52 protein-coding genes and 1 riboswitch (2 of these 53 running past the window's edge) are annotated in these 57,671 nt (G+C 54.4%); of the genes, 11 read left to right on the top strand and 41 right to left on the bottom strand.

The genetic code is table 11. From position 1 onward, the window contains the following. From M2418_RS21420 to cobA, 9 genes are all read right to left on the bottom strand, one after another. Nucleotides 1-693 carry the 5' portion of a cytochrome-c peroxidase gene (locus M2418_RS21420; protein ID WP_259148989.1) on the bottom strand. Its footprint begins 501 nt before the window's first position, so 693 of the gene's 1,194 nt are visible here — the first part of the coding sequence; it begins with the start codon at nucleotides 691-693; its stop codon lies off the left edge, out of view. Between the two features lie 120 nt (nucleotides 694-813). Further along, nucleotides 814-2,955 (bottom strand): methylmalonyl-CoA mutase, encoded by a 2,142-nt coding sequence (scpA, locus tag M2418_RS21415; protein WP_259148988.1) that lies wholly within the window; start codon nucleotides 2,953-2,955, stop codon nucleotides 814-816. Nucleotides 2,956-3,027: 72 nt separating this feature from the next. Continuing rightward, entirely contained in the window at nucleotides 3,028-5,031 is a 2,004-nt protein-coding gene (locus M2418_RS21410) for an acetyl/propionyl/methylcrotonyl-CoA carboxylase subunit alpha (protein ID WP_259148987.1), read from the bottom strand. Nucleotides 5,032-5,059: 28 nt separating this feature from the next. Next, nucleotides 5,060-5,596 carry an RNA 2'-phosphotransferase gene (locus tag M2418_RS21405; protein WP_259148986.1) on the bottom strand — a complete coding sequence of 179 codons (537 nt, stop codon included), beginning with the start codon at nucleotides 5,594-5,596 and terminating at the stop codon, nucleotides 5,060-5,062. A 34-nt stretch (nucleotides 5,597-5,630) separates the two neighbouring features. Then, nucleotides 5,631-6,008 (bottom strand): hypothetical protein, encoded by a 378-nt coding sequence (locus tag M2418_RS21400; RefSeq protein ID WP_192490551.1) that lies wholly within the window; start codon nucleotides 6,006-6,008, stop codon nucleotides 5,631-5,633. Between the two features lie 11 nt (nucleotides 6,009-6,019). After that, nucleotides 6,020-6,931, bottom strand: coding sequence for a glutathione-dependent disulfide-bond oxidoreductase (yghU, locus tag M2418_RS21395; protein WP_259148985.1), 912 nt, complete (start codon nucleotides 6,929-6,931; stop codon nucleotides 6,020-6,022). Nucleotides 6,932-7,021: 90 nt separating this feature from the next. Continuing rightward, the gene (locus M2418_RS21390) at nucleotides 7,022-8,554 is read right to left on the bottom strand and encodes an acyl-CoA carboxylase subunit beta (RefSeq protein WP_259148984.1); all 1,533 of its coding nucleotides are present in this window, start codon (nucleotides 8,552-8,554) and stop codon (nucleotides 7,022-7,024) included. A 95-nt stretch (nucleotides 8,555-8,649) separates the two neighbouring features. Continuing rightward, a complete protein-coding gene (locus M2418_RS21385) occupies nucleotides 8,650-9,963 on the bottom strand; it encodes a cobyrinate a,c-diamide synthase (protein WP_259148983.1) in 1,314 nt (437 codons plus the stop codon). After that, nucleotides 9,960-10,745, bottom strand: a complete 786-nt coding sequence (gene cobA, locus M2418_RS21380; RefSeq protein WP_259148982.1) for a uroporphyrinogen-III C-methyltransferase — start codon at nucleotides 10,743-10,745, stop codon at nucleotides 9,960-9,962. Before cobA ends, M2418_RS21385 begins: the two co-directional genes overlap by 4 nt. A gap of 58 nt (nucleotides 10,746-10,803) precedes the next feature. On the opposite strand from cobA, the gene M2418_RS21375 reads away from it, so the two are divergent. Then, nucleotides 10,804-11,934: a cobalt-precorrin-5B (C(1))-methyltransferase gene (locus M2418_RS21375; RefSeq protein ID WP_259148981.1), complete on the top strand. Its 1,131-nt coding sequence runs from the start codon at nucleotides 10,804-10,806 to the stop codon at nucleotides 11,932-11,934. On the opposite strand, the gene cobM is transcribed toward M2418_RS21375, so the two are convergent. From cobM to cbiE, 3 genes are read right to left on the bottom strand one after another with little or no spacing between them, the layout of a single operon-like run. Beyond that, nucleotides 11,889-12,662, bottom strand: a complete 774-nt coding sequence (gene cobM / locus M2418_RS21370) for a precorrin-4 C(11)-methyltransferase (protein ID WP_259148980.1) — start codon at nucleotides 12,660-12,662, stop codon at nucleotides 11,889-11,891. The genes M2418_RS21375 and cobM overlap by 46 nt on opposite strands. After that, on the bottom strand, nucleotides 12,659-13,036 hold the full coding sequence (locus M2418_RS21365; RefSeq protein ID WP_259148979.1) for a cobalamin biosynthesis protein: 378 nt from the start codon (nucleotides 13,034-13,036) through the stop codon (nucleotides 12,659-12,661). The genes cobM and M2418_RS21365 overlap by 4 nt, the downstream gene beginning before the upstream one ends. Continuing rightward, nucleotides 13,033-14,301 (bottom strand): precorrin-6y C5,15-methyltransferase (decarboxylating) subunit CbiE, encoded by a 1,269-nt coding sequence (gene cbiE, locus M2418_RS21360; protein WP_259148978.1) that lies wholly within the window; start codon nucleotides 14,299-14,301, stop codon nucleotides 13,033-13,035. Before cbiE ends, M2418_RS21365 begins: the two co-directional genes overlap by 4 nt. Between cbiE and M2418_RS21355 the strand changes: the two genes are divergently transcribed. Next, nucleotides 14,300-15,067, top strand: a complete 768-nt coding sequence (locus M2418_RS21355; RefSeq protein WP_259148977.1) for a cobalt-precorrin-6A reductase — start codon at nucleotides 14,300-14,302, stop codon at nucleotides 15,065-15,067. The two genes, cbiE and M2418_RS21355, sit on opposite strands and share 2 nt — an antisense overlap. Here the strand turns inward: M2418_RS21355 and M2418_RS21350 are convergent. From M2418_RS21350 to M2418_RS21320, 7 genes are read right to left on the bottom strand one after another with little or no spacing between them, the layout of a single operon-like run. Beyond that, nucleotides 15,034-15,795 (bottom strand): precorrin-3B C(17)-methyltransferase, encoded by a 762-nt coding sequence (locus M2418_RS21350; protein ID WP_250984167.1) that lies wholly within the window; start codon nucleotides 15,793-15,795, stop codon nucleotides 15,034-15,036. The genes M2418_RS21355 and M2418_RS21350 overlap by 34 nt on opposite strands. Beyond that, a complete protein-coding gene (locus M2418_RS21345; RefSeq protein ID WP_259148974.1) occupies nucleotides 15,792-16,541 on the bottom strand; it encodes a precorrin-2 C(20)-methyltransferase in 750 nt (249 codons plus the stop codon). The genes M2418_RS21350 and M2418_RS21345 overlap by 4 nt, the downstream gene beginning before the upstream one ends. Further along, complete coding sequence (locus tag M2418_RS21340; protein WP_259148972.1) at nucleotides 16,538-17,170, bottom strand: precorrin-8X methylmutase; 633 nt, start codon at nucleotides 17,168-17,170, stop codon at nucleotides 16,538-16,540. Before M2418_RS21340 ends, M2418_RS21345 begins: the two co-directional genes overlap by 4 nt. Further along, a complete protein-coding gene (gene cobG / locus M2418_RS21335; RefSeq protein WP_259148971.1) occupies nucleotides 17,170-18,525 on the bottom strand; it encodes a precorrin-3B synthase in 1,356 nt (451 codons plus the stop codon). Before cobG ends, M2418_RS21340 begins: the two co-directional genes overlap by 1 nt. Beyond that, nucleotides 18,522-21,872 (bottom strand): cobaltochelatase subunit CobN, encoded by a 3,351-nt coding sequence (gene cobN / locus M2418_RS21330; protein ID WP_259148970.1) that lies wholly within the window; start codon nucleotides 21,870-21,872, stop codon nucleotides 18,522-18,524. Before cobN ends, cobG begins: the two co-directional genes overlap by 4 nt. Nucleotides 21,873-21,875: 3 nt before the next feature. Further along, entirely contained in the window at nucleotides 21,876-22,913 is a 1,038-nt protein-coding gene (gene cobW, locus M2418_RS21325; RefSeq protein WP_192490566.1) for a cobalamin biosynthesis protein CobW, read from the bottom strand. Beyond that, nucleotides 22,910-23,335, bottom strand: a complete 426-nt coding sequence (locus M2418_RS21320; protein ID WP_259148969.1) for a DUF1636 family protein — start codon at nucleotides 23,333-23,335, stop codon at nucleotides 22,910-22,912. The genes cobW and M2418_RS21320 overlap by 4 nt, the downstream gene beginning before the upstream one ends. A gap of 122 nt (nucleotides 23,336-23,457) precedes the next feature. Continuing rightward, nucleotides 23,458-23,671, bottom strand: a riboswitch (cobalamin riboswitch). Between the two features lie 134 nt (nucleotides 23,672-23,805). Here M2418_RS21320 and cobO point away from each other — a divergent pair. Both cobO and M2418_RS21310 read left to right on the top strand, forming a co-directional pair. Beyond that, nucleotides 23,806-24,423, top strand: a complete 618-nt coding sequence (gene cobO / locus M2418_RS21315) for a cob(I)yrinic acid a,c-diamide adenosyltransferase (RefSeq protein ID WP_259148968.1) — start codon at nucleotides 23,806-23,808, stop codon at nucleotides 24,421-24,423. Between the two features lie 11 nt (nucleotides 24,424-24,434). Beyond that, complete coding sequence (locus tag M2418_RS21310) at nucleotides 24,435-25,892, top strand: cobyric acid synthase (protein ID WP_259148965.1); 1,458 nt, start codon at nucleotides 24,435-24,437, stop codon at nucleotides 25,890-25,892. Here the strand turns inward: M2418_RS21310 and cbiB are convergent. After that, entirely contained in the window at nucleotides 25,879-26,844 is a 966-nt protein-coding gene (cbiB, locus tag M2418_RS21305) for an adenosylcobinamide-phosphate synthase CbiB (RefSeq protein WP_259148964.1), read from the bottom strand. The two genes, M2418_RS21310 and cbiB, sit on opposite strands and share 14 nt — an antisense overlap. Between cbiB and cobD the strand changes: the two genes are divergently transcribed. After that, nucleotides 26,843-27,874, top strand: coding sequence for a threonine-phosphate decarboxylase CobD (gene cobD / locus M2418_RS21300; RefSeq protein ID WP_259148963.1), 1,032 nt, complete (start codon nucleotides 26,843-26,845; stop codon nucleotides 27,872-27,874). The genes cbiB and cobD overlap by 2 nt on opposite strands. 47 nt (nucleotides 27,875-27,921) lie before the next feature. On the opposite strand, the gene M2418_RS21295 is transcribed toward cobD, so the two are convergent. The 9 genes from M2418_RS21295 to M2418_RS21255 all read right to left on the bottom strand — a co-directional run bounded on the left by M2418_RS21295 (nucleotide 27,922) and on the right by M2418_RS21255 (nucleotide 37,282). Further along, nucleotides 27,922-29,199 (bottom strand): L-fuconate dehydratase, encoded by a 1,278-nt coding sequence (locus tag M2418_RS21295; RefSeq protein ID WP_259148962.1) that lies wholly within the window; start codon nucleotides 29,197-29,199, stop codon nucleotides 27,922-27,924. Between the two features lie 35 nt (nucleotides 29,200-29,234). Next, nucleotides 29,235-29,564, bottom strand: a complete 330-nt coding sequence (locus M2418_RS21290) for an L-rhamnose mutarotase (RefSeq protein ID WP_192490573.1) — start codon at nucleotides 29,562-29,564, stop codon at nucleotides 29,235-29,237. A 12-nt stretch (nucleotides 29,565-29,576) separates the two neighbouring features. Then, nucleotides 29,577-30,710, bottom strand: a complete 1,134-nt coding sequence (locus tag M2418_RS21285) for a mannitol dehydrogenase family protein (protein ID WP_259148961.1) — start codon at nucleotides 30,708-30,710, stop codon at nucleotides 29,577-29,579. After that, nucleotides 30,707-31,717 carry a zinc-binding alcohol dehydrogenase family protein gene (locus tag M2418_RS21280; RefSeq protein WP_259148960.1) on the bottom strand — a complete coding sequence of 337 codons (1,011 nt, stop codon included), beginning with the start codon at nucleotides 31,715-31,717 and terminating at the stop codon, nucleotides 30,707-30,709. Before M2418_RS21280 ends, M2418_RS21285 begins: the two co-directional genes overlap by 4 nt. Nucleotides 31,718-31,721: 4 nt before the next feature. Then, nucleotides 31,722-32,564 carry an amidohydrolase gene (locus M2418_RS21275; RefSeq protein WP_259149084.1) on the bottom strand — a complete coding sequence of 281 codons (843 nt, stop codon included), beginning with the start codon at nucleotides 32,562-32,564 and terminating at the stop codon, nucleotides 31,722-31,724. A 5-nt stretch (nucleotides 32,565-32,569) separates the two neighbouring features. Further along, nucleotides 32,570-33,583: an aldo/keto reductase gene (locus M2418_RS21270; RefSeq protein WP_259148958.1), complete on the bottom strand. Its 1,014-nt coding sequence runs from the start codon at nucleotides 33,581-33,583 to the stop codon at nucleotides 32,570-32,572. Nucleotides 33,584-33,658: 75 nt separating this feature from the next. Next, nucleotides 33,659-34,600, bottom strand: a complete 942-nt coding sequence (locus M2418_RS21265; protein ID WP_259148957.1) for an ABC transporter substrate-binding protein — start codon at nucleotides 34,598-34,600, stop codon at nucleotides 33,659-33,661. Between the two features lie 85 nt (nucleotides 34,601-34,685). Then, entirely contained in the window at nucleotides 34,686-35,708 is a 1,023-nt protein-coding gene (locus M2418_RS21260; protein WP_250984152.1) for an ABC transporter permease, read from the bottom strand. Nucleotides 35,709-35,716: 8 nt separating this feature from the next. Further along, the gene (locus tag M2418_RS21255) at nucleotides 35,717-37,282 is read right to left on the bottom strand and encodes a sugar ABC transporter ATP-binding protein (protein WP_259148956.1); all 1,566 of its coding nucleotides are present in this window, start codon (nucleotides 37,280-37,282) and stop codon (nucleotides 35,717-35,719) included. Between the two features lie 227 nt (nucleotides 37,283-37,509). Between M2418_RS21255 and M2418_RS21250 the strand changes: the two genes are divergently transcribed. Both M2418_RS21250 and M2418_RS21245 read left to right on the top strand, forming a co-directional pair. Then, a complete protein-coding gene (locus tag M2418_RS21250; RefSeq protein ID WP_250984150.1) occupies nucleotides 37,510-38,220 on the top strand; it encodes a FadR/GntR family transcriptional regulator in 711 nt (236 codons plus the stop codon). A 50-nt stretch (nucleotides 38,221-38,270) separates the two neighbouring features. Continuing rightward, nucleotides 38,271-39,812, top strand: a complete 1,542-nt coding sequence (locus M2418_RS21245; RefSeq protein ID WP_250984349.1) for a UxaA family hydrolase — start codon at nucleotides 38,271-38,273, stop codon at nucleotides 39,810-39,812. 117 nt (nucleotides 39,813-39,929) lie between these two features. Here the strand turns inward: M2418_RS21245 and purH are convergent, their stop codons facing one another. The 4 genes from purH to htpX form a co-directional block, all read right to left on the bottom strand. Then, on the bottom strand, nucleotides 39,930-41,546 hold the full coding sequence (gene purH, locus M2418_RS21240; protein WP_259148955.1) for a bifunctional phosphoribosylaminoimidazolecarboxamide formyltransferase/IMP cyclohydrolase: 1,617 nt from the start codon (nucleotides 41,544-41,546) through the stop codon (nucleotides 39,930-39,932). A 105-nt stretch (nucleotides 41,547-41,651) separates the two neighbouring features. Next, entirely contained in the window at nucleotides 41,652-43,295 is a 1,644-nt protein-coding gene (locus M2418_RS21235; RefSeq protein ID WP_405049460.1) for a heparinase II/III family protein, read from the bottom strand. A 222-nt stretch (nucleotides 43,296-43,517) separates the two neighbouring features. Further along, nucleotides 43,518-44,912: an RsmB/NOP family class I SAM-dependent RNA methyltransferase gene (locus M2418_RS21230; RefSeq protein ID WP_259148953.1), complete on the bottom strand. Its 1,395-nt coding sequence runs from the start codon at nucleotides 44,910-44,912 to the stop codon at nucleotides 43,518-43,520. Then, nucleotides 44,903-45,862 carry a zinc metalloprotease HtpX gene (gene htpX / locus M2418_RS21225; RefSeq protein ID WP_259148952.1) on the bottom strand — a complete coding sequence of 320 codons (960 nt, stop codon included), beginning with the start codon at nucleotides 45,860-45,862 and terminating at the stop codon, nucleotides 44,903-44,905. Before htpX ends, M2418_RS21230 begins: the two co-directional genes overlap by 10 nt. 116 nt (nucleotides 45,863-45,978) lie before the next feature. Here htpX and M2418_RS21220 point away from each other — a divergent pair, with 116 nt between their 5' ends. Continuing rightward, nucleotides 45,979-46,197, top strand: coding sequence for a DUF1674 domain-containing protein (locus M2418_RS21220; protein ID WP_192490584.1), 219 nt, complete (start codon nucleotides 45,979-45,981; stop codon nucleotides 46,195-46,197). A gap of 154 nt (nucleotides 46,198-46,351) precedes the next feature. Here the strand turns inward: M2418_RS21220 and M2418_RS21215 are convergent, their stop codons facing one another. The 8 genes from M2418_RS21215 to hemE form a co-directional block, all read right to left on the bottom strand. Beyond that, a complete protein-coding gene (locus M2418_RS21215; protein ID WP_259148951.1) occupies nucleotides 46,352-47,233 on the bottom strand; it encodes a ParB/RepB/Spo0J family partition protein in 882 nt (293 codons plus the stop codon). Between the two features lie 30 nt (nucleotides 47,234-47,263). After that, nucleotides 47,264-48,058 carry a ParA family protein gene (locus M2418_RS21210; RefSeq protein ID WP_275643473.1) on the bottom strand — a complete coding sequence of 265 codons (795 nt, stop codon included), beginning with the start codon at nucleotides 48,056-48,058 and terminating at the stop codon, nucleotides 47,264-47,266. A 24-nt stretch (nucleotides 48,059-48,082) separates the two neighbouring features. Beyond that, nucleotides 48,083-48,697, bottom strand: a complete 615-nt coding sequence (gene rsmG, locus M2418_RS21205) for a 16S rRNA (guanine(527)-N(7))-methyltransferase RsmG (RefSeq protein ID WP_259148950.1) — start codon at nucleotides 48,695-48,697, stop codon at nucleotides 48,083-48,085. A gap of 11 nt (nucleotides 48,698-48,708) precedes the next feature. Continuing rightward, the gene (gene mnmG, locus M2418_RS21200) at nucleotides 48,709-50,586 is read right to left on the bottom strand and encodes a tRNA uridine-5-carboxymethylaminomethyl(34) synthesis enzyme MnmG (protein ID WP_259148949.1); all 1,878 of its coding nucleotides are present in this window, start codon (nucleotides 50,584-50,586) and stop codon (nucleotides 48,709-48,711) included. Between the two features lie 67 nt (nucleotides 50,587-50,653). Then, complete coding sequence (gene mnmE / locus M2418_RS21195) at nucleotides 50,654-51,985, bottom strand: tRNA uridine-5-carboxymethylaminomethyl(34) synthesis GTPase MnmE (protein ID WP_259148948.1); 1,332 nt, start codon at nucleotides 51,983-51,985, stop codon at nucleotides 50,654-50,656. 112 nt (nucleotides 51,986-52,097) lie between these two features. Continuing rightward, a complete protein-coding gene (rho, locus tag M2418_RS21190) occupies nucleotides 52,098-53,363 on the bottom strand; it encodes a transcription termination factor Rho (RefSeq protein ID WP_192490589.1) in 1,266 nt (421 codons plus the stop codon). 195 nt (nucleotides 53,364-53,558) lie between these two features. Further along, nucleotides 53,559-54,101, bottom strand: coding sequence for a protoporphyrinogen oxidase HemJ (hemJ, locus tag M2418_RS21185; protein WP_259148947.1), 543 nt, complete (start codon nucleotides 54,099-54,101; stop codon nucleotides 53,559-53,561). Next, nucleotides 54,098-55,126: a uroporphyrinogen decarboxylase gene (hemE, locus tag M2418_RS21180; RefSeq protein ID WP_259148946.1), complete on the bottom strand. Its 1,029-nt coding sequence runs from the start codon at nucleotides 55,124-55,126 to the stop codon at nucleotides 54,098-54,100. Before hemE ends, hemJ begins: the two co-directional genes overlap by 4 nt. 405 nt (nucleotides 55,127-55,531) lie before the next feature. On the opposite strand from hemE, the gene M2418_RS21175 reads away from it, so the two are divergent. The 3 genes in view from M2418_RS21175 to M2418_RS21165 are tightly spaced (at most 49 nt apart) and all read left to right on the top strand, a layout consistent with a single transcriptional unit that may run on beyond the window. Next, on the top strand, nucleotides 55,532-56,353 hold the full coding sequence (locus M2418_RS21175; RefSeq protein ID WP_259148945.1) for a pyruvate, water dikinase regulatory protein: 822 nt from the start codon (nucleotides 55,532-55,534) through the stop codon (nucleotides 56,351-56,353). 49 nt (nucleotides 56,354-56,402) lie between these two features. Further along, entirely contained in the window at nucleotides 56,403-57,002 is a 600-nt protein-coding gene (locus M2418_RS21170) for a Maf-like protein (protein WP_259148944.1), read from the top strand. Then, on the top strand, nucleotides 56,995-57,671 hold the 5' portion of the coding sequence (locus M2418_RS21165) for a shikimate dehydrogenase (protein ID WP_259148943.1). It continues 187 nt past the right edge of the window; only the first 677 of its 864 coding nucleotides appear in the window; the start codon lies at nucleotides 56,995-56,997; its stop codon lies beyond the right edge, outside the window. The genes M2418_RS21170 and M2418_RS21165 overlap by 8 nt, the downstream gene beginning before the upstream one ends.

Raw genomic sequence — 57,671 nt, 5'->3', positions numbered from 1 at the left:
GTTGGTGAACTGTTTGGAGAAAAACAGTACCCGACCCAGTTCTTCCTGATCCGTCAGTTTTTCTTCGCCGCGCAGATACCGATCATATTTGGAATCGAAGGGCGCGAATTCGTCGGTGCGCTCAAAAGCAGCCAATGCCTTTGTCATCGCGTCATAGGCATCATCAGGATTATCAAATACTTTGGATCCAAATTGCGTGCCGAAGGCTGCAACATAATCCGGATTTTCTTTGAGACGTCCAACCACTGTGGCCTTATTGGGCATGCCCATTTCCACTGGGTTCAAGGGCGGACCTGCGGCCTGATCTTCAAGGCTCGAGGCGCGACCATCCCAGAACTGGCCTCCGACATATTCGCCCGCTTCATTTTTGCTGAACGGGGGAGAGAGCTTTGCGTAAGACGCGGTTGGCGCATTGCGATCACCAAGCGAACTGCCATTGTCGCCAAGCGATACGTCTTGGCCAGCACCGTCGTTCTCCCGCACATCCACCAAGCCGAAACCCTGCATGTGGCAGGTGGAGCAGGCTTGGCTGCGATTATGGGAAAGATTGGGGTCGTTGAATAACGCTTCGCCCAGTTTCTCTATCGTCGCGTAATCCTCGCCACTATGGGCAGGCGAAAACCAAAGAGCACCATTCGCGGAAGCGAACAGAGCCACGCTGGTTATGACAAGACGGAAGGTGATCTTAAACATGGTCTTTCAATACCGGCCTAATGCCGCATTATTGTTGACCTATATCACCTCAGCCCATTCAAACGCCAGAAACTTTCTTTTTTGCTTCCACTTTGGCACAGCCGTGACCGGCCGCCGCCATCAAGTGTTACGAAGGCGTCCTTGCATCAGATCCACAACCGCGCGTGCTGCTTCAAGCACATGGGTGCCAGGACCAAACACGGCAGCTACGCCATTATCGAGCAGATACTGATAATCCTGGCGCGGAATAACACCGCCAACCACCACAATTACATCTTCTGCACCCTTGGCCTTTAGCGCCTGAACCAGCTGTGGCGCCAGCGTCTTGTGACCCGCCGCAAGCGACGACATACCGACCACGTGAACTTTGCTCTCAATAGCCAGGGTTGCCGCCTCTTCAGGCGTCTGGAACAGGGGGCCAGCTACGACCTTGAAGCCAACATCGCCAAAGGCCGAGGCAATGACCTTGGCACCGCGATCGTGCCCGTCCTGTCCAAGTTTTGCGACCATGATTTTCGGTTGGACTTTCAAGACACCGGCAAGTTCGGTCAATCGACCCTTCAGCGTCGAAAACTCGGGATCGTCACCATAGGCTGCGCCATAGACATTATCGACAACGTCTGGCACGGCGGAGTGATCGCCAAACACCACACGCATGGCATCTGAAATTTCACCAACCGTCGCACGCGCACGCGCCGCTTCAACAGCCGCTTCCAGCAGGTTACCCTGTCCCGACTTTGCCACGTCGGACAGTCGGGCGAGTGTCTGCTCCAGTGTTTTCGGATCACGCTGCTGACGCAGCTTGTCCAAACGTTTGATCTGTGCTGCTCGGACTGCACTATTATCGATTTCCAGAATGTCGATAGGTTCTTCGTTTTCCAGACGGAAACGATTGACCCCGACAATCACCTCTTCTCCGCGATCAACCGCAGCCTGCCGGCGCGTCGCCGCCTCTTCGATAAGCCGTTTTGGCAGACCATCCGACACGGCCTTGGTCATGCCGCCCAACCCTTCTACTTCCTGGATAAGCTGCCAGGCTTTCTCTGCCAGCTCATGGGTCAGACTTTCCACGTAATAGGAACCAGCCAGTGGGTCGACGACCTTCGTCACGCCGGTTTCATGCTGCAAAATAAGCTGGGTATTGCGGGCAATACGCGCCGAAAAATCGGTCGGTAGGGCTATTGCTTCATCCAGTGCATTGGTGTGCAAGGATTGCGTACCGCCGAGCGCTGCCGACAGCGCTTCATAGGCGGTGCGGATAACATTGTTGTATGGGTCCTGCTCTTGCAACGACACACCCGACGTTTGGCAATGGGTGCGCAGCATGAGGGAAGACGGCTTCTTCGGCTCGAATTCCTCCATGATGCGAGACCACAAAAGACGTGCGGCACGCAGTTTGGCAGCCTCCATGAAAAAATTCATGCCAATGGCAAAAAAGAACGACAGCCGACCGGCAAAGGCATCCACATCAAGACCTTTGGCAATTGCTGCGCGTACATATTGCCGGCCATCCGCCAGAGTGAATGCCAGTTCCTGTACCAGTGTCGCCCCAGCCTCTTGCATATGGTAGCCGGATATCGATATCGAGTTGAAGCGCGGCATCTCTTTCGCTGTATATTCGATAATATCGGCAATGATGCGCATCGACGGTTCTGGCGGGTAGATATAGGTGTTGCGCACCATGAATTCTTTGAGAATGTCATTCTGGATTGTGCCGGACAGTTCGGCGCGCGTACAGCCCTGTTCCTCCCCCGCAACAATGAAGTTGGCGAGAATGGGAATGACGGCACCATTCATGGTCATGGAAACCGACATGTCTTTGAGCGGAATGCCGTCAAACAGGATCTTCATGTCCTCGACACTGTCGATAGCAACACCAGCCTTGCCTACATCACCCTCTACCCGCGGATGATCGCTGTCATAACCGCGATGGGTTGCCAGATCGAAGGCAACTGACAGGCCTTTTTGACCAGCGGCAAGATTACGCTTGTAAAATGCGTTGGATTCTTCCGCTGTGGAGAAACCAGCATATTGGCGGATCGTCCAAGGACGACCGGCATACATGGTCGCACGCGGTCCACGCACAAATGGCTTGAATCCAGGTAAGGTATCGAGGTGATCGATGCCCTCAATGTCCTGCGCTGTGTAAAGCGGCTTGATATCGATGCCTTCGGGTGTGTGCCAGACGAGTGTCTCTGCGGGAGCCTTCACTTCCTTTTCGGCAAGCGCTTCCCAGTCCTTCACTGTCTTGTCCACCGGCATTAATCTCTCCCTTTACCGTCATTCATCCATAGGAAACCACGCTCACCGGATTGGGTTCCAGCGGCGAAGTCCTCATTCAAATTCCAGTATGATTTCGTCAACACTCAGGCTTTGACCGGTTTTTGCAGCAACACTTGAAATGCGCCCGCGTTTTTCAGCTCGCAGCACATTTTCCATCTTCATGGCTTCAACGGTCGCGAGTGCCTGTCCGGCCTCCACATCATCCCCCACGGCCACCAGAACTGAGGTAATGATACCTGGCATTGGGCATAGCAGCATTTTAGAGGTATCAAGTGGCACCTTGACCAGCATCAACCGGGCAAGTTCAGCGATACGCGGCGAGCGAACATTCGCAAGCACATCGATTCCACGCCAGCGCAAACGAATGCAGGTGCCACCAATATCCACCTTGGCAAAAAGAACGTCGCCATCAATGGTAAAGACGCCGAGAGTTCTACCCGGCAACCAGTCGGTGGTAACATGTAGATTTTGCTGCTTGTCGATCTGTACGACATCGCCGTCATCGTTTGCTGAGAGGACGATGTGTCTTTCCTGCCCAGCAAGGGAAACAACCCAATCTGGACGAAGGACTTTGTGATGACCGCCAAGAGATCCGGAAATTGCTGTCGCGCGATTTTGCAAACGCTTGTGAATGACGGCCGCAATCGCCACCAACCTGTTTAAACCTTCGGAATCCGGCTCAACGCCGACAAAACCGTCCGGAAATTCCTCAGCGATAAAGCCTGTCGTCAGATTTCCATCGCGAAAACGTGGTTTCTGCATGACCGCTGACAGGAAGGCCAGATTGTGACCGATGCCGTCCGCCTCGAACTTGTCCAGCGCCTCAGCCATCGCATCAATGGCGCTTATACGATCCGGCGCCCAGGTGCAGAGCTTTGCAATCATTGGATCGTAATACATGGATATCTCGCCGCCTTCGAACACGCCGGTGTCGTTGCGTACAATCACACCGGTTTCCTGCTGCCCTTCGGCTGGTGGCCGGTAGCGGGAAAGCCTGCCAATCGACGGCAGAAAGTTACGATAGGGGTCTTCAGCGTAAAGTCGGCTTTCAATCGCCCACCCGTTGAGCACGACATCATCCTGTCCAAGGGTTAGTTTTTCGCCCGCCGCGACGCGGATCATCTGTTCGACCAGATCAATACCGGTGATCAACTCGGTGACCGGATGTTCAACCTGCAGCCGGGTGTTCATTTCAAGGAAATAGAAATTGCGTTGCCCATCAACGATGAATTCGACGGTTCCGGCAGAGAAATAACCAACGGCTTGGGCCAGTGCGACCGCTTGTTCACCCATGGCCTTGCGTGTTGCCGCATCCAGAAAAGGCGAGGGAGCCTCTTCAATGACCTTCTGGTTCCGGCGCTGTATCGAACATTCGCGCTCGCCCAGATAAATCAGATTGCCATGCTGGTCGCCAAGCACCTGAATTTCAATATGGCGCGGTTCGGTGACGAATTTTTCAATAAAGATGCGGTCGTCACCAAAGGAAGATTTTGCCTCGTTTTTTGACGACTGAAATCCTTCACGGGTCTCCTGGTCATTCCAGGCAATACGCATGCCCTTGCCACCGCCACCAGCAGAGGCCTTGATCATCACAGGATAACCGATTTGCGCAGCAATCCTGACCGCTTCATCGGCATCAGCGATCAGATCCATATGACCGGGCACGGTGGAAACCCCTGCCTTGGCCGCAAGCTTCTTGGAGGTGATCTTGTCGCCCATCGCCTCGATGGCACCAACCGGTGGGCCAATGAAAACCACGCCCGCTTTTTCCAAAGCCTCAGCAAAGGCGGCATTCTCAGACAAAAATCCGTAACCGGGATGCACCGCATCTGCACCGGTCGTACGGATTGCCTGAAGAATTTTGTCGATAACGATATAAGACTGGTTTGATGGGGCAGGGCCAATATGCACCGCCTCATCGGCCAGCTTTACATGCAGTGCATTGGCATCTGCATCTGAGTAAACTGCGACAGTGGCAATCCCCATCCTCTTTGCCGTGCGAATAACGCGGCAGGCAATTTCACCACGATTGGCAATGAGGATTTTGGATATCATGTATCACCGCCTCCGAACGGCATAACGCTCAATCAATCAATGTCAAATACTCGGCAGGAACTGCGTCAATCAGCCAGACACCATTGTCTGCCTGATAAAATTGATGCCCGGCAGCAAACATTTCCGCGGCATCGACACTCAAAATTGCTGGCCTACCATGCCGCTGGCCAACCGCCTTCGCGGTCACATCGTCGGCCGACAGATGGACCTGTTGGCGGCTTCCGGGAAGCAACCCCTCGCGCATGATGGCGTCAAGAAAACGCGTCGCCGTGCCATGAAAGAGTTGGGGTGGCGGCTCACTAGGTGATTTGTCTAGATCAACGGTGACAGAATGACCCTGAGCTGCGCGAATACGCAGGCCATCATCCGAAAGAGTGAAACGTTTCTTGTCACTCTCGGCAACAATTTGGCGCAGCGTTACACCATCAAGCGGCGTGCCCGCCGCATTTGCCTTTTCCAGCAAATCGCTGACATCCGCCCACCCTTGTCCATCCAGCGTGAGACCAATGCTCTCGGGTGCGTGGCGCAAAACGTAACACAAAAATTTGCTGGTGTGTGCCGACATTGCAGTTTGAACCCTTACGGAGAATGATGCGGTATCAAACCTCGAAAACGTCGTCGAAGGATTCCGGGAAGCTCAGGCGCGCCACCTTCTCATTGATCTGCAGCAATGCCTCATAGGACAATGGATCAAAATTCTTTTCGCCAGCAATAACCTCACGCCCGAAGAGCAAATTGATGCGTGCCGCATCAAGATTGCCGCGTTCGAATGGCTCTGAGCCAAAGTGATGCCAGAGAGCATGCAGGAAGGCCGCATCGATACGGTGTTCCTTCGTATCGGGACGAGCCCGACGTGGTAACGCCTTGATTGGCGTTACCCCTTTCGGATTGGCGCGGCGTATCGTGAATTGAACGCCGGTGCCCGGCATGCCGGATGGGAAACCTCGGTGTTTTGTCATGTCGGGCAGGTTTGCCATGGGTAGTCTCCTTACGCCTTTGCAGACGAATTCTGGCCAATTTTGTCCTGTGTCTTCGTATCGAAGTCAGAGGCATCATGGCGCTCATGCAATTGTTCAGATGGGTCGCCGGACGTCTTGTTGACCATGCAACCCCGTTTTACCGCTGGACGCGCGGCAATCTCGTCAGCCCAGCGTTTGACGTTTTTGTAGATGCCGGTGTCGAGGAAGGTTCCGGCATTGGGATAGGACTGGTCGAGAGCCAGCTTGCCATACCACGGCCAGATCGCCATGTCCGCGATGGTGTATTCATCGCCAGCAACAAATTTGTTGTTGGCCAGATGCTGATCGAGAACATCCATCTGGCGCTTGGTTTCCATCGCATAACGATCAATGGCATATTTGATGTGGATCGGGGCATAGGCATAAAAATGGCCAAAGCCACCACCAACAAATGGTGCAGAACCCATCTGCCAGAACAGCCAGTTCATCGTTTCCGTGCGGGCTTTCAGATTTTTTGGCAGGAAGGCGCCAAACTTTTCAGCAAGGTAGACAAGGATCGAACCGGATTCGAAAACGCGAGTTGGTTCCGGTGTCGAATGATCCATCAGTGCCGGAATTTTAGAGTTTGGATTAACCTCGACAAACCCCGAACCGAACTGCTCGCCTTCACCGATCTTGATCAACCAAGCATCATATTCAGCACCGGTATGGCCTGCCGCGAGCAGCTCTTCCAGCATGATGCCGACCTTCTGGCCATTGGGTGTTGCCAGGGAATAAAGCTGCAACGGATGTTTGCCGACCGGCAATTCTTTCTGTTTCTGCGCGCCTGCGGTTGGGCGGTTGATACTGGCAAACTGGCCACCATTGCCCGTTTCCCATTCCCAGACTTTCGGGGCTTCATAACCAGCGGGGAAGTTATTCGCGGGAGATCTCTCGGTCATCAAAATGTGTCCTTGTTCCTGAAATGGCGCATCCGGAAAACCGGAATGACCCGGAGGCAATATAGTAAGGCCTCCAAAGCATTTCTGCCCCTATAACGGAATTGTATCGTGTTTTTTCCACCGTACGTCCACCTGCTTGCCACGCAGTGACGCAAAAGCCCGGGCAATGCGACGGCGAGAGGAATGCGGCATGATAACCTCGTCAATGAAACCGCGCTCCGCCGCCACAAACGGATTGGCGAAACGCTCTTCATATTCTTTCGTTCGCGCTGCAATTTTTTCGGGATCACCAAGTTCCGACCGGTAGAGAATTTCGGTGGCCCCCTTGGCGCCCATCACGGCAATTTCAGCCGTTGGCCAGGCGTAATTGATATCGGCACCGATGTGTTTTGATGCCATCACGTCATAGGCACCACCATAGGCCTTGCGGGTAATCAGCGTCACCATCGGCACTGTTGCCTCAGAATAAGCATAAAGCAGTTTTGCGCCATGCTTGATGACACCGCCATATTCCTGTGCCGTACCGGGAAGAAAACCTGGGACATCGACCAGCGTCAGCAGTGGAATGTTAAATGCATCACAGAACCGCACGAAACGTGCAGCCTTACGCGAGGAATCAATATCAAGGCAACCCGCCAGCACCATCGGTTGGTTGGCAACTACCCCTACAGTCTGCCCCTCCAGCCTGATAAAACCGGTGATGATGTTTTTGGCAAAGGCTTCCTGAAGTTCGAAAAAATCCCCTTCATCTGCCAATGCGTGGATCAGTTCCTTCATATCGTAAGGTTTGGCCGAATTGTCTGGCACCAGCGTATCAAGCCGCATTTCAAGCCGTGCAGGATCATCGAAATGCGGCCTTACCGGCGCTTTCTCGCGGTTGTTTGCCGGCAGAAAGTCAAACAACAGCCGCACCTGTTCCAATGTTTCGATGTCGTTTTCATAGGCGCCATCGGCAACGGAAGACTTTTTTGTATGGGTTCCGGCTCCGCCCAGTTCCTCAGCCGTGACAATTTCATTGGTGACGGTTTTCACCACATCCGGCCCGGTCACGAACATGTAGGAAGTGTCGCGCACCATAAAGATGAAATCTGTCATGGCAGGTGAATAGACCGCACCGCCAGCACAAGGGCCCATGATGACGGAAATCTGAGGTACGACGCCCGAGGCAATGACGTTGCGCTTAAAGACTTCCGCATAACCTCCCAGCGAGGCGACACCTTCCTGAATACGCGCACCGCCACTGTCATTGAGGCCGATGATCGGCGCACCATTGCGCACCGCCATATCCATGATCTTGCAGATTTTTTGCGCATGAGTTTCAGAAAGAGACCCGCCCAGAACGGTAAAATCCTGTGCAAACACATAGACTTGGCGTCCGTTGATCGTTCCCCAGCCGGTCACAACACCATCCCCGGCAATCTTTTGGCTTTCCATACCAAAATCCACCGCACGGTGGGTGACATACATGTCGTATTCTTCGAAAGAGCCCTCATCGAGCAGCACATCAATGCGCTCGCGTGCTGTCAGCTTGCCTTTGGCATGTTGCGCATCGATACGCTTCTGCCCGCCACCAAGACGCGCCTCGGCACGGCGTTCCTGCAACTCTTCAAGAACTGACGGCATTGCTCCTCCCCAATCACCAAATCAACCTTATGACAGACCGATAAGGGAGGCTATTCAGCCAAAAGTCGCAAGGATTAAATCCACGACTGGCAATTTCAGCCTTTGGCAATGGCGTGAAAAAACGTTCCGGTAACATGACCGCGCCGTCCGCCGGAAGGACCAAGTGGCCGTCCTTGACCATCGGCGATCTCTGCAAATGGCGCATCATGACCGGGTTCCGTCACCCGCGCATAATGGAACTCGTGCCCGCGCAAGACGTCTCCGGCAGAACCGACAGTACCGTCGACGGCAATGGTTGCCTGCCGGTAGCCCAGATTCATCTTGCGTTTGGCAAAGCTGGTCGAATGCGACAGAAGTCCGGTCATGGCATGGGTGACACCCTGCGCATCTTCCAGCGCTTCACCCAGAACCATGTAACCACCGCACTCGCCGTGAACCGGTTTGCTTTCAGCAAAACGTGACAGACCTGCCTTAAAATTTGCAGCAGTACCGAGCGTTGCGGCATGCAGTTCCGGATATCCACCCGGCAACCAGCAGACGTCACAATCATCCCGCGGCGCCTCATCGGCCAGCGGCGAAAACGGAATGATTTCCGCACCTGCCGCCCGCCAGTGTTTGTCGAGATGCGGATAGAGGAAAGTAAAGGCAGCGTCCTGCGCCAAAGCGATACGTTGGCCTGGCGGCGCAATCGCGGTTTCAAGTGAACCACTATCAAGACTAACGGGTGCTGCGAGTGCCATCAACGCATCGAGATCAAGCGACTTTTCCATCGCATCGGCTAGGGCCTCGATATGGGCATCAATTTCGGGATGCTCACTGGCCTGTACCAATCCCAGATGTCGTTCTGGCAAAACCAGCGAGGGATCACGCATCACGCACCCAGCGACAGGCAAGCCGATTTTTTCAATGGCATCGGTGCACAGCGTGCGGTGTCTTTCGCTCCCTGCCCGGTTCAGCACAACAGCAGACATTTTTACGTCAGGATCATAATGGGCAAAACCATAGGCAACCGCTGCCGCAGTTTGTGATTGGCCGGAGACATCCAGCACCAGCAGAACCGGAATGCCGAAAAGCCGCGCCAGATCGGCAGCGCATCCAGTGCGATTTTCGGCAACCGGAATACCATCAAATAGACCCATGGCACTTTCAATCAGCAGCAGCTCCGCACCATCAGCCTGCTCGGCAAACAGGTGCTGCAACAGGTCCGGCTGCATGGCCCAGCTATCCAGATTAAGGCCCGGCGTCCCCGTCGCGACCGCATGAAAGCCGGGATCGATGTAATCCGGACCAGTCTTCACGCCACGCACCTTCACGCCGCGGCGTGCGAAAGCCCGCAGCAAGCCAATTGTTACGCTGGTCTTGCCAGACCCGGAACGGGGTGCGCCGATGATGAGTGCGCGTGCAGTCATTCTTTCACTCCAAGGCGAGACCGCATCGAGACGATGTCACCGATCACAATCAGTGCCGGCGCTTCAAACTGTTCGCGCTCGGCATCTGCAGCAATCGTCTCCAGACGACTGGTGAAAATCCGCTCCTGTGGCGTGGTTGCGGACATGATGACCGCAACCGGCGTTTCAGGCGCGCGCCCGCCCTGCATCAGCATGGAAACGATCTTTTCGATGTTTTTAAGTCCCATATAGACAACAACAGGCTCATTGGTTTTAGCCAATGCTAGCCAGTCGACGTCATCTTCAGTGCCGGCGGCATGCCCGGTTGCAAGTGTTATGGCCCGGCTGATACCACGCATGGTGACAGGAATGGAGGCTGAAGCCAAAGCCGTCAATGACGAGGTCATACCGGGAAGCACCCTAAACGGAATGCCTGCATCGACCAGGGCTTCCGCTTCTTCGCCACCACGACCGAAAACAAAGGGATCGCCACCCTTCAGACGTAAAACTCTTTTACCCTGACGGGCGAAATCGATCAGCGATGCAGTAATATCGTCCTGCACAGCAGAGGGTTTTCCCCCACGCTTGCCCGCAAAAACAATCTCCGCCTGTGGCGCAAGCTTGAGAACCATGTCGCTTACCAGTGCGTCGCGTACGATAATGTCAGCCTGTCCCAAGACCGCAGCCACTTCCAGCGTAAGATAACGCGGGTCGCCGGGACCGGCACCGGCCAGCCAGACATGTCCCGGCTGGAGATGCGGACCAGTGGACAGGATGCTGTTGAGAATTTCGGCTGTCGTCATTGTCTTTACTTGCTGTTTAACGATGACGGAAAAGCCGCCACCGGTTATAGGAATGGGCATGGAAACGGATGGAAAAAACCTTCGCCGCGGCTGGACCACGGGCACTTGCGCAACCGCAGCGACGAAAGCTGCCTGCGCCGCCTTGTTGACCGGCGATTTTCCATACCCTGTCGAGGTGGAACTTCCAAGCGGTGCCAGACCCGGCTTTTCGCTTGCCACCCATGAAATGGGCACAGATTACGCCCGAGCCGGGGTTATCAAGGATGCGGGTGACGATCCTGATGTCACCCATGGGGCGCTGATTGAAAGCACTGTCAGACGGGGAAAACCCGGAAGCGGAATTGTTTTCAAGGCAGGGCAGGGCGTCGGCGTCGTTACCCGTCCCGGTCTGCCGTTGCCGGTTGGAGAGCCGGCTATAAACCCGGTTCCCCGCAAGATGATGGAAACCGCGATTCATGAAGTCGCCGGTGCCAACGCCGATTTTGAAGTCGAGATTTCCGTTCAGGACGGCGCAAAAATTGCCGAGAGAACCCTGAATGGCAGACTTGGCATTGTTGGAGGCATTTCCATTCTCGGCACCACCGGTGTGGTTATTCCCTTTTCCTGCTCCGCATGGATACACTCCATCTGGCGCGGCATCGATGTGGCGCGCGCGGCCGGTCTGACCCATGTCCTCGGTGCCACCGGCAATACCTCCGAAAAAGCCGGACAGGCTTTTTACGGGCTGGATGAAATCGCACTCATCGATATGGGCGATTTTATTGGCGGTATGCTGAAATATCTGCGCAGCCATCCCGTTGAAAAAGTGACCATTGCCGGCGGCGTCGCCAAGATGACCAAGCTGGCGCAAGGCATGCTGGATGTACACTCCAAACGTGGCCTTGCCGATCTTGATGCGCTGGCGGCTTTGGCCAGCGAGGCCGGCGCCGAGGCAGCGCTTATCGACCAGATAACTTCCGCCAACACGGTTGCCCATGCGTTTGAAATGGCCGAAACCAACGGTATCGATCTGGGCGCCGTGGTGGCCAAAAAAGCGTGGGTCACCGCTGCAGCGGCGCTGAAGCATCCCGATATGTCGCTGGAAATCCTCGTTTTTGACCGCCTTGGCATACTCAAGGGCCAAAGTGGCTTCGCCTGCTCGGTTCACGCGTCTGCATTCCCCTTGGGTGAACGGAACCTGCGGACATAGTCTGTGCTGTAAAGCGCGCTTTCACGGAAATCTTCCGAAGCAAGGCCCTTGCCGACAAAGATCAATGCGGTACGCTCAACCGGTTCCTCAGCAAGTTTTGCCTCGATGTCCCCAAGCGTTCCACGGATAATCCGCTCCTCTGGCCAAGAGGCACGCACCACGATGGCCACCGGGCAATCACCGCCATAAAGCGGTGTCAGCTCTTCAACCACCTTGCCAAAGGCGTGAATGGCAAGATGAATGGCAAGTGTTGCCCCTGTCGCACCAAATGCCCTAAGGTTTTCCGTCTCCGGCATTTTGGAGGCGCGACCAGACACACGGGTCAACACAAGGCTTTGCGCCACCTCCGGTACAGTCAGTTCCCGCTTTAAGGTGGCCGCTGCTGCTGCAAAGGAGGGCACGCCAGGCGTTACCGTATAATCCAGCCCAAGACGTTCAAGTCGGCGGATTTGTTCACCCATGGCACTCCAGACCGAAAGGTCGCCCGAATGCAAACGCGCCACGTCCTTGCCTTCACGGGCAGCCGCAGCATATTCCGCTTCGATTTCATCCAGCGACAAGGCCGCCGTATCAACAATACGTGCGCCGGGCGGGCAATAATCCAGCAACGCCTTTGGCACCAGTGATCCCGCATAAAGGCAGACCGGGCAGGCGGCGATCAGATCACGCCCGCGCACTGTAATGAGGTCTGCAGCGCCCGGACCGGCACCAATAAAATGAACTGTCATTCCTGATCTCCTGACGTGGCAATTGCCACCGTAATCTCATTGATCACCATACGCGGCGCGATAAGTCTTGAACTTGGTCCCAATGCCGCAAGGGCCGAGGCCTCACTGAGGCTTGGGGAACCGGAATGCGCTTCGCTTACTGCCGAGCGGGTGAGGGTGCGGCTCGCCGCCTGTTCAAAATCTGCCTGCGCCACGACAACAAAGGCCATGTTGCGTATGGTTGCGGCCTCCAGCAAAGCTGGCTCGTCAGCCTTTAACGGTGCCGTGGCGATAAAGTCGATATTGACCTTATGCTGCCTGGCCGCCTCATCCAACGCCGCCATGACCGCTTCAACGCTGACGCCCTTGCGGCATCCAATGCCCGCAACAATCACGCCGTTTCTCCCGGTTTTACCCAGGACCATTGGGTGACCGGCATGGCCGGACGCCAGCCTTGCATGCCACCGACCGGTGCAGCACGAGATACTTCCAGCCGGATCAGTGAACCGCCAAGCCGGGCTTGAGCGGCCAGCAACACGGCCTCCATTTCCAACGTCACAGCATTAGCGACCAATCGACCACCTGGCTTCAACGCTCTGACTGCGCCATCCAGCACGCCAGCTTCACTGCCGCCGCCGCCGATAAAGATTGCATCCGGCACCGGCAAACCCTCAAAAGCATCAGGTGCAGTACCGATGACAACTTCCAGCCCCGGAACACCAAAGTTTTCGGCATTACGAACAGCGCGTTCTGCCCGCTCCGCATTCTGCTCGATGCCGATGGCCCTGAGGGACGGGTGCGACAGCATCCATTCAATCCCAATGGAGCCGGAACCCGCACCGATATCCCAGAGAACTTCGCCATAACGGGGGGCAAGCGATGACAAAGTCACGGCGCGAATTTCCCGTTTGGTGATCTGGCCGTCATGCTCAAACAGGGTGTCATCGAGACCGCTCGTAAATGGCAAGACACGCGCTGTTTTATGCGCAACCACGTCCACCGCCAGCACATTCAGGGGATCAACATCAGTGAATGAAAATGCAGAGGCCTTTGTTTGCCGTAGTGTTTCACGTGAACCACCCAAGGCCTCGAGCAATGTCAATTCCGAAGTGCCGAAACCAGTCTCCGTCAAAAGCTCCGCCACCAGGGCAGGCGCCTTGTCATCGGATGTCAAAACTATGAGTTTTGCATCCGGCTGAAAATACGGACGGATGAGATCAATCGAACGACCATGCAGGGACACACATTCGACATCCTGTAACGCCCAGCCGAGCCTTGATGCGGCAAGCGAAAACGCCGATGGCGCGGGATAAGAGAGGGTTTCCTCTGCCGCCACATGCCGCAGAAGCGTGACGCCGACCCCGTAAAAGAATGGATCGCCAGAGGCCAACACGCAGACTTTTTTGCCGCGCAGCGCCACGACGTCGGCCATTGCGACATCAAACGGCACCGGCCAGGATTTCGCGTCGCCCTTAATCGCGTCGGCAGCAAGCGAAAGATGTCTTTTGCCACCGAACACAAATTCTGCTTCCTCAATGGCAAGGCGGGCATTTTGGCTGATGCCATGCAGCCCGTCTTCGCCAATACCGACGATCGAAAGCCAAGGGGTTTGTGCCTTTTCGGTGGAAGCCTGTCCATTTCCGGCATATTCAGAAGCCATGACACGTTCCATTCTTGTTCTTGGCGGTACCGCCGATGCCCGTATTCTCTCGGGCAAACTGGCGGAAGAATCCGGCTATCGGATATTGCTTTCTATGGCAGGACGCACTCGCGAGCCTGTCAAACAGCCGGTTCCGGTGCGCATTGGCGGTTTTGGCGGAGCAGATGGTCTTGCTTCCTTTATCATGGACAATGCGTTTGATTTGCTGATTGATGCGACGCATCCCTACGCCGCACGTATCTCTGCCAATGCCGTTCATGCTGCGCAGCAGGCGCAAGTGCCGCTGATTGCGCTGGAGCGGGCGCCGTGGCAAAGGCAGGTGGGTGACCGCTGGCAGGCCGTTGCCGATGTCAATACGGCGGTCGGCGCAGTGGGCTCCAGCAGCAAGAATGCCTTCCTTGCGCTTGGTCGCCAGGAGCTCTTGCCATTTGAGGCCGCGCCCCAACATCATTACCTGGTCCGCAGCGTCGATCCGGTTGAACCACCTCTCAATGTGCCCGATGCCCGTTACATCACCGCGCGCGGACCCTTTGTACTGGAGGACGAGATTACCATGCTGCGCGATAACCGGATCGACATCATCGTGTCCAAAAATTCCGGCGGCACGGCGGCTTATGGTAAGATCGAAGCGGCGCGGCAGCTGGGCATCGAGGTGGTGATGATCGAACGCCCGCCGCATCCCTGCGCCGCGACGTTGTCCAATATCGAAGCTGCGCTCACCGCCATTAAGCATCAGCTTTCCCTTTTGGAAAACCGTGGTGAATAAACAATCGGTTCTTTGCCATCGCGCATGATAAGCCGGGTTTCTTCGGTACCGACGATAATGCAGGTTGCCATGTCGGCCATATCGCTTGTCGCTTCCGACAGCGGCACAACACGGATACGTTCGTCAACACGCCCTGCCGCACGGCCGAAAATAACCGGCACCGTGCCCGGTAGATGGGCTCGCAACACCTCGAATGCAGTCGACAACTGATGCGGGCGTGCCTTGCTGACCGGATTATAAAACGCCATGACAAAGCCGGCACCTGCCGCCGCAATCAGGCGCTTTTCAATCAGCGCCCAAGACTTGAGATTGTCCGAAAGCGATATTGCGCAGAAGTCATGCCCAAGAGGAGCACCAGCCTTGGCCGCAACCGCCAGCATGGCCGTCACACCTGGCACCACCGAAAATTCAATATCACGCCACGCGTCAGGACCATTTTCAATGGCCTCACAGACCGCCGCAGCCATGGCGAAAACGCCGGGATCACCACCGGATACCACGCAGACATTGCCACCCGCCGCAGCCAGCGTCAGCGCGGCTTCGGCGCGGGAGATTTCCTCGCGATTGTCAGAGGCATGGCGACGCTGATCCGGCCGCAAGGACAGGCGGTCGAGATAGGGAATATAGCCGAAAAAATCGTCTGCCGCTTCCACAGCTGTCAGAGCTTGCGGTGTTATCTGCGCGAGATTGCCCGGACCGAGTCCAACAACGGTAAGACGGCCGCTCATGGACGGTCTTTCCAGCCAGGAACCAGAACCAGCGAAAAATAGGGAGCAGGAGAACTGTCCCGCTCGCGCATCGGAATGGCCGCACTGTTCGCCATCGTGCCACGCTCGACATAAAGCGCGCTTTCCAGCTTGCCGGCCTTTTCCAGTGCCTTGCGAATTTTGGGCAGGTTGCGTCCGACCTTCATGATAACAGCACCGTCAGTGCCAGACAGACGTTCTGCGAGGATGTCTTCCGAAAGCGTGCCAGGCAGGACACTCAAGATGTCGTCGCCCTGTACCAGTGGAAGGCCAGTCATCGACCAGCAACCAGACATCGCCGTGATACCCGCCACCACTTCCGCCGGATACGATGGCGCAAGTCGCAAATGCAGATGCATATAGGAACCATAAAACAGCGGGTCGCCCTCGGACAGCACCGCGACATTACGTCCCTGATCCAGATGAACGGCAATATCCTTGGCCGACTGATCAAAGAATCCGGCTATCGCACCGCGATAGTCCTCGCCGTTCTTATCGCTTTCCACCGTAACTGGGTAAACCAGCGGCATCTCGATGGTGCCTGGCCGGATGAAAGACTCGACAATACCGCGACCATTGCCGGTGCTTCCTTTTTTGCAGAAGAACGCCAGCACATCGGCAGTTTCAATGGCGCGAACGGCTTTCAAGGTCAGAAGTTCAGGATCGCCCGGGCCGGTGCCAACACCAATCAGCTTACCTTTGACATTTTCATGTAGAGCAGCACTCACAGACCCGCCCTCGCGATGGCATTAACCGCGGCAGCAGTCATGGCCGAACCACCCAGGCGTCCCTTGACGATGGCGTAGGGAATACCGAGCGGGCTGACCTCCAAAGCATCTTTCGATTCCGCAGCCCCGACAAAACCAACCGGCATGCCGATAATGGCGGCCGGACGCACTCCGCCCTTGTCAAGCATCTCAAGCAGATAGAACAGCGCGGTTGGCGCGTTGCCAATGGCGACAAGAGCGCCATCAAGTTTATCTGCCCACAGATCAAGCGCTGCTGCAGACCGGGTATTGCCAATCTGTTTTGCCAGCTCAGGCGTGCGCGGATCACGCAAGGTGCAGATCACTTCGTTATTGGCCGGAAGACGTGCGTGGGTAACGCCACGCGCAACCATCTCAGCGTCACACAAAACAGGTTTACCGGCCTGCAATGCACCACGCGCAGCGACAACAAAGTCTTTGGAGAAACGGAAGTGCTGCGCGGCTTCGACCTGTCCGCAGGCATGGATCATACGGATCGCAATGTCAGCCTCATCAACTGTGAACGCAGAAAGATCGGCCTCCTCGCGGATAATGGCGAATGAGCGTTCGTAGATGGCATTCCCATCGCGGATGTAATCGTAGTCGGTCATCAATTATCCTGTTGGAGCAGCGCGCTGACAGTTTCGCTTCCCAAACGGGAAAAAAATGCACGCGCGTTTTCTCCGGGCTTATGTTCTTTTTCGTAAAGCTGGGCAAGCCGCGAAAGCGCAGCCTTTTGTGCGCCAATCGGCAGAACAGCAGTTGGTGGGTCTCCGACACGCGCTGAAAGGCCAAAAGCCAGCCCTTCAGCACGGCCGTGAAAAGCCAAAAGCGCTGGTGAGGGATGTGCACATCCCTTGGCGCAGCCTGATAAATGCAGCGTAAATGATCCGTCCAGTATCGAGCCACATTCAGCAGCTGCATGGTCTGCAAGCGCATGGGTCGGCATGAAGGCTGAACCACAAGCTGGAGCGCCCGGACAGACGGCGATGGCAGATCGGGGATCTCTTGCCATCGTCACAAAACCAGCCGTGGCAGCATAGGCAAGCAACTCTCGGCAATCCGCTTCGCGGCCACAAAATATCAGAGAATGCGATGGTCCAGGTCTGACATTTGCCAAACCCAGTACAACTGCTTGCTGAAAGAGCGAAGCCAACATCTCGGCTGAAATTTGTCCGAACGCAGGTGCAAGTCCAGCAGCAAAGAAACCATCACCCAACGGCATCAGACCGTAAGGCGAATTTGCAACGTGTGGGGCAACATCGACATCGTGGTCCAGCAACCGTTCACCGCAGACCATACGCACGGTCGCCAGATTCAAATCCCGTCCACGCGCATCTGGCCCGCTTGCCGCAAGGTGCGAAAGCAGATCAATGACCACACAAGCAGCGTGTTCCTGGCGCAGCAAACCGGCTTTCAAAGCCTTATTTTCCGCGCCACCCAGCGTTAGTTGCCAGAATATCTCGCCATTCATTGTCACTGCTTTCAGACGGATATCAGCCAGCAGATCACTGAGACTGACATGGCCACCACCGTCAACGATGACCGACATCTTCGCCGCTAACCTGTCGTGAAGACCAAGCTTTTCAGCCGATAAACGAATCCGGTGTACGATGTTTCGTGTGTCCGCAATTGCGGTTTGGTCGACGCCAACCAGCGGTGACGTTTCAACGGCCAGACCTTGGCGAATAGGCAAGCCAAGCTGCAAAACATCACGCTCCAACCCAGTCGCACTTTGTGCTGTTAGACCACGAAACTGAAGTCCGCCACGGGCGGTGATATCAACCAGACCATTGCCGTGCCGGGTGGCCAATGCGCAAAGTGTGACAAAATCCTGCGGAGACACATAACCGGTAAAGGCCACCCGAGACAGCAGACCGTCACCGGTCTGCATCGGTGCAGACAGTGCCGGACAAACGCCGCGACGCGCAAATGGCTGTATGTCGGAAAGCGGCAATGCACTCATGTTGCCACCCTGATCTGTCGGGATGTGAGCAGCATTTCCAGCTCAGCGTCCACGGCGTTACGACGGCTGTGCCAGAGATTTCGGCGGCGGGCAGAGATAAAGCGCTGCGCCATCACTTCAGCTGCCTGCGGGTTTTCTTGCAGAATGAAATCACGAACCGCTTCGTCGCCGAAATAGGCATCATAAAGCGCCTCAATCAGCGATGACGGAACGACATGAGTGGTTTCAGCAAATCCAATCAGTCGATCAACCGTTTCGGCAAATTCGGCAGCCCCACGCGGCCCGTGGCGCATTTGTCCGGCGATGAACCGTGGATTGACTGCGCGAGCCCGCACCACACGGGTCAAAGCTTGGGCGATGGATCTTGCCCTTGGGCGAGCCGGATCAGTGGTGTCCAGTGCCACGACATCTGCGGCTTGACCAAGTACCGCCTTGGCAGCAGCAAAACCACCGATAAAGGCGACATCGGAAGAACCATCGAGAAGATCCCGCCCGGGATCATCACCAGTATGGATCAGAAATTCAGCCTTTTGCACCTGACCAGCAAAGCCGGTATCAGCAAAGACATCCAAACCGTCGGCACCGCCAAAGGCATGGCTAGCAGCATCAAGATAGATTTGCCCCAATTCATCGCGCTCATCCCAGCGGCCATTTGCCAATTTTTCTTCAATCCCCGCTCCATATGTGCCGGGTGCAGAGCCGAAAATACGCGCGGGAATACGACCCAACGTGACGGCTTCCTCAGCCAGCGGATTATCGCCAGGCGCTTCTTCACGCTGCGCAATCGCCTTGGCCGCAGCATCCAGCAGCGCAATCAGAGCTGGAAACATGTCGCGGAACAGGCCGGAAATGCGGAAGGTAACATCCACTCTTGGACGTCCAAGCGCAGCCGGTGGCAAAACCTCGATGCCAGTCACCCGGCCGGTGGCAGTATCATAGATCGGCCTTGCACCCATCAGATGCAGAGCTTGCCCGACATCCTCGCCGCCATTGCGGAGAGATGCCGATCCCCAGAGGTCGAAAACCAGATGTTTTGGCCAATCACCGTTGCTTTGCAGATAATGCCGCAACACCTCTTCACCCGCCATCCGGCCCAGTTCAAACGCCGTTGGTGTGGGCATGGTGCGCGGATCGGCAGCGTAAAGATTGCGCCCGGTCGGCAACACATCCAGCCTGCCACGCGCTGGAGCACCTGACGGGCCGGGAACTATGTGCTGGCCGTCAAGCGCTGCCAACAAAGCTGCTTTTTCCGCGGCTGCACTTTGAGTTCTCAGCGGGTCCTGTTCGCCATCCACCGCGCGCCCAAACACGTGCTGGCCATCCTTGATGGCAAAATCCTTGAGGTCGCAAAGAAAAGCATCAATGCGCGACAGCGCCGTATCGGCATCATCACCCAAGTCAACGCCGGCATCAGCCGCTAGGCCCGTATCGCGTGCCTTTTCAACGATCAGTGTGGCCAGTCTATCGCGCCGGCGGCGGTCAAGCCCGTCAGCCTGTGCATATTCATCGACAAGCTGCTCGAGCGCAGCCTGATCCGGCGAAAGACCAGCTTCCACCAGCACGGGTGGAATATGCCCGATGGTTACGGCAGCAATACGCCGTTTGGCGACGGCAGCTTCACCCGGATTGGAAACGATAAATGGATAGATGACCGGCAGGGACCCGGTAACGATTTCCGGAAAACACGCTTGCGACAGCGCAACGGTCTTACCCGGCAACCATTCAAGGGTGCCATGGGCACCAACATGGATCACAGCATGTGCGTCAAGCTTTTCACGCATCCAGGCACCAAAAGCCACCAATGCATGACGCGGAGGCAAGGCAGGATCGTGATAATCAACACGCCGGTCTTCGTTGCGTCCGCGATCAGGAGCAAGTGCGACCGTCACCGCGCCGAAATGCGCTGCTCTAAAATGGAAATGACCATCAGTAACGACATCGTCCAGTGCCGCGTCACCCCAAGTGTCTTGTAAGGCCTGACAAGCAGACGACGGGAGCGATGCACAAAAGGCGGCATAGTCAGCCTGCGAAAGCTCAGCTGTTTCGCCTTCAATACGATCCAGCAAACCGCGTGCGGTGTCAGGGATGTTTTCAACGCGGTAACCAGCATCACTGAGGTCACGCATCATCTCCAGCACGCTCTGTGGCACGTCCAGACCAACAGCATATCCGGTTCGGCCCGGTGCGGCACCGGGATAGTCCGGCATCAGAATGAGGAGGCGTCGATCGGATGGTTCTGCACTCTTGAGCCGAAGAAAAGCTTGGACGCGTGCAGCAACCTGCTCGACGCGATCAGCTTCGGCGACGTTTACCAGCCCTTGCCCACCCTGCGGATCAAGCTGCTTGAACGAGATGACCCCAGCCAGAATGCGCCCGTCCAGCTCTGGCAGCACCACATGCATGGCAAGATCAGACGGGTTGAGACCGCGCATATTGTCGACCCAGCCATCATGACGTGTTGTCGCCATGATGACCTGAAAAACCGGAACGCCCAATCGGTCGAAAAGCGTATCGCCAACATCGTCGGTGTGGCTTGCAAAAGCAGTCGCAGCGATGATTGCTGCAGGTTCCAACAGAGGCAGCTTCTCCTCTAGAAACCGAATTGCCTCAGCGTCCTTCAGGCCGCTGACGAAAATCGGCAATGGCGCAAACCCACGCCTTTCCAAAGCCGCAAACAACGCATCGACAGGCGCGATATCCGCCGCCAGCAACATCGAGCGGTAAAACAACATTGGCAAGACAGGTGCATCGGGAGTAAAGCCATCCAATGCTCGCTCAAGATCGACAAACCCCTCACCGGGTCGGTAGAACCCGGCCTTTGGCAAAGGGTCTGGTACGATCTTAGGCCATGCTTCACCCTGAACCAAAGCGCTCAAACCGGCGGACAGCAGCGCCATATTGGAGCTGCCGCCTTCGCGGAAAAATGACAGGATTGCCGAAAGAGTAGAAGCGTCAACGGTGGACGCCGCTTCCAATTTGTCGTCCCGCTCGCTGCATTCACCGGGCAAAAGGACCAGTTTGATGCCACGTCGCCTAGCCATCAAACCAAGCTGATCGACACCGTAACGCCAACGATCTGCACCGCCGAGAATCCGGATAAGGATCAGTTTCGCCTTTTCCGCCGTCTTCTCAATCCAAAGATCGACAGACATGGGATGGCGAAGTTCGGACAGGTTGGCAGAGACGAGGGAGAGAGAGCCAGTACATGTCTGCTTCCAACCACGCTCCAGACCTGCCAGATCGCTGCTAGAAAAAGATAACACCACCACATCCGCCTGTGGCTGGTTGAGATCAACCGGCTCGATCAGGTCGTCGAGAGACGAAGATGTGGTGGCGAGAATATGCATGGATCAGGCCGCAAGCATCTTTTCGATTTTTGCGCGATCGATACCCTTTTCACCAATGACAACCAGACGGCTGCGGCGGGTTTCGCCTGCTGCCCATGGGCGATCAAAATAATGATTGACGCGCGAACCTACTGCCTGCACCTGCAGGCGCATAGGCTTGGCGGAAACCTCGACAAATCCCTTGATGCGCAGCACGTTTTCCGCAGCAGCTGTTTCAGCGATACGGGACGCCAGAGCTTCCGGGTCACTTACCGCCGACAATTCCACAACGAAGCTGTCGAACTCGTCGTGATCGTGGTCTTCTTCCTCATCGTGATGGGTATGGCGATTTTCAATGTCGTCTTCCACAGCAAGACCAAGACCGATCAGGACAGCGGGATCAATGGCGCCATTGGACGCTACAACGATCTTTGCAGCCTTGGGCAGATGTTCGCCAATATGCGCCTTGGCGCGTTCCAGACCTTCGGCATCCAGCAGATCGCCCTTGGTCAGGACGATAAGGTCAGCGCAGGCAATCTGGTCTTCGAACACTTCTTCGACCGGATCGTCATGGTCAAGCGCCTCGTCATTGGCACGCTGGGCAGCAAGAGCATCCAGATCATGCGAGACCATGCCTTCTGCAAGTGCAGCACCGTCGGCAACAGCGATAACAGCATCCACCGTGACGCGGCTTTTGATTGCCGGCCACTGGAACGCCTGCACCAGAGGCTTCGGCAGGGCAAGGCCGGAAGTTTCGATCAAAATATGCTCCACCTTCGGCTGACGGCTGAGGATCTGCTCGATCGCTGGCTGAAAATCATCGGCAACCGTGCAGCAAATGCAGCCATTTGCCAGTTCAACGATATTTTCTTCCGGGCAGCTTTCGATACCGCAGCCCTTGAGGATTTCCCCATCAATGCCAACATCGCCAAACTCATTGACGATAATCGCAAGACGCTTGCCTTCCAGTTTTTCCAGAAGACCACGCAGAAGCGTGGTTTTTCCAGCACCCAGAAAACCGGTGACGATGGTGCAAGGGACACGGTCCAGCGAATTGCTCATGATTTTTCCTCTGTGTAATCAAATGGTGGAATACGGGCAATCATGCCGCGTTTCAAACTGTCGGGACGTCCGCGCCAAGGCATAAGACCGTCCGGCGCACTGGCAAGCAATTGCGCGCCGATCAGCAGGTCGTCAGCATCGTCTTGTGCAAGGCCGCCAAAAATATAGGACCAGCCATCAACACTGCGAATACTGGCGCTCAAACCACGCTTGCAATTGGCAAGACAATTGACGCTACGTACCTCGATGCCAACATCCTGGGCCTTCGCGATAGCGGCAGATGACAAAAGCGCGCCGGGGCGGGGATCGGCATTCGGATCGTCCTCGCTGCGACAGTTTCGGCAGACAAATACGACGACACCATCAGCGGTGCCGTTTTGTGTTTTACCATCAGGGCAGGGTGATGTTGCCGTAATATCCAAATCCGTATTCGCTTTCCGCGCCTTCAAAAAAATCATGGGGTGCGGTTATCGAAAACGGCAATTCATCGCGATGAGAGCCAGATATTCGATCGGTTCGACTGACCGGAGCACCCCGCCCGACAGACGTATTTTCCTGAAACGGCAGGTCTCCTGGCTTGCGGCTTATGGCGCCCGTGTCGCCGCCTTCCCGAACATATGTCCAGTGGCGTTTCGGCGTGGGCTGACCGCTTACAGTTGCGGGGGCAGCCACGGAGTGGCCCGTCAAATCGGGGCGGAACCGTGTTCCCTCTTAGCTTTTCCCGTTGCCGGAAAAAGACCGTCAGTGATTTACACTTAGGCGCAACCGCTGCTGCGGTCAATGCAAAGCCCACATGCCGCCAGCATTGCCGGGTGAGGCAAATTGGCTATAGTTGCCGCTTCGCAAATAGCAGATAAGCGTTTTTAGACATAGCAATGACAGGAATACCGCCATGACCCGCGAGATTACCGAGACTGAGGCCGAGCGTCACCGCCAAAAAATGGTCAATCGCAAAGCCGTCCAGGATGCCGAAGTCGCGGAAAAAACGGTCGAAAAAGGGCTTTTGATCGTCAATACCGGACCGGGTAAAGGCAAGTCTACCGCGGCCTTCGGTCTGGCGCTGCGCATGCTTGGCAATGGCCGCCGCGTCGGTGTCGTGCAGTTCATAAAGGGCGCTTGGGCGACCGGTGAACAACAAGCCTTGACTCTGTTCGGAGACCGCGTCGAATGGCGCACCATGGGCGAAGGTTTCACGTGGGACACTCAGGATCTGAAACGCGATGTCGCCGCAGCCGCCAAGGCATGGGCGGAAGCAAAGACGCTTATGGAGGACAAAACGATCGGACTTCTTGTCCTCGACGAGTTGAACATTGCTCTCCGCTACGAATATCTTGACCTGAACGACGTGATCGAGACATTGCAGAACCGTAGCCCCGATTTGCATGTTGTCGTCACCGGCCGTAACGCCAAGCAGCCTTTGATCGATGCTGCTGATATGGTGACTGAGATGACGCTGGTGAAGCATCACTTCAAGGCTGGCGTCAAAGCCCAGGCCGGTATCGAGTTTTAGGATAAAACCACATGGCAGCACGCGTTCTGATGTTTCAGGGCACCGGCTCTGATGTCGGCAAATCGCTTATGGTCGCAGGCCTTGCCCGCGCCTTTGTCAAACGTGGCTTGTCGGTGCTGCCATTCAAACCTCAAAACATGTCCAACAATGCTGCTGTGACCGCTGACGGCGGTGAAATTGGCCGCGCCCAGGCGCTACAGGCGCGCGCTGCCGGCGTTCCTCTATCTGTTCACATGAACCCGGTGCTGTTGAAGCCGCAAAGCGAAACCGGTGCGCAGGTGGTTGTGCAGGGAAAGGTCATTGGTAATGCTAAGGCTGCCGATTACCAGCATATGAAGGCAGGTCTGATGCCGCATGTGTTAGAGAGTTTGGAACGTCTCAAGTCACAAGCTGATCTGGTGCTGGTCGAAGGTGCTGGCAGTGCCTCCGAAGTCAATCTGCGCGCCAATGATATTGCCAATATGGGATTTGCCCGTGCCGCCGATGCACCCGTCATTCTGATCGGCGATATTGACCGAGGAGGCGTTATCGCCAGCCTGGTTGGCACCAAAACGGTTCTGGACCTGGATGATGCGGCGATGATCGAGGGATTTATCGTCAACCGTTTCCGCGGCGATCCAACACTGTTCGACAATGGAATGCGGATCATTGCCGACAAAACCGGATGGCGCAGCATAGGCCTTCTGCCTCACTTTGCCGAGGCGCAACAGCTACCGGCCGAAGACGCGCTTGGCCTGAGTGGGCCCGCCACACAAAAGCCCGGCGCAAAAATCCGTATTGCAGTGCCGATCCTGCCGCATATTTCCAATTTTGATGATCTCGATCCTCTCGACATGGAAGAGACTGTCGAACTTGTCAGGGTGAGACCCGGACAGACCATTCCAGCCGATTGCGCGCTGGTTCTCCTGTGCGGATCAAAGTCGACAATTGCTGATCTGGAAGTGCTGAAAAAGTCCGGGCTTGATATCGATATCAAGTCTCACGTCAGACGCGGCGGTTATGTGCTGGGCCTGTGTGGCGGCTATCAGATGCTGGGCAACACGATCGCCGACCCAAAGGGCATCGAAGGACCGCCAGCCACGGTCGAGGGTTTGGGCCTGCTTGACGCCGACACCGTTTTGACAGGAGATAAGCGCCTCGCCTCGGTGACCGGTTCAAGTTTCGACGGTACTTCATTCTCCGGCTATGAAATGCACGTCGGCATTACCACTGGTAAAGACTGCGACCGACCGTTTTCATCTGTCGATGATCACATTGAAGGGGCGATTTCACCGGCGGGGCGTGTTCTCGGCACCTACATCCACGGTCTTTTTGCCGATGATCGACAAAGAGGCGTGTGGCTGGAGCGGTTAGGTGGCAGCAGTTCGGCACTCAATTACGAACAGCAGGTTGATGAAGTCCTTGATCGATTGGCGGCCCATATGGAAACTCATCTCGATCTGGACAGACTTTTGGCTATCGCCCGATAACAAGAACTAGACAACCAAACAGCGCAATCAGCAATCCATCGGCGATCCGTGTCAGCTTCAAGGCGCGACGAATGTCGGCGGCCGTCAAGTCACGACGTCCACCTCTGCCCATAAAACGTGCCTCAATCATCTGGCCATCATAGGAACGCGGGCCAGCAAGCGCGTAGCCCAAAGCACCGGCAAGTGCCGCTTCCGGCCATCCAGCGTTGGGAGAGCGATGATGATGCGCATCACGTTTGATGGCATTCAGCGCACGCTTGGGAGACGCGTCCTTTACGAACACGGCAGCGACTACGAACAGATAACCAGTCAGACGTGAGGCTGGCAGATTGACCAGGTCATCCAGCTTGGCTGATGCCTTGCCAAAGGCTTCATAACGCTTGTTGCGGTGGCCGATCATGCTGTCTGCCGTGTTGATAGCCTTATAGGCTGCACCACCGGGCAAACCCAACATGCCGATCCAGAAAGCGGGGGCAACGATGCCATCGGAAAAATTTTCAGCCAGACTTTCAATTGCTGCCCGGCAGACGGCCGCTTCGTCAAGCTGATCCGGGTCACGGCCGACAATCATTGACACGGCTTTGCGACCACCTTCCAACCCTTCGGCTTCAAGTGCGATTGCAACCGCCTCGACATGCTGCTCAAGGCTTTTCTGTGCAGGCAATGCAGCGCAAACGATCACCACAAACAAAAGGCCAAGGGGCAGAAGAAATAAAACGGACTGCACCAGCGATGCCAGAAAAATGGTCACCACCAGCAAAACAATCAACGCCGTCATACCCATGACTTTTCGTTTTGCAAAATCGTCACTCTCCCGGTTCCATTTTTTATCGAGGAGCGCAATAAACGAACCAACCCATGTCACGGGGTGCCCGATACGGGCAAAAAGCCAGTTCGGATAACCGGTGAACCGTTCGATCAGCAGCGACAGGAAGGCGAGAGCGAAAAACATGGACAGTCCAATAGCAGAAAAGATTGAGCCTGTGATCCTGCACGGCGGAAATCTTGCCCGGGCCCGTAGCCTGTTTCCACAGGCACCAAAGCCCTGGATCGATCTTTCGACCGGCATCAATCCAATTTCCTATCCACATTCGCCCATTCCGGCAGAGGCTTATTCGCGCCTGCCAGAACCGGCATTGGCAGAGGTCCTTAGAGAACGCGCTGCACGCGCCTATGGCGCGCCCTCTGCGGCGTATGTGGTGGCGGCACCGGGCACGCAGATCTTGCTGCCGCTGGTATCTGAGCTGGCAAAAAAATCGGCCAAACCGAAAGCCGTCATTCTGTCACCCACCTATGCCGAACATGCCCGTGCTGCGCGATTGAATGGGTTTGAGGTGATCGAGACGGATGACTTCGCGACGCTTTCGACGGCTGATCTCGCCATCGTGGTCAACCCAAACAATCCGACCGGTCGCGTCATTTCGAAGCCAGACCTTTTAGCGCTGGCCACAACGCTGAAGGCGAAAGGCGGCATGCTGATTGTCGATGAAGCATTCGGCGATGCTGGGGACGGTTATGAAAGCTTGTGTGGTGATGTCGATCAGGACGGCATTGTCGTTTTGCGCTCATTCGGCAAATTTTACGGCATGGCAGGTTTGAGACTTGGCTTTGCAGTAGCAACACCACAGATCGCTGGAAAGCTGGAAAGCCGCCTTGGGCCTTGGGCCATTTCCGGCCCCGCGCTCCACATTGCCACGGAAGCACTGAGCGACAAGCATTGGCAGGTGGATATGCGCCTGCACCTTCGGCAAAAATCCGAACGGCTGGATGAGGTGCTGAACGCTGCCGGCCTGACCGTATCAGGTGGCACAAATCTCTTCCGCCTGGTCCGCCATGAAAACGCTGCCAAGATTTTCAGCCATCTTGGCGAACATGGCATTCTGGTGCGGGCCTTTGAAGAGAGACCGCAGGATTTGCGTTTTGGACTGCCGGGACGACAGGAAGAATGGCAGCGGCTTCGTGATGCCTTGAAAGGCGTGTAATAAAAAATCCCCGGTCAGAACCGGGGATTTTATTGGCTTAATCAGTATCAACCCTTGAAAGTATATTCCGCAATCGACGCGGGCTTCATTTCAATGGAGAAGCCCGGCAGTTTTGGCGGCATATAGGCAGCCTCACGGATATCGCAGGGCTCGATGAAGTGCTCATGCAGATGGTCGACATACTCGATGACGCGGCCTTCCTTGGTGCCGGAAACAACGAGATAATCAATCATCGACAGGTGCTGGACATATTCGCAAAGGCCAACACCACCAGCATGTGGCCAGACTGGCAGATTGTATTTCGCAGCAATCAACAACACGGCCAGAACTTCGTTCAGGCCACCCATGCGGCATGAATCGATCTGCACAACGTCAATCGCACCTTCAGCGATGAACTGCTTGAACATGATACGGTTCTGGCACATTTCACCAGTCGCAACCTTCACATCGCCAATCGCCTGACGGATCTTGCGGTGGCCGGCAATATCATCCGGGCTGGTTGGCTCTTCGATGAAGAACGGCTTGGAGAAGGCCAGCTTGTTGACCCACTCGATTGCCTGATCAACTTCCCAGACCTGGTTGGCGTCGATCATCAGGTAACGATCCGGACCAATCACTTCACGTGCAATGGTCAGACGGCGGATATCGTCTTCCAGATCACGGCCAACCTTCATCTTGACGTGATTGAAACCGGCGTCGATGGCTTCCTTGCAGAGACGGCGCAGCTTGTCGTCGTCATAACCCAGCCATCCAGCAGAAGTCGTGTAGCAGGGATAACCTTCATTTTTCAGCGTCTCAACACGGGCGGCTTTACCGGCTTCCGCCTTCTTGAGGATAGAAAGCGCATCTTCACGCGACAAAACGTCGGTCAGGTAACGATAGTCAACGATATCAGCGATTTCTTCTGCGCTCATATCGGCAACAAGCTGCCACACCGGCTTGCCAGCCTGCTTGGCCAAGAGATCCCAGACGGCATTGACGACGGCACCGGTGGCCAGATGCATGGCACCCTTGTCTGGACCGATCCAGCGCAGCTGGCTGTCGCTGGTCAGGTGACGCCAGTATTGACCCGGATTTTCCAAGACCTTTGCGAGGTCGGTACCGATGACGAGGTGGCTCATCGCCTTGATCGCCATGCAGCAAATGTCATTGCCGCGGCCGATGGTGAAGGTCAGGCCGTGGCCTTCCAGACCATCCGTGTCGGTTTTCAACACCACATAGGCTGCCGAATAGTCTGGATCGGGGTTCATGGCGTCCGAACCGTCGAGGCTCTGAGAGGTCGGGAAACGCAGGTCGTATACTTTAAGGTCGGTAATCTTGGTCATGGCCGGTTACTCGCGGTCAGGGGAAATAAAGGTTCTCAGTCGTGGTGGAATGTTTCTTCCATCATAGCCCACCACTCTCCATCCTTGCGGCTTTCAAGCGGTTGCTGACAGGGAATGGTGAAAGACCACCATTCCTGATTTTTTGGGTCGGCAGCGATACGGGCCATATCGGCTTCATAATCCGTGCCGTGATATTCCCAGTATCCGAAAAGCAGGTTTTCCGGCTCGCGCAGGAAGATCGTGTAGTTGCGGATATTGCTTTTGCTGATCAGCTCCAGAACTTCCGGCCATACCGCCGCATGAAGTCGCTTGTATTCCGCAATCATGTCCGGCTTGACGCCAATGACCATGCCCATGCGCTGCATTGATAACTCCTGTTACTGCTTTATGGTCGCCATTGCAGCGCGAAGACGCGTCTGCGGCAGATTGAGGCCGAGCTTTTCAGCCCATGCGATAACCGGTGCGATACGGCGGCGTTTTTTCTCGTCGTGATTGCCGGCAATATCGGCAAGTCGGTGAGCGAGGTACGGGTTGAGAAAACGCTCGCGAACATCGTCCACATAGGCCTTTGCCTCAGTTCCCAAACCTTCAGCGGCAAACAGCGGCAGAACCTCTTCATGCCAGACGGCTTCAAGATCGGCACGTAAGTCCAAATCTGCCATGGCTTCACGCACGGTCTCGTCCTTGGCACGCGCATCTACCAACCAGCGTTCGGCCAGATAGCTGTGGCCGAGATTGAGAAGGTAGAGCTTCAGGTTTTCGTAATGATCGAGATCATCAGTCAAAACGAGATGAGGGTGCACACAGGGCAATGTCAGCCCAGCCTGATTTTCAACAGCCCAGATGGCGTAGGGTTCTGCAACCGCACCAACCGGCTCGATTGGCTCCGAAACAATCCGGTCAACGAGGCTGTTGGCAAAACGACACTTTTCCGTCAGGTAAAACGTGAAACCCGCAGGCAGTTGCCAACTGTCGGCAAGTTCACGGATGATATCCTTCAACCGTTCGCCATTACGCGGGATCAGTTCGCAAGGGAAAATCGAGATTTCACTTTCCGGGTGAAGCTGCCAGCGCTCCAGCAGCAACAAGCACAGCTTGGCCGGAAAGCTTTTTGGAACCCGGGTAAAATCATCAGCCAATTCGACGGTATCGTCCGAATCCAGCTCATAACCCTTGTCGCCGGTGTTTGAGATAATCACCTTCGCAACAGAGGCAATCTCGCGAACGGTCTGCCAATCCTGGTTCGCATTCAGGCCAAACGCCACAGCCATGCCACGACGCTCCTCATCAACAGCGACGCCGTTTTTCAGACCACGGATACGCACCGGATAGCCATCGGGTTTACCCAGTGCAGCGATACGTGCCGCACTCTGGGCATTGCCTGTTGTCTGGACAATGGCAATCTTGCCAAGCGCCTTGCCCGCTTCCAGTGCTTCCGACACGAAGAGGTCGGCATGCGCCAGGAGAAAACGACTTGTCCCGAACTGCAGGATGGGAGTGGCTTCGCTCATTGAACCTCAACCATGCCTTTCACAACGCCAGCAGCCGGATCGAGCAGATCAGAAAACTTCTCCGGAACCTCTGTGAGTGTCAGACGGTGTGTGATCAAGGCATCCGGCACGCCACCGCTGCGCTGTGCAGCAATGACCCGTTCAAAATCCTCGATGGTCGCGTTTCGGCTGCCGAGCAGTGTGGTTTCCCGCTTGTGGAACTCCGGATCATTAAAGGTGATGTCGCTGCTGACGATCGATACCAGCACGTAGGTGCCGCCGTGACCGACGAACGAAAAACCACGCTCCATGGCCTTCGAATTGCCTGTTGCATCAAAAACAGCATCAAAAAAATCGCCGCCGGTAATCTCCGACAGCCTGTCCTTGTCGCCATCGCCGAGCTGAACGGTCTCATCGACACCAAGGTGTTTCTTGCAGAAATCCAGACGGTCTGTGCGTCCGTCAATGACAGTGACGCGTCCGCCATCAAGCTTTGCAAATACAGCAACGGCCATGCCGATGGGACCACCGCCAACGATCAAAACATTCTGGCCTTTTTCGACTTTGGCGCGGCGCACGGCATGCGCACCGATGGCCAGAAATTCGGTCATCGCGGCCTGATCAAGGCTCAAGCCTTCGGCCTTGAGAACGAATTGCTGTGGCACGCTGAGATATTCCGCCATGCCGCCGTCGCGATGCACGCCCAGAACGCCAATATTGCGGCAGCAATTGCTCTTGCCTTTGAGGCAAGCGCTGCAGTGACCGCAGGAGATGTAAGGAATGATCGTGACGACATCGCCCTTGGCAAGGGTACTTCCCTGCGGTGCTTCTTCAACAGTACCGGACAACTCATGTCCCATGATGCGCGGATAGGACAGATAAGGCTGATTGCCCGTGAAGATGTGCAGATCGGTACCGCACACACCAATGCGTCGTACACGCACCAGCACTTCGCCATCGCCACGTGACGGCATGTCCTTGTCAACGGCTGTCAGTGTTCCGGGAGAATCGCAGCTTATTGCAAGCATCACATCACCTGTTTTCAGAAGACGACCGGCGTTCGGTCAGATTGTAGAAAGAAACGGCGTTTCCACCGAAGACGGCATCGTGATGCTGCTGCGGCACGATATCGAGGCACATCTCCAGCCAGCCAGCATAATCGCCAGCAAGCCGCAGCACAGGCCAGTCACTGCCCCAGATCACGCGCGAAGGACCGAAAAGCTCAAGGATCGTTTCCGCGTAAGGACGGACAGCCTGAGGTTTCTGATCACCGGCCTCGGTCAGCAGACCCGACAATTTGCAGGATACATTGGGTAGGCCTGCCAATGCCGCCATGTTCTGACGCCATTCGCTGTAATGGCCGGTCGCTATCCAAGGTTTGGCACCATGGTCGATAACCACCGGAAGATCAGGATGGCGTGAGAAAAATTTGAAAAGTGCGGGCAGATGTCGAGGCAAAACCAACGCATCGAACACGAGACCACAGGCAATCATCGCACCGATTGCCGGGTCCAGCGCGGGATCATCGATCCAATTGTCGTCTTCCAGACCCTGCAACATGGGCCGAAAACCCTTAAGCACCGGATTGGCGGACAATGCCTTGATGGCCTCTACAGCCCCCGGGGCCTTCAAATCCGTCCAGCCAACCACACCTTTGATAAAGCTGTTACTGGCCGCCAGATCGAGCATAGAGGCGGTGTCCGCCTCGCTCTCCATCGTCTGAACCAGAACGGTGCCGTCAATGGACTGCGCGTCCAGCAAAGGCTTTAGATCCTGAGGGGAAAAATCCTGGTAGATTGCCTCCAGGGACGGCGGGGGCCATTGGCCCTGCCGATCCTTCATAAGCCAGAAATGCTGATGGGCATCAATCCGCATGTCGATCAAGCCTTGCCGCCAGGAACCGGTGCACCCTCGGCAATCAGGCCACGCTTGCGCAGCTCGGCCCAGAATTCGGCCGGAACTTCTTCCTCGAACCACTCAATGTTTGAGGTCAGCTGGCTTGCGTTGCGCGCACCCGAAACCACCGTGACGGAGGCAGGATGGGCGAGAGGAAATTGCAAGGCTGCTGCCTGCAACTTGACGCCTGTGTCAGCGCAAACAGCTTCCAGTGCTTCAACGCTTTTGACGATGTCAGCTGGCGCATCGGCATAGTTGAACTTCTTGTTGCCTGCCAGAATGCCGGAGTTGAACGCGCCGGCGATGACGATCGCGGTGCCAGCCTTGGCGCTATTGTCCATGAAGGCAAGGCTCTGCTGTTCCAGCAGCGTATAGCGACCGGCCAGCATGGCAACATCAACGTCGAAAACCTGCATGGCATCACGAATGACTTCCCACTCGTTGACGCCAAGGCCAACAGCCTTGACCGACCCTTCGTCACGCAGCTTTGCAAGCGCCTTGAAACCGCCGCCAGAGGTCAACTGCTCCCAGTAATGCGGGTGCTTTTCACCATGCGTCGCAGAACCGATGTCGTGGATGTACAGAATATCGGGTCTCAGAATTCCAAGACGCTGCTGGCTAGCGTCAAACGAACGCAAAACGCCATCATAGGAATAATCATAATTCGGGCGGAACGGCAGCGGAGCGACATAGGCATCTTCCTCCGGACCAACCGTATCGTCAGGAACCATAACGCGGCCAACCTTGGTGCTGACGGTGTAATCCTTGCGATCATGTTCGGTCAGCATCGTGCCGAGACGACGCTCCGAACGAGTGTAACCGTAAAACGGTGCGGTATCGAAATAACGAATGCCGCTTTCCCATGCCTTTTCGAAAGCACCCTTCGATTCTTCGTAAGGCGTAACACGGTAAAGATTGCCCATCTGGGCGCAGCCAAGCCCCATAAGGGTAACGTCAACGGAGCGGCGGGGCAGCTTGCGCGTATCGGATACTTTCATCGTCTGGCACTTTCAATCAGGCGTTTGCAGGAGAAACCGGCGCGCCGCGTTTCGCGACGCGCCCTGTCTGGCAGATTAGTAAAGAACGTTCTTTGCTTCCGGCTTTTCGATGTTGTCCTTGGTGACAACAACCACACCGGTATCAACGAACTTCTCGACCTTTTCCTTGTTGAGGATTTTGCCGATTGTCTGCACGCCAAGTTCACCCATCTGGTAGGAGCCCTGAACGGCAATACCGGCCAGTGTACCGTCCTTGACGAATTCCTGCAGGTCCTGGTTACCGTCAAAGCCGATACCGACAACCTTGCCAGCCTTGCCGGACTGAACGAGCGCACGGCCAACACCGATTGCTGTTGGCTCATTGGCGCCAAAGATGCCCTTGAGGTCTGAATTGGCAGCCAGAACGTCGGTGGTCTGGTTCAGAGCCGTTGCCATCTGCGACTGCGAATAGAACGGACCAACGATTTCCAACTTGGAATTTGCCTTGATGTAATCGGTAAAACCACCAACGCGACCAATTTCAGAACCGGCACCGGCAACGTAGGACATGATGGCGATCTTGCCTTCGGTACCGACCTTTTCGATCAGCGCCTGCGCTGCAAGTTCACCGGCCTTCTTATTGTCGGTAGCAAGGAAAGACTGGTAGTACTGCTCGGAACCCTCAGCAAGCTGGGAGTCGATCAGCACGACAGGAATACGGGCTTCCCATGCCTTCTTGACGGCTGGAACCAGTGCGTCTGGATCAGACGGAGCGAGAACGATGCCGTCAACCTTACGGTTTACTGCGTTTTCAACCATGTTCACCTGGTCAGCAATCGCAGATTCCGAAGCCGGGCCCTGGAATGTGATCGTGTGACCGTTCAGGTCCTTGATCGCAGCGTCTGCGCCCTTCTGGACGTTCTGCCAGAAGGTGGAGTTTACCGTCTTGACGATAACTGCAATTTCACCGGCCTGAACGGTGGAAACGCTCCACAGTGCGATGACAGATGTGAGAAGGGCAGTCGAAAGTTTCTTCATCTCTTCCTCCAATTATGGCCACTCTGGCCTCTTCGGGAGAACTCCTCGTCCCCCTTGTTGTTTACGGAAAGGGTCCGCGCCCTTCTCAGCGGCGGTTACGCAACTGGTCGATCCACACGGTCACCAGAATGACGAGGCCGATGATAATTTGCTGCGTGAATGCCGAAACACCGTTCATGTTAAGACCATTGCGCAGAATACCGATGACAAAGGCACCAATGCCTGTGCCGGAAATTGTACCAACGCCACCGATCAGCGACGTACCGCCGATCACCGCGCTGGCAATCGCGTCCAGTTCGTACATCACGCCTTCATTCGGCTGTGCGGTCACAAGACGAGACATCAGAACGCAGCCTGTCAGGCCGGCAAGCGTACCTGAAAGAATGTAGGTAAAGTTGGTGACCCGGCTGACATTGACGCCGGACAGGCGCGCAGCTTCCGCGTTGGAGCCAACAGCATAGATATGGCGGCCAAGTACTGAGCGGTTGAGCATCAGAGATACGGCAATACCGATGACGACCATCAGAATGACCGGGTAGGGAATGCCTGGGAATACAACATTCGGGAAGCCGTCTTCGCCGATGTTGACGACACGGAACAGCGCGCCGTTACCCAGAACGCCAAAGGATTCACCGAGGCCGGACACTGCGCGGGCACCGGTAATCTGCAGGGCCACGCCACGTGCAATCAACATCATGCCAAGCGTTGCAATGAACGGCGGCAGCTTGAAGCGTGTGACCAGAAGGCCGTTGATGTAACCACAGATCGAACCGGTCAAAATGCCGAGAAGCATCGCAAACGGCACGGGGATACCAAGTTCTTTCACCGCAAGCGCGGCAACAACACCGGCAAGCGCCAAAACCGAGCCAACCGAAAGGTCGATACCGCCGGTGATGATGACGCAGGTTGCACCAATACCGAGAAGAGCGATCGACGTGACCTGCAAGGCGATGGTCATGGCATTGCTAACGGTGAAGAAAGCACTGCTGGTGAGCGAAAACACGATGGTCAACGCAACAAGGCTGCCCAGCGCCGCAAACTTCTGGATGATATCCTTCTGGCGGTCACTTAAAGACATGTTCTTTTGTTCAGGATTATTGCTGCTCATTGCATTCCTCACTGCGCCGCCGGTACATAGCCGGATGCGTATCGCATGATTTCTTCCTGGTTCGTTTCGGCCGTCTTCAAGACACCGGTGATCTTGCCTTCATGGAAGACGGCAATACGATCGGTCAGACCCAGCACTTCCGGCAATTCGGAACTGATGAGAATGACGCCAATGCCCTGTGCGGCCAATTCGTCCATGATTTTGTAGATGGCAAATTTCGCACCCACATCGATACCGCGGGTCGGTTCATCGAAGAACAGGATGCGGGATTCGCGGAACAACCATTTGCCGATGATGATTTTCTGCTGGTTACCACCGGATAGCAGACGAACAGTCTGCTCGATCGACGGCGTCTTGACGTTGAGAAGATCGACATATTTGCGGGCAATCTCATTGTGCTTAGCAAAATCAATCACGCCAAACTTGCTGGAAACCGCTTCCATGTTGGCAAGCGTCGTATTGGCTGCCACCGACATCTTCACCGCAAGACCATCACTTTTGCGGTCTTCGGAGAGATAGGCGATCCCTTCGCGGATAGCATCCTGCGGGGTGCGAATATCAAGAACGCGGCTTTCAAAGGTGATCTCGCCGGAATCTAGCGGATCTGCACCAAAAATCGCACGCGCGACTTCGGTACGACCGGCGCCCATCAGCCCGGCAAAGCCGAGAATTTCACCGCGCTTCAACTCAAAACTGACATCCTCGAATACGCCCTTGCGGGTCAGTCCCTTGACGGCAAAGATAACCTCGTCGGTCGGCGTGGATGTGCGCTCAGGGAATTTTTCCTCCAGTGACCGGCCAACCATCTGGGCAACGATATTATCAACCGTTGTTTCAGCAAATTTGGCAGTGGAGATATAACGACCGTCACGCAAGATGGTGACGCGGTCAACGATCTGCGCCATCTCGTCCAGACGGTGAGAAATATAAACGATGCCGACACCGGACCGTTTAAGGTCATGAATGACCTTGAACAGCAGGGTGGTTTCCTGCTCGGTCAGCGACGAGGTAGGCTCGTCCATGATCAGCACTTCGGCATCCAGAGACAGGGCCTTGGCAATTTCCACCATCTGGCACTGCGCAACGGAAAGGCCACGCACCGTCTGGTCGGGATCAATATCGACACCCAGACGATCAAGACAGCGCTTGGCATCGGCGCGCAGTTTTTTGCGATCGACCCAGAACCCACGACGCGGCTCGCGCGCCAGATAGATGTTTTCCGCCACACTGAGATGCGGAATGAGGTTCAGTTCCTGATGGATGATGGCAATGCCGGCCGCTTCGGATTCGAGCGGCGAGGAATACTGAACCTTGTTACCTTTGTGAATGATTGTACCTTCAGTCGGCTGATAAACGCCGCTGACAATTTTCATCAATGTTGATTTTCCGGCACCGTTTTCACCACAGACCGCATGCACTTCACCGCGCACGAGATCAAAATCTACGCCCGACAAGGCCCGAACACCGGGGAATTCCTTGGTGATATTTTCGAGGCGCAGTAGGGTTTCGGCAGCACCGGCAAAGCTATCGCCAGGCGTATTTGCGCCTACGATATTGAGTTCGCCTTGTGACATTTGAGATCCTCCATGCGCAACCACGCTCCACCCGGTTGCCTTCAATCGGAGGCAATGGTTAGGCCGCATTTTTTTATTGGTCAAGCCAATTATCGCAAAACTTCGAAACCAGCCTTATAGCAGAAAATTATGAACCGCAATAAATCTATATAATTCAATATTTTAAACTTATTCTTGCCTATTGTCACACTTATAGATACGGTAAGGCCAAATTTCGCAAACTTAAAATGCTCATACTCAACGAGATAATTGGCCTGACCAAACACATGGAAACACGTCGCCTTTACCAGCAGATTGCCGATCAAATCCGTGAGTTGATCGATCAGGGCGAATTTCAGCCCGGATCGCGCCTGCCAGCGGAGCGGGAACTGGCCCAGAAACTGGGTGTTTCACGGCCATCCCTACGCGAAGCACTGATTGCACTTGAAATCGATGGCAGCGTTGAAATTCGTATGGGGTCCGGCGTCTATGTGTCTGCGGAGCCCGCCACCACCACATGGCAAACCAAGTCGATGGGCGACAGCCCGACCGAGCTGATGCAGGCGCGTGCTGCCATTGAGGGTGCAACAATTGTTTTGGCCGCAAGCCGTATTACACAGGAAGCACTCGTTACGCTTCGCCAGTTACTGGACGGCATGAAGAAGGAAATCGATCTCGGCAAAAAGCCGCTCGATCAGGATCGACTGTTTCACATTACCATTGCTGAACAATCGCAAAACAGCGTGTTGGCCCGTATGGTGGCTGAGCTTTTTGACGAACGCCACAGTCCTATTTCCGCCCAGTTTCGCGTCCGTTTTGAGGACCGTGAGACATGGACACGAGCCCTGAATGAGCATGAAGTCATTCTGGCAGCCCTTGAAATGCGCGATCCACTGCTTGCGCAAGCAGCGATGCATAGCCATCTCGAAAGCTCAAAGCAGCGCTGGATCGAGAACTGAGTAGCGCTTTTGCGCAGACATAGACCGGGAGGAGGAAAATCCCCGTGACAGTGCATGATAAAGCATTAAATTCCGAGCCAACCATCCTGCTGAATATCAACGATAACGTTGCTGTGGCCCGCAGATCCATTCCTGCAGGAAACCCGACCGGCAGGGGAGATCTTGTCGCACTTGACCTGATCGGCCGCGGACACAAGGTTGCGCTGAAGACCATCAAGTCTGGCGAAGAAGTCCGTAAATACGGTCAGGTGATCGGTATTGCCACCCAGGACATTGAGCCCGGTCGTCATGTCCACCTGCACAACCTTGCCATGGTACCCTCCGAGCATGCGCACCAGTTCAGCGTCGATATCGAGGAAACCGGCATGCTGCCGGAAGCCGAACGCCGTACATTCATGGGCTACGATCGTGGCCTTGGTGGCGCTGGTACCCGCAATTACATCGGCGTCATCGCGTCCGTGAACTGTTCCGCCACCGTCTCCCGCTACATTGCCGACTACTTCAACAAGCAGGGCGGACTGGACGGTTTTGACAACGTCGACGGTGTCGTTGCGCTGACCCATGGTGGGGGGTGTGCTCTCAACACCAAGTCGGAAGGGTACCGACTGCTGATCCGCACCATTCAAGGTTATGCACGTCATCCCAATTTTGGCGGCATTCTGCTGATCGGCCTCGGCTGTGAAACAAACCAGATTGCCCCCATTCTCGAACACTACCGGATGGAGGAGGGTGAGCGTCTGCGTACCATGACCATCCAGCAGCATGGCGGCACCCGCAAGACCATCGAAGCTGCGATTGCCCAGATCAAGGACATGCTGCCACTCGTCAATCATGCCAAACGCACCCCGCAGCCACTGTCCAAACTGAAACTAGCACTGGAATGTGGTGGTTCGGACGGTTATTCCGGCATTTCTGCAAATCCGGCACTTGGTTACGCATCCGACCTGATCGTGCGCAATGGTGGCACCACGGTGCTTTCGGAAACGCCGGAAATCTATGGTGCCGAACATCTTCTGACACGCCGTGCCGTAACGCCAGCGGTTGCCGAAAAGCTGCTTGAGCGCATTGACTGGTGGCGCGACTATACCGCGCGTAACGGAGACGAACTGAATAACAACCCGTCGCACGGCAACAAGCTGGGCGGCTTGACCACCATTCTTGAGAAATCTCTGGGTGCCGTGGCCAAGGGTGGTTCGATGCCGCTGAAAGCAGTTTATGAATTTGCAGAAACCGTTACCGAACCAGGTTTCGTGTTTATGGACACACCCGGTTATGACCCCGTTGCTGTAACAGGCCAGGTTGCTGGCGGCTGCAACGTCATCTGTTTCACGACAGGACGTGGATCCGTATCCGGCTTCAAGCCCTCACCTTGCATTAAAATCGCGACCAACACTGAAATGTTCGAACACATGCAGGAAGACATGGATCTGAACTGCGGTGAAATCGTCACCGGTGTCGAAAGCATTGAGGAAGCAGGGGAACGGATTTTCGAGCGGATTCTTGCTGTTGCCTCTGGCGACAAGACAGTCAGCGAAATTTACGACTATGGTGATAACGAGTTTGTACCGTGGCAGGTTGGAGCTGTGACCTGATAGGCGTGAAACATCGAAATCGCCACGAAATGGAAAAAGGCCCGGATCTCTCCGGGCCTTTTTGATTATTAAGGTGCTGGGGCCTCTCCCAATAAAGGCTGAGAGAAGCCGCGATGCTTAGTGGCGGAAGTGACGCATGCCAGTGAAGACCATCGCCACGTTATGTTCGTTGGCCGCGTCGATCACTTCCTGGTCACGCATCGAGCCACCCGGCTGGATGACGGCTGTAGCGCCGGCAGCAATCGCGGCTAGCAAACCATCTGCAAACGGATAAAACGCTTCAGAAGCAACCGCAGAGCCCTTTGTCAGTGGTTCGGCAAGGCCAAGCGCCTTGGCGGCATCTTCAGCTTTCAGGGCTGCAATACGTGCGGAATCCACGCGGCTCATCTGGCCTGCGCCAATACCCGCTGTCTGACCATCCTTGGCGTAGATAACGGCGTTGGATTTAACATGTTTTGCGACCTTGAACGCAAACTTCATGTCTTCCAACTCTTGGGCAGTCGGCGCACGTTTTGTCACAACCTTGAGGTCGAGGTCTTCAACCATGCCATTATCGCGGCTCTGAACCAAAAGGCCACCGGAAACGGTCTTGGCTGCGAGGCCACGCCAACGCGGATCTGGCAGACCACCGGCCGACAGCAGGCGCAGGTTTGGCTTGCGCGCTACGATGGCCTTTGCTTCTTCCGTAACGTCAGGAGCAATGATCACTTCGGTGAACAGCTTGACGATTTCTTCGGCCGTCTGCGCATCCAGCGTCTGGTTAAGCGCAATCACGCCACCAAATGCCGATACAGAATCGCAGGCGAGGGCCTTTTTATAGGCCTCAAGCATGGTTTCACCGGTTGCAACACCACATGGATTGGCGTGCTTGATAATGGCGCAGGCCGGACCGTTGGAGGCCGGAAACTCACCCACCAGCTCGAAGGCAGCATCCGTGTCATTGATGTTGTTGTAGGAAAGCTGCTTGCCCTGCAGCAGCGTTGCCGTGGCAACGCCGGGACGCTTCTCCCCGGTCAGGTAGAAGCCCGCGCTCTGATGTGGGTTTTCACCATAACGCATCTTTTCTTTCAGGACGCCGCCAATTGCGCGGTAATCAGGTGCTTCAATTTCAAGCGCATCCGCGAACCAATTGGATATCATCGCGTCATAGGCAGCTGTACGAGCATAGGCCTTGGCAGCAAACTTCTGGCGCAGCGCGTAGGTTGTCTGGCCGTCATCAGCCTTCAGTGCATCCAGCAAAGCGCCGTAGTCGGACGGATCAGTGATAACTGTGACATAGGCATGGTTCTTGGCTGAAGCGCGGATCATGGCCGGGCCACCAATATCGATATTCTCAACCGTTGTCGGGTAATCACCACCCTTGGCGCGAACTTCCTCGAAGGGGTAGAGATTGATGACGGAAAGATCGATGCCTTCGATACCGTGCTTTTTCATGGCAGCGATGTGATCAGCGTCATCACGGATCGCCAGAAGACCGCCATGCACATTCGGGTGCAGCGTCTTGACGCGGCCATCCATGATTTCCGGAAACTTCGTGACGTCAGAAACGTCGGTAACCGGCAAGCCAGCATCGGCAATAGCCTTCGCGGTTCCACCTGTCGACAGCAGTTTCACACCCATTGAAGCCAGTGTGGTGGCGAGTTCGATGATGCCGGTCTTGTCCGATACGGACAAAAGTGCCGTGCGAATTTTGACTTTATCCGGGGCGGGGATTTTCTTGGAAACAACAGCCATCGGCTTACTCCGTATAGGCAGGAAAATCAGCCGGAAGAAGAGACCGGCCGTTGGGGTCGCGTTAGCACACCTTCCCACGGGAATAAACACGAATCAGGCAATCATTCAGGCCTTACGGTCTAAAAACCAGCGTATTTCGCGTACTTCGGGAACGTCGAAAGCCACTTCAATCTGTTGCGACCGCCGTGGGCCGGACACATTTGCCATGAAGATATCATCGGTAATGGCAAGGGCTCGGCCGGGAACTGAGAAATGCCAGCGGGTACCATCAGGTGCAGTCAGAACTACGGTTTCATCATTGAGCTGGCTAAGTTCGATCAGGGGATGAACATGGAAGCGCGCAACAGCCAGCAGGCTTTCAGGAATATGTTTGTTGTTCTTGCCAGCTACATAGACAATGTCACGACCCCGGATACGTGTTCCAGCCTCATTCATATCCACTTCGCGCTCATGCAGGTAACCAAAATCGGCAACATAACCGTCATGCTTTGCGGAAACGATGTCGTTTTTATTAGGCCCAGTCGTACGGTTGACCATCACCTCGCGGGCACCTTGCACCATAATTGGTCCGAGAAATGCTGAGCGGGAAAACCGGCATGACGACGTATCGGCCAAGGTCACAGTTGAATGGGCCGCCGTGGAGCGCGCCAATTCTTTCAGTTCGACACTGCCATTTTCCGGAGAACCGGAATTGACGATAAAGCGATACCGTCCTGCAGACATTTCAAAAGACAGACAACCGGCATGGGCAGTTGATGAAAGCTCAACAGATAAAGCCCGGCCAGTGTCAATCAGCACAGTTGTGTCTCCAGCCACCAAACGCTGATAGGCCATATCAGGCAGTTCACGCGTCGTTGCCCCGGCCGTATCGTCATACCGCAGCACAGCCGTCAGTTCGTTGGCCAACGTGCTCGTGGCGCCGTTAAACAGAGCCAGATCACCATCTTGATGCCTGAAAAACCGCAATGCCGGAAATATTCGGTCAATTGCGGAAACAAGCCCGGACGGAACAGTGTGTCCGAGATTAATATAGCTGTGACGCAGCGGCAGCAGATCCAGCAACAGATCGAGAAGAACCCGCGGATTGCGTGAAACATGCCCGCCATCCGGCAGGACCTGACGTTCCATTTCACGACTTAATTTTCTGGCCTGACGTGACACCCAGGATTGTTTGCCAGACATACAGATTGAGGCGACAGCCAGTGCAATATGTATTCGCAGGCGAGTTTCACCATCGGGCGCAAAGCGGGCGATCATGCCGAGATAACGCACGTGAAAACCCAGTGTCTTCATGAAGCGGCGATAGAAACCACTCTCGGCGTCATTCAGTACAACAGGAGAATGCGACAGGAGCGCAATCAACCGTCTGGCTGCAATGTCCGGCTCCCACGCCAGACCACGCGCTTTTCGCCCGTGCAGCGCCATCCATTCCGCCACCAGTTGGCGGGCCTTTGCGCAGCATTCATTTGTACGGTGAGCACGAATATGACGCAACCATTCAAAGGAATAGAGGCTCTCCGCAAATGCCAGACTTGGCAATTCATCCGCAAAAACCGAAACGCCATCCAGTTCGTAGACCCGGCCAGCCAAAACGATACGACCATTCAGCAATTCTTCCGCAACGAACGGATCAACGGCATGTAAATCTGTCGGTGCTGCAACCAGCCCATCAGGCGCAGACACCCCGGGTATCAGGACCATACGCAAGCCGGCAACCCGTATACGCGCACGACGGTATAGGGTTTTCATAAAAAACCCTGCACTTCCGTAACCGTTGGAGTTAGACCCTGCCAAACCGTTTTTCCCGTCTATACGGTCTCATGCCTGATTTTAAGGAATTGCACACGAAACAAATAATTTAGCAATCAATCACATGATTCGTGATTGATTGCATAATCTTTTTAAGGCACGGAATTTCAAGAAAAAAATCCGACATCAGTTTTTCAGACGTGGAAATCCGTCGGGCTTTGCTTATTTTCTACGCAGCACGGTGGCAAAAAATCCATCGGTTCCGCCAAGCATATCAGGCGTTGTGCGCAAATCGCCGTCGCCGTTGACGGCAGCTTCCAAACCTGGCCAATTTTTTTTGTCCACAGGCACACGTTCCACATTGGTGCTGTCTTGCAGCACGCGGGAAATCATGTGCTCACCCTCAAGAGGGTCAAGCGAGCAGTTGGAAAACACCAGAATGCCACCTGGCTTCACCAGTGAAATGGCGTGGCGCAGCATTCTCTCCTGGAGTCCGGCGAGCTTTTCAATGTCTTCCGGTCCCTTTGTCCATGGAACATCAGGATGTTTACGCAGGGTTCCTGTTGAAGAGCAGGGCGCGTCAAGCAGCACCACATCAAAAGGTTCATCTGTGGTGAACGTCAACAGGTTGCTTTCAACCGTATCGGCTGCAAAACCGAGACGCTCCAGATTGCCGCGAAGTCGCTTCAAACGGTTACCCGATTGATCAAGGGCCGTCACGTCAGCTCCAGCCAAAACAAGCTGTGCGGTCTTGCCACCAGGAGCCGCACAGAGGTCAACCACCCGTTTGCCCTTGATGTCTCCCATCAATCTGACTGGAAGGCTGGCAGCTGCGTCCTGCACCCACCACTCGCCCTGCGTGAAACCCTCGAGATCAGGGATCTGCCCTTCAAAGGCGCCAAGACGTACTGATCCCGTAGCCAGTACCTGACCGCCAAATTTCTCTGCCCAGACTTCTGGATTAGATTTCACCGTAACGTCGATGGTCGAAGGCCAAAGCTGTGCCTGCGCAATCTGCTCGGCTTTTTCTCGACCATAGGCCGAGACCAACCGGTCAAAGAACCATTCAGGCAGCACCGGCACGGTGGAAATTCGTTCCTTGATCTCCTCCTTTTCGCGGCCGAGACGACGCAGAAGGGCGTTGACCAATTTTACGAAACGCCGATTACGAGGATCGCGATGAGCTTGCTCTACGGCAAGATCGACAGCAGAATGGTCGGGTACATCAAGGTAGAGCATCTGCGTTACACCGACCACCAGAACGTGATGCAGCGACCGCGCGCCTGATGGCAAGGGATTGTCCAGCAACATGGATATCGCCGCATCAATACGCGGCAGGTGACGAAGGGCTGTGTTGATGATGGCGCGCACCAAACCACGGTCAGCCGCATTTAGCGCCCTATAGGCCGGATTGCCTGTTTCAGCATCCAGCATACCATCAAGCGATGTTTTCTTATCGATGACAGCAGACAGGATTTTGACAGCAGCATTGCGGGTTTCTAGACCCGGCTTGTTGTCAAACTGCTGTCCACCGTCCTGATCGCTACCTGCTCTTGGATTGTCACGCCGTTTGTTGCGGTGAGGTGTTTTTTTGGCGTGTTCTGCCGTCAAGACCATGGTCCTTTGCGTTCATTGTTTCCGCCCCGTCCCCAGCCGGTGGAGGGTACAGAACGTGTCTTACGCTCGGCATTAGCACTTGTGGCGGGTGGCGTCGATGGCTGGGAAAATTCGTTTGCCATTGCCTGCAGCGCAGCGACACGATTGCCAGTATTCGGGTGCGTGGAAAACAGGTTGTCCATTCTCTCACCGGATAGCGGGTTGATGATGAACATATGCGCAGTCGCCGGGTTACGTTCGGCATCCTCATTGTGCAGACGCTGTGCAGCGCCAGAGATTTTCTGAAGCGCTGAGGCCAGCCATAAGGGATTGCCACAAATCTCGGCACCACGACGGTCAGCGGAATATTCGCGAGTCCGGCTGATCGCCATCTGAACAAGCATGGCCGCCAGCGGCGCAACAATCATGGCAACCAGCACGCCAATGAAACCGAGCGGATTGTTGTTGTTGCGATTGCCACCAAACAGAAACGCAAAGTTTCCAAGCATCGAAATAGCACCGGCAAGGGTTGCCGTAATCGTCATGGTTAAAGTGTCACGGTTTTGGATATGGGCAAGCTCATGGGCCATGACCCCTGCAACCTCTTGCGGGCTCAATCTTTGCAGAAGGCCCGTAGAGGCGGCCACAGCTGCGTTTTCAGGATTGCGGCCCGTAGCGAAGGCGTTTGGTTGCTCGCTCTCGTAGATATAGACCTTCGGCATTGGCAGGCCGGCATTCTGCGATAGATCGCGGATCATCGTAAAAAACTCTGGCGCGTTGCGCTCATCAACCTCCTGGGCGTGATAAGCCGACAACACCATCTTGTCCGAGTTCCAGTAGGAAAACAGGTTCATACCCGCCGCGATGACAAGTGCGATCATCATGCCGCCCTGTCCGCCAATCAGAAAGCCGACCCCCATGAATAAGGCTGTCATGAAGGCAAGAAGCATGGCAGTGCGCGCAAGATTCATCCGTTGTCTCCATTTTACGATGTGTTCGATACGGCCATTTGCCGTAAGATTGTTCCTCGTGTAATTTGGTTATGATAATCCGCTTTTCAATATCAGACTGCCAAAGGCGCGAAACCATGCAGAATGCAGATAACGACAACTTGTTCGACGAGAACGAAAAGAACCTCTCAACACGTAAATTGTCGCCAGCCGCCAAACGAGCCCTGCAGGAAGCAGAAGAGCGCAGAAAAGCGCAACAGGAACTGGAGCTGCCGGCGGAGACCGGCGGGCGAGGCGGCGCTGAGCCCGTGCGATTTGGCGATTATGAGATCAACGGCCGTGCAATTGATTTTTAGTTCGGCGTTTCACGTCGATCAAAATAGCGTGAAAACAAAGACTTAAACGACTGTAGCTACGTAGCATATCTCATTAAGACGTCATTAACCATATAAAACCCGCACCAACGCCGATGCGGGTTTGCAATGAAATCATTTCATTTTCGAAACAATATCAGGCGCGTTCCAGAAGCTTGCAGACAGCCTCAAGCTGCTCCAACGTTTTATAGCTGATACGGATCTGGCCGCCAGACGCTTTGTGATTGATCTTTACATCCAACCCAAGTGCATCCGTCAGTGAACGCTCCAAAGCCAGAGTATCTGAATCCTTGGTTTCCGGTACGGACTGCCGCTGAGGTTCACTCTGTCCCTTGATGTCATTTTGCGCCAAACGCTCAGCATCACGAACGGACAAACCCTTTGACACGATCGTTTTTGCCAGGCCCGATGGATCAGAGGTCGAAACCAGCGCACGTGCGTGACCGGCAGACAGGGAACCCTGTGCCAACATGTCACGAACAGGATCCGGCAGTTTCAACAAGCGCAGGCTGTTGGCAACATGGCTTCGGCTTTTACCGATAATTTCGCCAAGATCGTTTTGTGTATAACCATGCTCAGCAATAAGCTGATCGTAACCCAGCGCTTCTTCAAGTGGATTAAGGTCTGAGCGCTGGACGTTTTCAACAATCGCCAATTCAAGTGCTGTTCGATCGTCCACGTCACGAATAATAACTGGGATTTCTGTAAAGCCCGCTAGCTGCGCAGCACGCCAGCGACGTTCACCAGCGATGATCTCATAACGGCTGGGTTCAACGGTACGCACCACAACCGGCTGCACGATGCCATGTTGACGAATAGAAGCAGCCAAATCCTGCAGTTCGCTTTCATCGAAATGCCGGCGCGGGTTACGCGCGCTGCGGGCTATGAATTCGATGGGAACATTTCGATCGGGATTGACCGTACGCTGCGTATCTCCCGAGGGCAGGGGCTGATCCATCTCACCGATCAGGGCTGCCAAACCGCGGCCAAGCCGACGTTTTGAAATATCGTCACTCATGCATGTCACTCCGTACTATAAACTTGTCCGTCACGCCGCCTTACGCAACCGCTCGCGCTGGATAACTTCCGACGCAAGCTGAAGATAGGCCTGACTACCCGCGCATTTCAGATCGTAGAGAATTGCAGGCTTACCATGAGATGGCGCTTCCGAAACCCGAACATTGCGAGGAATAAGCGTATGATAGACTTTTTCCCCAAGGTGGGTACGCACATCGTTAACAACCTGCTGGGCCAGATTGTTTCTCGCATCAAACATCGTCAATACGATACCCTGGATATCGAGAGTAGGATTGACAGTCTGCCGAACCTGATTGACGGTATCGAGCAACTGGCTCAACCCTTCCAACGCAAAGAACTCGCACTGAAGTGGCACCAATACCGAATGTGCGGCGGCCATGGCATTCATGGTCAGTAGATTGAAGGATGGCGGGCAGTCCAATAGAATATAGGAATAGGTTTTCGCCTGTTCGCTTGACAGGGCGGCCTTCAATCGAAAAGCACGGTTGGGCAGATTCGCGGCTTCCATTTCGAAGCCCAGCAAGTCCATTGTGGATGGCACAATATCAAGATTGGGAACAGCTGTTGGGACGACAGTCTCACCAATCGTATTGCTACCAATCAGCAAGTCATAAGATGAAAGTTTGCGATCGCGGCGATCAATACCCAAGCCAGTACTGGCATTACCCTGCGGATCGAGGTCAACAATAAGAACACGTTCCCCAATTGCCGCGAGTGCCGTTGCAAGATTGATGGCTGTCGTTGTTTTACCAACGCCGCCTTTCTGATTTGCAATGGTGATAATTCGGTTTTTTTCAAACATAATGCCGCACACCCAGAGAATACATCATTATTGAGATGTAAGACGGCTGATTTCCAGAACAACGGAATCTGCCTCAACAACACTGGAATGTTTTATCAGATCAAACTGCCAACGACCACGGGCTTTCGTGATCTCACTTTGGTAATCCCGGCCTTTATTAAAAAAAGCCCTCACTTTTTCGGAATCTTTGGCCCAAGGATGCATATAGTCGAGCAAAAGATCGAGGTCAGCGAGCGCGCGTGCTGAAATCACATCGCAATGCGGAATGATTTCAGGCGCTTTTTCGATGCGAATGGGGTGAACACTGCCCCTTGCACCGGTCTCAGCCAGAGCAACACGCAAGAAAGCCGCTTTCTTATTGTTGCTTTCAACCAGATGAACCCAACCATCATTGAGTTCAGCCAGGAAAATCGCTGTGACAACGCCAGGAAGTCCGCCGCCACTGCCCAAATCAACCCACGTCTGCGGTTGTGGGCTTAGCTGAAAAATCTGCGCGCTATCGGCAATGTGCCGACTCCAGATTTCCGATATGGTGGACGGCGCTGCGAGATTTGTTGTTTTATTCCACTTTTTAAACAGCTCAACATAATGTGTGAGTCGTTCATGTGTTTCACGTGAAACACTTTGGCCGTTTATCTGCATATAAAGACTCGTTATGAGTGCGATTTTACCTGCGGTTGAATCGCTACGTTGTGCTTTTTTACCAACGCCAGAATAAGCGATACAGCGGCCGGTGTCATGCCATCGACACGGGATGCCTGTGCGATATTCAGAGGTTTTGCAGCAATAAGTTTCTGCTTCAACTCATTCGACAGGCCGGAAAGCAAGCTGTAGTCAAAATCATCCGGTATCTTACGATCCTCGTCACGACGAATTTCGATAATATCAGCGCTCTGACGCTGCATATATACAGCATAGCCAGCTTCAATCTCCAGCACTTCGCCAACCTTATTGTTGATCACGCTCAACTCGCTCCAATGTCCACGGAGCTGATCGAGCGAAATATCAGGATAGGACAGCAACTCATAGGCAGAACGGCGCTGCCCATCCTGATTCAACTTCAAGCCAATTTTTGCCCCTTCGTTGGGGCTGATCTGAATTGACTGCAGCAGAGCACGACCGTCTTCGATCGCATCCGTGAATTCAGAAAAGCGCCCAGCGCGGGCCGAACCAATAATTCCCGCTTTCAAACCAATAGGGGTCAGACGCAAATCGGCATTATCAACTCGTAGAGAAAGCCGATATTCGGCACGTGATGTAAACATGCGGTACGGTTCACTGACGCCCTTCGACGTCAGATCGTCAATCATCACACCGATATAGGATTCAGTGCGGCTGAAATGCAGGGCGTCAGCACCGGAAGCATAAAGCGATGCATTAAGACCGGCGACCAGGCCTTGAGCGCCCGCTTCTTCGTAACCAGTCGTGCCATTGATTTGTCCTGCAAGAAACAGACCTTGCACCTTCTTGACCTGCAAAGAAGGGTAGAGCTCGCGAGGATCAACGTAATCATATTCAATTGCATAACCTGGTTGGAAAATTTCAACTTTTTCCAATCCGGGAATACTATGAATGAAAGCTTCCTGAACGGACGCCGGTAACGACGTCGAAATACCGTTCGGGTAAATCGTGTCGTCATCCAGTCCCTCGGGCTCCAGGAATATCTGGTGGCCGTCACGGTCTCCAAAACGAACGATCTTGTCTTCGATGGAAGGGCAGTAACGTGGCCCAACACCTTCAATCTGTCCGGAATACATCGCGGAGAGATGGATATTGTCGCGGATGATCTTGTGACTGTATTCGGTGGTACGGGTCACACCACAATCAATTTGCGGATTAACAATCGCGTCCGTCATGAAAGAGAAGGGGACCGGGTCTTCGTCTGCGGACTGGCGCTCCACCGAATCCCAATCAATTGTTTTGCCATTCAAACGGGCTGGTGTGCCAGTTTTCAAACGACCCAGTTTCAGCCCCAACCGCGCCAGTGTATCGGACAGTCCAACAGATGGCTTTTCACCAACACGCCCTGCGGGAATCTTTTCGGAACCGATATGAATGAGGCCTCGGAGAAAGGTGCCGCTGGTCAGAACAACTGATGCGCAAGGAAACACACGCCCATCCGCCATGACAACTTTTTTGACGATTTTATCTTCAATTTCAATATCATAGGCATCACCTTCGATAACTGTAAGATTATCGATTGAGGCAATTTCCTTAGCCATAGCGAGACGATAAAGCTTGCGGTCAGCCTGCGTACGAGGACCGCGGACAGCCGGCCCTTTTTTACGATTGAGCATACGGAACTGAATTCCGCCCGCATCGGCAACACGGCCCATCAAACCATCGAGAGCGTCAATCTCGCGAACAAGGTGACCTTTTCCCAAACCACCAATCGCAGGATTACAGGACATGACGCCAATGGTGTCGGCTTTGTGGGTAATCAAAGCTGTCTTTGCGCCATGACGTGCCGCTGCCGCCGCAGCTTCGCAGCCCGCATGTCCACCACCGATAACAATTACATCGTAGTGCATCTTTATGCCCTTGTATTACTCTGCGGAAACGGAGAGGGCACTCATTAGCCCGAATGTTTCACGTGAATCATTTGCCAATGCAGAATTCGGAGAAAATCACACCCAATAAATCTTCGACATCTACTCGTCCGGTTATTCTACCAAGAGAACTTGCAGCGAGACGAAGATATTCCGATCGTATGGCCAAATCCTGACCTTCGGATTGCAGCGCATCACTAACATAATTTCGTGTCTCTTCAAGACGTTTCTGATGTCTCTGTCGCGCGGGCGCCAACATCGATGCAGAACCAAGGCGGTTCTCTATATAGTCTCGAATAAATGATTTGAGTTTTTCCAAACCCTGTCCGCTTTCGACGGACAGTTCCAGTGCAAATTCAGATGGCAAAGGTGAGGGACCGCGCTTGTCGCTTTTGCTGCGCACGAGGACGTGGTTACCATTATTGATAGTAGGGCTAGCTTGTTTCGGAATCGAATCGGTATCAACAAGATGCAAAACTAAGTCGGCCGTTTCGGCTTTTGCAACCGCTCTTTTAACGCCTTCCTGCTCGACGGCATCAGTCGTCTCTCTTATGCCGGCGGTATCGGAGACGGTGACGAGATAACCACCAAGGTTAAGATCGACGTTCAAGACATCCCTGGTCGTGCCAGCAATATCGGTAACGATCGCCACGTCACGACCGCTGAGAGCGTTCAGCAGGCTGGACTTGCCGACGTTAGGTTCGCCAACCAGCGCAATCTTGAGGCCGTCTCGGATGATTTCTGCTGACGATGCGGCGGTAAGATGATTGTTAATTTCAGCCAGCAGCGCGTTCATCTGTATCCAAACCTGATTGGCGACAGAGTCAGGTACATCTTCTTCATCGGCAAAATCGAGTTCGGCCTCGATAAACGCACGCGCTCGCGTCAACCTGTCGGCCCAGCCATCGTAAAGAGCAGAGAGTTTGCCAGAACTTTGCTCAACGGCAAGACGACGCTGCATCTCCGTTTCTGCATGTAATAGATCTGCGAGACCTTCAACCTCGACAAGATCCATCTTCCCATTCTCGAAAGCACGCTGGGAAAATTCTCCAGCTTCCGCCGGCCTTCCCCCTTCATGCCCCGCCAACTCCTCAAATACAGCGTTCACCACAGCCCGGCTGCCGTGGACTTGCAATTCCACGCAATCTTCACCGGTAAAGGAGTGTGGAGCTGGAAATGGAAGCACCAGCGCCTGATCAATCACTAGACCATTACGGTTACGAATCGTTCTTAAACTTGCTTTTCTGGAATCCGGCAAAGGACCTTTGATTAGACTTTGCAACATAGGAAATGCCTGTGGTCCGCTGAGTCTGATGACCGCGACACCAGCAGGCAGCGCGCCACTGGACAATGCGTAAATCGTGTCTGAGGTTTTTGTCATCGCTGTCACTTGGTCCTACTTAGGCCCGAACATACAATTATTATCTTCAATAAAAAATGGCCGTGCTGGCATTACACCACACGGCCACTTTATTACTGAATCCGGCTAACCGTCAGGTGTTCATCGAATCGAAGAAATCACCGTTGTTCTTGGTTTGCTTCAACTTGTCGATAAGGAATTCGATGGCGTCCATCGTTCCCATCGGAGCAAGGATACGGCGTAGAACAAAGATCTTCTGAAGATCCTGGCGTGGCACAAGCAGGTCTTCCTTACGTGTTCCGGACTTGAGAATATCCAGAGCAGGGAAGATACGCTTGTCAGCAACCTTGCGGTCAAGCACGATTTCCGAGTTACCTGTACCCTTGAATTCTTCAAAGATAACTTCATCCATACGGCTGCCTGTATCGATCAGCGCCGTTGCGATGATTGTCAATGAGCCGCCTTCTTCGATGTTACGGGCAGCACCGAAGAAACGCTTAGGACGCTGCAGGGCGTTGGCATCGACACCGCCGGTCAGGACCTTGCCAGAAGAGGGAACAACGGTGTTGTAAGCGCGACCGAGGCGGGTGATCGAATCGAGCAGGATAACAACGTCACGACCATGCTCGACAAGGCGCTTCGCCTTTTCAATGACCATTTCAGCGACCTGAACGTGGCGAACTGCTGGCTCGTCGAAGGTAGAGGAAACAACTTCACCCTTCACAGAACGCTGCATGTCCGTCACTTCTTCAGGACGCTCATCGATCAGCAGAACGATGAGATAGCATTCCGGATGGTTAGCAGTGATCGAATGTGCGATATTCTGCAGCAGAACCGTTTTACCGGTACGTGGCGGTGCAACGATCAGACCACGCTGGCCTTTGCCGAGTGGGGCAACCAGATCGATAACGCGAGACGACAAATCCTTCGAGGTTGGAACATCAAGTTCCATCTTGAAACGCTCATTCGGATAGAGCGGTGTCAGGTTATCGAAGTGAACCTTGTGGCGAATCTTTTCAGGATCGTCGAAGTTGATCGAGTTGACCTTCAGAAGCGCAAAATACCGTTCGCCTTCCTTCGGCCCACGGATTGGTCCTTCAACCGTATCGCCAGTCTTCAGCGAGAAGCGGCGGATCTGCGAGGGAGATATGTAGATATCATCAGGACCAGGCAGATAGTTGGCATTGGCGGAACGCAGAAAGCCGAAACCGTCCTGCAGAACTTCCACCACACCTTCACCGATAATCTCGATATCCTGGCTGGCGAGAACCTTGAGGATAGCAAACATCAACTCCTGCTTACGCATGGTGCTGGCGTTTTCGACCTCGAGCGATTCCGCAAATGTCAGCAAATCGGTTGGAGATTTGCTTTTTAGTTCTTGAAGCTTCATTTCAGCCATGAAGAGAAGACCGTTTCAGATATTAAGAAATGATAGGGGAGGGGCGTGCTGAAAAATTCGGTACTGGGTGAATGACCCGCATACGACTGAACAAGACACATGCCGCGAAGATGAGTAGCGGGAAAATAGCGACTGAATTGGAAGCCTGCAAGAGAAAAGCAACAATTCCGCGAAATTTATAAAAATATGAACCGATCAAAACGGTTTCACAACCACAAGTATGACGATGATGATCATCAAGACGGTTGGAACCTCGTTTAACAACCGCCAGTGTCGGGCGCTGTGTTTGTTTTCATCACGCGCAAAAACCCGAACTGCACGGCTGAAATACACATGCGCACCGGTTAGAAACACCACTGCGAGAATTTTGGCATGGAGCCATCCACCCGAAAAGCCATAAACGCTCCAGGCGAGGTAGAGCCCCAGTACCCATGAAATCATCATGGCAGGGTTCATGATCAGCTTGAGAAGACGCCGTTCCATCACCTTGAAGGTTTCGGATTGCACGGAACCGACCGGTGCATCAGTGTGGTAGATGAACAGCCGCGGCATATAAAGCAGCCCCGCCATCCACGAAATGACAGCAATGATATGCAGCGCCTTTACCCAGAGATAGGCCTGATCGGGACCTATCCAGTAGAGCAGGCCACCGAAGCAGGCAAAAACGCTGAGCGCCACAGCTACGCGCAGCCGGGTTTTCCGTCCAGCAGATTCCGAAGTCTGCAGCTCATCACTCATCGTTTAAAACCACGCACGCGGTTCACCAGCTTCGTTACATTCTCAGGATCGGCCTGTGGCGTGATACCATGGCCAAGATTGAAAATCAGTGGACCGTTGCCCAGTGCCTGCAGAATGGCATCGATGCCCTCATCCAGTGCCTTGCCACCGGCGACCATACGCATAGGGTCCAGATTACCCTGTACGGGGCCGTCCTTCTGCAACTCCTGTGCAAAGGAAAGCGGAACAGACCAATCGAGCCCAATGGCATCTGCGCCGGTCTTTTGACGGTAATCCTTCAACAGAAGTCCCGCACCTTTGGCAAAAGCGATGATCTTAGCACCGGGGCGACGGCTACGAACGGATGCAATGATGCGCTGAATCGGCTTCACCGCAAATTTTTCAAACTCACTCTCGCCGAGCACACCAGCCCAGGAGTCGAAAATCTGAACGGCATCTGCGCCGGCGTCAATCTGCGCCACGAGATAATCCGCGGATATGTCAGCGAGAGTAGCCAGCAGTTCTTCCATTGCTTGAGGATGATTATAACCGAACAGACGCGCGGGTGCCTGATCGGGTGTTCCGTGGCCGGCAATCATATAGGTCGCAACTGTCCAGGGAGCTCCACAGAAGCCAAGCAGCGTTGTTTCCTGAGGCAGTTCCGCGCGCAACCGCTTTACGGTTTCAAACACGGGACAGAGATGGGGAAGAACATCGACTTTTGAAAAGGATGCAATGTCTGAAACCTCAATTGGATCCATAGCCGGACCCTTGCCCTCGCTGAAGGTAACATTGCGCTTCAAAGCATCTGGAATAACCAGGATGTCTGAGAACAGGATTGCAGCATCCAGACCAAAGCGGCGAATAGGCTGCAAGGTCACTTCGGTGGCCAATTCCGGATTATAACAGAGGTCCAGGAAACTTCCGGCTTGCTGACGCGTTTGTCTGTATTCGGGAAGGTAACGACCAGCCTGTCTCATAAGCCAGATTGGTGGAGGAGTGAGTGTTTCTCCATCAAGCACTTTCAGCAGACGGCGTACAGCCATGAATTCACACCTTTCCAAAATATAAAAATAGAGATTCTTAGAATCTTCTTATTCTTAGAGTCAGTGAGTATCAGGAATTAAAAACACCTCAAGCCTCACCCACAAAAACATGACAGACAGCAATTGAGGGGACACAGCTTCAGCCAAACAGCTTGGTACTGTGAATAATTCAAAAAAATAGCGAAAAATCATTGACTTGAACGCTAAAAAATTGCTCTCAAATTGTGGATAACTGTTGCATGGATTTGGACTGCGGCATTTTTTCCCACCTATCCACAAGCTCCTCTCAACGAAGTCCGCTGAAGTGCTTTTTGTGGAAAACTCGACACTTTTCCCGTTCCCGGATCTGTCTCTCGCCAGTAGGATGAAGTCATCCCCACTTATCAACAGGCAGGCAAAAACAACGTGGAGAACCAGAAAAGTTTCTTTCATCTGCATCTGATTTCTGACTCAACAGGAGAGACTCTCAGATCTGCAGGCCGTGCTGCCTCCGCGCAGTTTCATGCCGCAACACCAATTGTGCATGTCTATCCAATGGTCAGAAACCAGAAGCAGCTTGGCCAGATCCTCGATGCAATCGATAACGAACCCGGCATTCTCCTTTACACAATGGTGGACGAGAACCTTTGCGAGTTCCTGTCGCAACGTTGCCAGGCCATGGATATCCCTTGCGTGAATGTGCTCGAACCGATCTTGACGACCTTTCAGACCTATCTCGGAAAAAAATCAAAACAGCAGGTCGGTGCACAATATGCTCTGAACGCTGACTATTTTGGCCGCATTGAAGCATTGACCTTTGCCATGGATCATGACGATGGCCAGATGTCGGAGAACTATGATGAGGCTGATGTGGTTATCGTCGGCATCAGCCGTACCTCCAAAACTCCCACAAGCATCTATCTCGCTAACAGAGGTATAAAGGCAGCCAATATACCTGTTGTTCCCGGTGTTCCCTTGCCCGAAAGTCTTTATGCAGCCACCAAACCTTTGATCGTCGGATTGATCGCCACATCAGATCGCATTTCCCAAATTCGGGAAAATCGCGAACTCGGTTCAACAAGCGGTTTTGATCCCGGGGGATACACCGACAGGGCGACAATTATGGAAGAGCTGAAATATGCGCGTTCGATGTGTGCCCATAACAATTGGCCGGTGATAGATGTGACGCGCAGATCGATTGAAGAAACGGCCGCCGCGATCATTGCCCTGCGTCCACAGCTACGCTAAGCCGCGACACGCTGTTTAACCGCCGCTGATATAAGTTTTGGAGAGAGATATGAAACCGGCCTTGATTCTGGCGTCTTCCAGTTCATCCCGCCAGGCCTTGATGAGAAATGCCGGCCTGGAGTTTACTGCGCAAGCCGCTGATATCGACGAGCGTTTGATTGAAGAGCCGTTGCAGGCGGCCGGTAGCACGCCGGATGAAACAGCGCTTGAACTTGCCAGGGCGAAAGCGCTGGCTGTTTCCGCCCTTCATCCTCAGGCCATTATTATTGGCTGTGACCAGACAATGTCGCTGGGTTCCAGAATCTACCACAAACCGAAAAATATGGCTGAGGCACATCAGCATCTGATGTCGCTCTCGGGGCAGACACATCGTTTGAACTCGGCCGCTGTCATGGCGCGTGACGGCGAGGTGCTCTGGCAGACGATAACCCATGCCAATATGACTGTTCGGGAATTGAGTGAAGCTTTCGTCGACGGACACCTGCGGAAGGTCGGCGAAAAAGCCTTGACCAGCGTCGGAGCCTATCAACTTGAAGGAGAGGGAATCCAGCTATTCACTTCAATTGAAGGCGATTATTTCACCGTGCTTGGCTTGCCGCTACTGCCGCTTTTGGAAGCGTTAAGAAAATTTGGGGTGATAAATGCGTGATTCACGTGAAACATTAACCATGAAGGCTTTTGTTGCCGGCTACCCAATCAAGCACTCTCGCTCGCCATTGATCCATGGATACTGGCTGAAACAATTCGGCATCGAAGGATCATATAATACCGTCGAAGTTCATCCGGATGCGTTCAATAACTTTCTTGCACAGATCAAGTCTGGCGAGGAGGGCTGCTTTGTCGGCGGCAATGTCACAATCCCGCATAAGGAAAGTGCATTTCAATATGCTGACAAGCCGGACGAATTGGCACAAGAGTTGGGCGCCGCCAATACGATCTGGCTGGAAGACGGAAAACTATGTGCCACCAATACTGACGGTCACGGTTTTATTGCCAATCTCGATGAACGTCATCCCGGCTGGGACAAGGCAGGCAAGGCTGTTGTTCTGGGAGCAGGTGGTGCAAGCCGCGCGATCATTCAGGCATTGCGCAATCGTGGTCTGAGTGAAATCCATGTTCTCAACAGAACGGTAGAACGCGCTCAGGAACTTTCAGATCGCTTTGGTGAGAAAGTGCATGCGCATGCAATAGACGCTTTGCAGGAAACCATGTCGGGCGCTGGGCTTTTTGTGAACACTACGTCGCTTGGAATGGATGGAAGTGAAATACCGGATTTCGACTTCTCGCCATTGGTAACCGACGCAGTGGTAACTGACAT

Source organism: Rhizobium sp. BIGb0125, assembly GCF_024810055.1.
In the GTDB taxonomy this organism is placed as follows: Bacteria; Pseudomonadota; Alphaproteobacteria; order Rhizobiales; family Rhizobiaceae; genus Agrobacterium.
The sequence above is the reverse complement of the archived record's forward strand: the minus strand, read 5'-3'. Positions and strand labels throughout refer to the sequence as shown.

Excerpts from the sequence above, each read along its gene's own strand:
- scpA (WP_259148988.1), bottom strand. The coding sequence starts at position 2,955 with ATGCCGGTGGACAAGACAGTGAAGGACTGGGAAGCGCTTGCCGAAAAG.
- M2418_RS21410 (WP_259148987.1), bottom strand. The coding sequence starts at position 5,031 with ATGATATCCAAAATCCTCATTGCCAATCGTGGTGAAATTGCCTGCCGC.
- M2418_RS21405 (WP_259148986.1), bottom strand. The coding sequence starts at position 5,596 with ATGTCGGCACACACCAGCAAATTTTTGTGTTACGTTTTGCGCCACGCA.
- M2418_RS21400 (WP_192490551.1), bottom strand. The coding sequence starts at position 6,008 with ATGGCAAACCTGCCCGACATGACAAAACACCGAGGTTTCCCATCCGGC.
- yghU (WP_259148985.1), bottom strand. The coding sequence starts at position 6,931 with ATGACCGAGAGATCTCCCGCGAATAACTTCCCCGCTGGTTATGAAGCC.
- M2418_RS21390 (WP_259148984.1), bottom strand. The coding sequence starts at position 8,554 with ATGCCGTCAGTTCTTGAAGAGTTGCAGGAACGCCGTGCCGAGGCGCGT.
- M2418_RS21385 (WP_259148983.1), bottom strand. The coding sequence starts at position 9,963 with ATGACTGCACGCGCACTCATCATCGGCGCACCCCGTTCCGGGTCTGGC.
- cobA (WP_259148982.1), bottom strand. The coding sequence starts at position 10,745 with ATGACGACAGCCGAAATTCTCAACAGCATCCTGTCCACTGGTCCGCAT.
- M2418_RS21375 (WP_259148981.1), top strand. The coding sequence starts at position 10,804 with ATGGAAACGGATGGAAAAAACCTTCGCCGCGGCTGGACCACGGGCACT.
- cobM (WP_259148980.1), bottom strand. The coding sequence starts at position 12,662 with ATGACAGTTCATTTTATTGGTGCCGGTCCGGGCGCTGCAGACCTCATT.
- M2418_RS21355 (WP_259148977.1), top strand. The coding sequence starts at position 14,300 with ATGACACGTTCCATTCTTGTTCTTGGCGGTACCGCCGATGCCCGTATT.
- cbiE (WP_259148978.1), bottom strand. The coding sequence starts at position 14,301 with ATGGCTTCTGAATATGCCGGAAATGGACAGGCTTCCACCGAAAAGGCA.
- M2418_RS21350 (WP_250984167.1), bottom strand. The coding sequence starts at position 15,795 with ATGAGCGGCCGTCTTACCGTTGTTGGACTCGGTCCGGGCAATCTCGCG.
- M2418_RS21340 (WP_259148972.1), bottom strand. The coding sequence starts at position 17,170 with ATGACCGACTACGATTACATCCGCGATGGGAATGCCATCTACGAACGC.
- cobG (WP_259148971.1), bottom strand. The coding sequence starts at position 18,525 with ATGAGTGCATTGCCGCTTTCCGACATACAGCCATTTGCGCGTCGCGGC.
- cobN (WP_259148970.1), bottom strand. The coding sequence starts at position 21,872 with ATGCATATTCTCGCCACCACATCTTCGTCTCTCGACGACCTGATCGAG.
- cobW (WP_192490566.1), bottom strand. The coding sequence starts at position 22,913 with ATGAGCAATTCGCTGGACCGTGTCCCTTGCACCATCGTCACCGGTTTT.
- cobO (WP_259148968.1), top strand. The coding sequence starts at position 23,806 with ATGACCCGCGAGATTACCGAGACTGAGGCCGAGCGTCACCGCCAAAAA.
- M2418_RS21310 (WP_259148965.1), top strand. The coding sequence starts at position 24,435 with ATGGCAGCACGCGTTCTGATGTTTCAGGGCACCGGCTCTGATGTCGGC.
- cobD (WP_259148963.1), top strand. The coding sequence starts at position 26,843 with ATGGACAGTCCAATAGCAGAAAAGATTGAGCCTGTGATCCTGCACGGC.
- cbiB (WP_259148964.1), bottom strand. The coding sequence starts at position 26,844 with ATGTTTTTCGCTCTCGCCTTCCTGTCGCTGCTGATCGAACGGTTCACC.
- M2418_RS21295 (WP_259148962.1), bottom strand. The coding sequence starts at position 29,199 with ATGACCAAGATTACCGACCTTAAAGTATACGACCTGCGTTTCCCGACC.
- M2418_RS21290 (WP_192490573.1), bottom strand. The coding sequence starts at position 29,564 with ATGCAGCGCATGGGCATGGTCATTGGCGTCAAGCCGGACATGATTGCG.
- M2418_RS21285 (WP_259148961.1), bottom strand. The coding sequence starts at position 30,710 with ATGAGCGAAGCCACTCCCATCCTGCAGTTCGGGACAAGTCGTTTTCTC.
- M2418_RS21280 (WP_259148960.1), bottom strand. The coding sequence starts at position 31,717 with ATGCTTGCAATAAGCTGCGATTCTCCCGGAACACTGACAGCCGTTGAC.
- M2418_RS21275 (WP_259149084.1), bottom strand. The coding sequence starts at position 32,564 with ATGCGGATTGATGCCCATCAGCATTTCTGGCTTATGAAGGATCGGCAG.
- M2418_RS21270 (WP_259148958.1), bottom strand. The coding sequence starts at position 33,583 with ATGAAAGTATCCGATACGCGCAAGCTGCCCCGCCGCTCCGTTGACGTT.
- M2418_RS21265 (WP_259148957.1), bottom strand. The coding sequence starts at position 34,600 with ATGAAGAAACTTTCGACTGCCCTTCTCACATCTGTCATCGCACTGTGG.
- M2418_RS21260 (WP_250984152.1), bottom strand. The coding sequence starts at position 35,708 with ATGAGCAGCAATAATCCTGAACAAAAGAACATGTCTTTAAGTGACCGC.
- M2418_RS21255 (WP_259148956.1), bottom strand. The coding sequence starts at position 37,282 with ATGTCACAAGGCGAACTCAATATCGTAGGCGCAAATACGCCTGGCGAT.
- M2418_RS21250 (WP_250984150.1), top strand. The coding sequence starts at position 37,510 with ATGCTCATACTCAACGAGATAATTGGCCTGACCAAACACATGGAAACA.
- purH (WP_259148955.1), bottom strand. The coding sequence starts at position 41,546 with ATGGCTGTTGTTTCCAAGAAAATCCCCGCCCCGGATAAAGTCAAAATT.
- M2418_RS21235 (WP_405049460.1), bottom strand. The coding sequence starts at position 43,295 with ATGAAAACCCTATACCGTCGTGCGCGTATACGGGTTGCCGGCTTGCGT.
- M2418_RS21230 (WP_259148953.1), bottom strand. The coding sequence starts at position 44,912 with ATGGTCTTGACGGCAGAACACGCCAAAAAAACACCTCACCGCAACAAA.
- htpX (WP_259148952.1), bottom strand. The coding sequence starts at position 45,862 with ATGAATCTTGCGCGCACTGCCATGCTTCTTGCCTTCATGACAGCCTTA.
- M2418_RS21220 (WP_192490584.1), top strand. The coding sequence starts at position 45,979 with ATGCAGAATGCAGATAACGACAACTTGTTCGACGAGAACGAAAAGAAC.
- M2418_RS21215 (WP_259148951.1), bottom strand. The coding sequence starts at position 47,233 with ATGAGTGACGATATTTCAAAACGTCGGCTTGGCCGCGGTTTGGCAGCC.
- rsmG (WP_259148950.1), bottom strand. The coding sequence starts at position 48,697 with ATGCAGATAAACGGCCAAAGTGTTTCACGTGAAACACATGAACGACTC.
- mnmG (WP_259148949.1), bottom strand. The coding sequence starts at position 50,586 with ATGCACTACGATGTAATTGTTATCGGTGGTGGACATGCGGGCTGCGAA.
- mnmE (WP_259148948.1), bottom strand. The coding sequence starts at position 51,985 with ATGACAAAAACCTCAGACACGATTTACGCATTGTCCAGTGGCGCGCTG.
- rho (WP_192490589.1), bottom strand. The coding sequence starts at position 53,363 with ATGGCTGAAATGAAGCTTCAAGAACTAAAAAGCAAATCTCCAACCGAT.
- hemJ (WP_259148947.1), bottom strand. The coding sequence starts at position 54,101 with ATGAGTGATGAGCTGCAGACTTCGGAATCTGCTGGACGGAAAACCCGG.
- hemE (WP_259148946.1), bottom strand. The coding sequence starts at position 55,126 with ATGGCTGTACGCCGTCTGCTGAAAGTGCTTGATGGAGAAACACTCACT.
- M2418_RS21170 (WP_259148944.1), top strand. The coding sequence starts at position 56,403 with ATGAAACCGGCCTTGATTCTGGCGTCTTCCAGTTCATCCCGCCAGGCC.